Raw genomic sequence first — 57,671 nt, 5'->3', positions numbered from 1 at the left:
AAAAAAGTGTGAGTGCAAAAAATTTAAGCGTCATTTTTGGTTTTAATCAAAGTGCACAATTCATAGGAAATTTCGTAGGAGCCTTTGGTAGTGGTATCATAGGCTCTCATTTTGGTGTAAAAATTGTTTTTATCAGCGTTGCCTTGCTTTTTATCCTTAATGCTATTTTATTTTTCATTTTTGAAAGAAAATATATTTTTTCAAAAAAATTGTAATTTTTTACATCATTTTGCAATGCCTAAGCGATAAGCTAATTGATACAAGTTAAACTCTTTATATAATTTAGCAAAGTCCTTATGATAAATATCTAGCTCAAAAGCCTTATTTGTATCTTTTATCGTAGAATTATTTTCAAAGTAATAACCCTTATCATTGCTATAAACTCCATTTTCATCCATCCAAACCATTTCATTAAAACCAAATTCTAATCTTTTATTTTCTGGCTTTAAAAGCATACTTTTTCCACCCAAACTCAAATACTCTACTTCGCTTAAAGTTAAATTATAAAGCGTTGGAAAAATGTCCTTATGTGAACCTATACGATTTTTATCATAATAAATATTATCTTGTAATTTTTTTGGCACATAAAGATAAAATGGCACGCTATAAGCAAAAGCTTTTTCATGATTTAAGTCCATTTTTATATCCCTAAAACGATGATCGCCTGTTGCAGCAATAATAATATTTTCTTTAAAATCACTACCCTTTACAAGATCTAAAAATTTACCAAATTCATCATTAGCATACGCATAGGTTTTTAAAGCATTTTTAGGATTTTTAATGATAAATTGATCTAAAATTTCTTTTTCTACCAAATTTTCATCAAATAATTTTTCCTTGCTCTCATGTACATAAGGACGATGCGTTGAAATGCTTAAGGAAATCACTAAAGTTGGCTTTGTGGCGTTTTTAAAAATAGAATAAATCTTTTTGTACATAAACTCATCAGCAATTCCGTATTTGTGTTTTGTTGCTCTAACCTCACTAAATTCACTCATCAAGGTATTTTCATCTATAATTAAATCAGCCCCTTGATACCTAAAATAATTCCCAAGATTATACCAAGAGGCATTACCACTATAAACAAAAACTATATCATAGCCTGCATTTTTATATACCTGCAAAGGAGTATATTTTAAAATTTTCTTTTGCATTAAGCCGTTTGATATGATATTTGGACTTAAAAAAACTAAACGATTTAAACTTTCTATAGTATTATTTGCACTAGATAAAAATCTTTTAAAGACAAAATCTTCTTTAAAATGCCTATCAAGTCTTCCTAACAAATTATGTTTTTCATTGCTAAATTCCAACATATTTAAGCCAAAGCTTTCTAAAATATTTAAATATATATGATTTTTCGCATGATTTGCATTTTTATAAGTACTATCAAACATAGTAAAAAGCTCTTTTTCAAAATCTTTAAGCTCTGCTAAATCAACGCTTTTAAAATGCTGCTGCCCTCTATACTCCTTATAGGCCCATGATAATGCCATAAGAGGATTTGTAGAAATTTCATTAAAAGCTTTTATGATGCTAAACTCATAGCTTGAAGCTCTTAAAGCATTATAAGTAAAATGCCCTCTTAATGCAATTATATAAGCATAAATAAGAAACAAATTTAATACGACAAATAAATATTTATTGAGTTTTATTGCTTTAAATTTTAAATGCATTATTTTTATATTTAACCAAAAAGCAAAAACACCAAAGAATAACGCTAAAAAGATAATTTTAATAATAGGATAATCATCAAAAATTATAGACAAAATAGCATTTGTATCATCATCTTTTAAACCAAAGATAAAAATGTCTATTTTACTTCCATACATTTGAAAATAATAATAATGGATAAAAGCAAAAAGTATAAATAAAAAGCTAAGAAAGAAGATATAAAAGCTAGAAATATAATTGTAAATTTTAGCGATTACCCCCCCCCGTCATAGCAAATTTGCTTTTAGTGAGTGCAAAATTAAAATAACTCAAAAAGCCACATAAAAATAAAGGTAAAAAAGCCACACTAAGAGTTCTCATATCGTGCCCTAAGCCATAAATATAAGTCATAAGTGAATTTTTACCCACTAAATTACTCAACATAAAAAATCTAGTTATGGCAAAAATAGCCATAAATATAAAACTAAAACAAAGAATTTGCAATACAATTTTTCTCATTTTTCATCCTTTAAATAAAATACTAAATATAGCATAAATTTATAGAAATCTTTTAATCACTTGATATTCTTGCAACAATTGCTCAAAGGAAAAATTTAAATTTGCTGGAGAGCTTGAAGGCAAAGAAATGGCTTGCAAATTAGGATAAAATTTTTGAAAAAGTTTATAAGCTATTTTTCCTGTTGTGAAAATAGCTCCTATATTTGCTTGATTTAAAATTAAATTTAAATCATTGGCTTTTGCAAAACTTATTGTTTTATCGTCTGAATTTTTAATTTTACAACTTGCGATAATATCCCAAAGTGCTATTTTTTCTTGTTTTAAAAAAGCCTTTTGTGTCTGAATGGTTTTTAACTCGGTATCAAAAAGTTTTTCAAGTATACCCCAAAAACGATTTCTTGGGTGTTGATAGTAAAATCCAAATTCTTTAGATTTTACAGAAGGAAAAGAACCTAAAATTAAAATTTTAGAATTCTCATCAAAAAAAGGTTCAAAAGGATGAGTCGCAAACTCACTCACTTAATAAATCCACCGAAATTTTACCATTTTTAATTTCGCTAATTTTAACTCTAAGTTTATCACCTTCATGCAATTTTTCTTTAATCTTGGAACTATGCAACAAACCATCTACCCCATCTCTAAGCTCGACAAAGACACCAAAAGTCGCAACTTTTTTCACTATGCCATTAAATTCCTCCCCTACTTCAAAGCCCGAAATGTCTTTTTCTTTGCTGAATTTTTTGTTTTTATTAGCACTTGTAATGCTGATAATATAATCCTTAGCGGCTTTTACTTGATCATTTTTTCCACCTGCGATTTTTACTTCGCCTTTTTCCCTATCTAAATCAATAGAAACATCAAATTTTTCAATAATTTCTTTAATTGTTTTTCCTGCTTGACCAATGATATCTACAATTTTTGAAGGATCAACGCTAAAAAGTTCAAGCTTTGGCAAGATATCATCATTTACCACAATATCTTGTTGTGCTTCTTCCATGATATTTAAAATATGTATTCTAGCTTCTTTGGCTTGATATAAAGCTTCTTTTAAAATTTCTTTATCAATTCCACCAAGCTTAATATCCATTTGCAAAGCACTCACTCCATCTTTGCTACCGGCAACTTTAAAATCCATATCTCCATCATGATCTTCCAAACCCATAATATCCGTTAAAATTGCATATTTTTCGCCTTCAAAAACAAGTCCCATTGCAACGCCTGCAACTAATTTTACAGTCTCAACACCTGCAGCACGAAGTGCCAAAGCACCACCACAAACTGTCGCCATTGAGCTAGAACCATTACTTTCTAAAATTTCCGAAACCAAACGAATAGTATAAGGATATTTTTCATCTATACTTGGTGACAAGGCTCTTTTAGCTAAATTTCCATGTCCTAATTCCCTTCTACCAGGAGCTTTGATAGGGCTTGCCTCACCAACTGAAAACCCTGGAAAATTATAATTAACCATAAATCGCTCGCTTATAGGATTTTTTTCACATAAAAGCTCATACATCTGTGCATCATTATCACTTCCCAAAGTTGCCACAACCAAAGCCTGAGTTTGTCCTCTAGTAAAAAGACAAGAACCGTGTGCATTTGGTAAAATATTTGTTTCAATGCTAATTGGACGCACTTCATTTAAAGCCCTACCATCCGCTCTTTTTCTTTCGTTAATGATTTGCTCTCTGACTATTTTTCTTTTTATTTGTGATAAATTTTTAAGTACATCCTCTTCTTGCCATTCTTTTTGTGCGACTATCTCAGTGCTTAAAATATCTTTTGCTATTTTGTTTAACTCACTAGCTCTTTCGCTTTTTGCCATTTGATTGATAGCATTTTTAAGCTCTTGAGTATAATTATTGGCTATAAATTCATAAAGCTCTGGATTTTCTTCTTCAATTTTAAAATCCAAATTTGCTTGTTTTTTATGCGAAGAAAAAGCTTCTTCATAAGCATTAGAACCATTTAAAATTGCTTTTTGTGCTAAATTTAAAGCTTGTAAAATCTCATCTTCGCTTAATTCATTCATACTTTGCTCGCAAAGATTAACTTCACTCATCACATCCACAAAAGGAGTAACCACAGGCAAAATCGCATCATCTTGTGTGCTTAAAGTTCTCATTTCTATCATTAAAAGTTCATCTTTAACCCCTGCAACATAAAGATCCAAAGTACTCTCTTTAAGTTTGGAATTACTAGGATTTAAAATAAATTCATTATCAATTTTTGCTATGCGAACACCACAAACTGGAGTTTTGATAGGAATGTCGCTAAGATAAAGTGCAACACTTGCGGCATTTAAACTCATAACTTGTAAATCCACTTCCTCATCTGCAGATAAAACCATAACAGTAATTTGGGTAGGGTAAGCATAACCTTTAGGAAAAAGAGGTCTTAAGCTTCTATCAATAATTCTAGCACTTAGTGTTTCGTGATCTGTTGGCTTGGTTTCTCTTTTGACATAACCGCCAGGAATTTTACCTGCTGCATAAGCTTTTTCTATATATTGCACAGTTAAGGGTAAAAAATCTTCTTCTACGACCTTTTCTTCCCTAGCTACAGTGGCCAATACAACACTTTTGCCTAAACGCATCAATACAGATCCACAAGCTTGTTTTGCAACCTTATTAACATCATAAATTTCAAGATGATTATTTACCTCTATAGAATATTGCATTATTTTCCTTTAAAACTTTAATTAAACCAGATGATAAACTATGGATTTGCTAATTTATTCTCTGCTTCATCTAACGATAAATCATACTTTACTCCACCCAATGGATAAAAGTTGAAAACAAAATAAAAACCACTTTGAGTTTTTGCCTTAATACCACCACTAGTAAGCTGCGGATCAATTCTTTCTCTATACATTAAAGAATAATTCCAGCATTTTCTTTGATAGGTATAGCCCACTTCCCACATATTAGGATGCGCTCTTTGAGTATCAAACCAAATTCCACTAAAAATTTTATAATTATAATTATAAATATAATCAGCCCTAGTGCCTATAAAACTGTATTTTCCATCAATATCGTTGCGGTAAGCATGAGAGAAAGTCCAATTTAAATTTTGTGTACTAAATTCTAGTTGACTTAAAACCTTATCAAATCTTCCTTGAATTTGAGAATATCTTGATTCGTTATTTAAAGAAATATTTTCATTAAAATAATAGGTTAAGATATTATCAACACTACCCAAACGATCTCTATCATTATAATAATTTAAACCTAGTCTGTGTTTTAGTTTTTTCTGCCCTTGGGCATTGTAAAAATATTGCACTATTCTAAAACTTGTTTGCTCTTCCTTATCTTCATAATCCAAGTAATTTTCTGTAATTTTTCCTGAAGTAGAACCAGGCAAATAATAATTAAGTTCTAAAAATACAGTATGATAAAAATTCTCATATGGCTTAGAAAGTTCTGTATATAAAGTAAGCTCATGAGAATTACGATATAAATGCTCATTGTCAATTTCTGGATTATTAGAATAATTCACAAAAGAAGCGTATAAATACTCAGTAAAAGTTAATTGCAAATAATCATCAAAAAAGCTCGTATGATAACTTAATGGTAATTCTAAATTAAGTTGAGTAGAATAAGTTCCAATTTTTCTATAATAATTATGAAAACTCGCATCAAAAGAATATTGCAAATGTTCACTAAACAAAGTATCTAAGAATCTATGATACTGGAAAGATGGAAATTCTTGTAAAGTATCACTATTGCTAGTTTTTGAGGTATCAATATAGTATTTTGCATACATACCATAATAATTACTATCGTCTGCCAAATAATAATTAATCTTTGAAGTTACCAAAGAAGTCATATCTCTAAAATCTCTACGACCCAAATTTAAATAATCCACATCATTTAAATAAATCGCATCAATCCACAGACCTTCTTGAAATTCATCGCTTAATAAAGATCGCACTAAATCATTTCTGGAATATTTCAATTCAATACCCATATGAGTTTGATTTTCTAAATTTTCATCTCTAAAATAGCTAGAATTTTCCCTAAAAGCTCCAAAATTAATCTCACCCATTGAATGAGGTGAATCTAAAAATCTTAAAGTTGTATAAGCACCAAAACCTCTATTAGTTCTAACTTGGGGTGTAAATTCTAAGTCCCAATTTGAATCAAAAACAAAATAAATTGGCTGCTCATAAAACAAACCTTCACTTGAATTTACAGACATTCTAGGCACTAAAAGACCACTTCTGCGATTTGTATCTATACTAAAACCAAGATAAGGCAAGTAAAAAACGGGAATATTTTTTATATATAATCTTGCATTGTAAAGATGAACGAAATTATTTTCCCTATTAAGTCTACCTTCGCTAAATTTAATTTTCCAATCAGGATCTTCAACATTACAACTTGAAACCACTGAATTTTTGCCATCAAAATAATGATTGTCTAAATAGCTATTTTTACTTTTAAACCAAACTTCTACATCACTATTAGCAAAAAAAAACTCTTCAAAACTTGCTTCATTGGAGTCTAATTTTATTTTGGCATATTCTGAATGAGATCTTTCATTTTTCCCTCTTAGAATATTCACATCGCCAAAAAGCTCGATGACCTTTGTTTCTTCATTATATATTGCTTTATTTGCAGTAATCATATACAAATCAGAAAAAACTAAAACTTCTGACTCGGCTTTTAAAATCGCTCCTTCTTTTTTTACATCCAAAGCATAAATATCTACCTCAGCTGCATATATACTTGCGCAAGCAATTACACTCAGGGCTAATTTACGCAACATCAATCACCACTGTTTTAGCAAAATAATCCTGCCAAGTCTTACGCTCTTGATTGCCAAATGCCCAAACATATCCCAACATAAAAAGCATCTCGCTTAATTGTTTCCCTGCGGCTCTAAAAATACTTTGCATTAAATTAGGCTTATCAAGCATCACCTCATCAATAACTTGTATTTTACATATCATTTTGCCCAAACTTGCTCCGTATAAATACACAAAAAGGGTGTGATAAAAAAATTGCAAAAGCATTATAAAAAAAGAATATTTTTGCAAATTGAAAGCAAAATCTTCTGGAGTTTGAAATTCAATCTTATCAAACATCATTACAATCACCACAAGACTTAAAATAATATTATCTAAAATGAACGCTACAATTCTCTTTGGAAAACTTGCAAGGCTTAAATTTTCTCTTTCAAGCCTATCTAAAATACTTTCTTTCATTTAATAACCTGAAAAGCAATATCTTTTCTAAATTGCTTGCCTTTAAAATCTACATTTTCACAAAGCTTATAAGCCTTATCTCTAGCTTCTTTAATATCTTCACCAATGCCTACACAAACCAAAACTCTTCCGCCATCTGCCATAAGTTTATCTTGCTCTAAACTCACACCAGCATAAGAAATATGAGTATCTTGCGGGATATCTTTAACTAAAATTTCACTTTTTGGAGAAGATTTATAAGGATAATTTTGGCTTGCACAAACCACACCAACAGCATATTCTTTCTTAATATTAATCTTTGTGTGTCTAATACGCTTTTGAACGCTTGCCAAAATAAGCTCTAAAGGATCTTCAATTAAAGGCATCAACACTTCGCATTCAGGATCGCCAAAACGCACATTATATTCTAAAACATAAGGCTTTTCATTTGCAACCATAAGTCCTAAAAATAATACTCCGCTGAATTCAGCACCCTCTTTTTTCATTCCCGCTAAAGTAGGAATGATAATATCTTTTTTAACCTTCCTTAATAATTTTTCACTTGCTAAAGAACTTGGTGCATAAGCCCCCATTCCACCAGTATTTGGTCCCTCATCATTATCGAGTAATTTTTTATGATCTTGAGCTACAGGCAAAAGCACAAAATCATTTCCATCACACACCGCAAAAACACTTAATTCAAAACCATTTAAAAACTCTTCAATGACTACAAGCTTGCCAGCATCACCAAAGCTTTTTCCACTTAGCATATCTTTAGTTGCCTCAATAGCCTCATTATGTGTTTTGGCAATAATCACACCCTTTCCCGCACAAAGCCCATCTGCTTTTACCACTATAGGAGGAGTTAATTTCTCTATAAACTGAACTGCTTTTGAAAGATTTGTAGTGCTTAAAAACTTTGCTGTTTTAATTTTATATTTTTTTAAAAAATTTTTCATAAAAGATTTAGAAGTTTCAAGCATTGCAGCTGCTTTTGTTGGACCAAAAATAGGTATATCATTTTGCTTAAAAAGATCAACCACGCCTTCAGCTAAAAAACTCTCACTTCCAACAATACAAAGATCAATATCTTTATTCTTAGCATACACAGATAAAACATAAATATCTTGGGTTTTAATATTAGTTCCTAATTTTTCAGTTGCACCATTTCCTGGAGCAAAAAATAGTTCCAAATCTGTTTTAGAGCGTTTTAAAGCTAAAGCTATCGAATATTCTCTCGCTCCACTACCTAAGATCAAAATTTTCATCTTTTCTCCTTACAATAACCCAAATGGCCGTTATGCAAAATATGACCCCAAAAAGTCAAGAAAAACCGTTAGGTCATTTTTAAAGGCTGCAACTTCTCGTTTTCTCAAAAAAACTCAAACAAAGCCACAGACACGGTAAACAACACATCACAGTTAAATAAAAATTTGTTGGATCTTTTTAAACAAGGACGAACCATTTAGGCGACAAGGATTATAACAAATTTAGCTTAAAATTATGCTATATATTATCCATAATTCATCAAAATTTAAATAAGTTTAAATTTCGTTTTACCTTGTTTATCAAAATGTTTGCCTTCCAAAATAATATCCGCAGCACTTTCCCAAACTGTCTTTTCGTCAATATACACAACATCAAAGCTATTATCTCTCATCAAAGATTGATAATTAACTTTTTTAGGAGCGTGCTTAACAATAAAATAAGGGTTTAAAGTAAAAATTTGAATCTTAATCTTGCATAATAAATCCAAATCATTACTCACTACCAAAAAATTTTTTCTATGTTCTTGGGTAATTTTTTGAATATAAGTATAAAGTTTTTGATCAATAGGATTTAAAGAAGATTTATTTAAACGACTCAAATAATGCTCCGCAAAAGACAAAGTACAAAAAGAATTTTCCATATTGCTACGATTAAAATACGAATTTTTAACACCTGAAGATTTTAGGGACAATTGCCAAATTTTAATATCCATCATCGTTGCACAAAGATTTAAACCACTAACAATCTTAGAAAAAAGTTTTTCTCTTGAAATTTTAAAAGCATTTTCAAAAACAGTGTAATTTTTTTTATAAAAATTTTCCCTTAAAGCCTCTAATTTTTCTATAGATTTTTTATAATATTCAACTTCCTCATTTAATTTCTCTATTTTTTCTTGTTTGGCCTGAATTTTTGCCTCATCAGCACTATTCGTTTTTTTTAAATTAAGCTCCAATCTTAAAGTTTTTACTTGATGTTCTACAGCATTTAAACGATTTTTTCTTGTATCTATAGTAGAAACCAAAGCTTGATAATGGCACTGCAAAGATAAAAAAATTTCATTAAAAATTTTTGAAATATTAATAACTTTTTGTTTATCTTTCATATCATTGTAAGAATTTTCAAGATGCATCATAATGCTTTTTAAAGCAGCAAATTGAGATTGATCAATAGAATTATCCATAAAAATAAGGGTATCGAATACCTTATTTAAAAAACGCTTAATAATCAAATAATCCAAAATACAAGGAATTTCCTTCTCATTATCAAGATTAGCTTTTAAAGCCTCAACAGAAAGTATCTCGCCTGAAAAATAATTCTGTATAGCTTGTGCTACAGAAAAATTCAAAGGCACTTCTTCGATATTGTCATAATCTGTGCTTCTATAAAGTTGTGTAATATAAGCACTGCGTCTTGAACTTTGCAAATCTTCTAATTCATCATCATTATCGCTACGCCAAAAATCTTGCTCTGTTATAAAACTTCCTTCTTTAAAATCCTGAAATTTAGAAGGACGAATCCCTGTAATTCTCTTACCATCAGAGTGAAATTCCACAAACATACCCACACTTGGCATACTTCTTTTATCATGCCAAATTTGACGATTAAAATCAAAAAAAGTTTTTGCAAGATTCATAACAGTTCCTCTGCCCGTAGAATCCATATAAACCATTATTTTACCGTGCATATCACTCCTTAAAATACCTAATTTTAGCAAATACTTTACTAAAATATCGGTTTTATTCTATTTAACTTGTTAAATTTTAAAACTTATTTTTGCACAATGTTACTTTTTATTCCCATTCTATCGTTGCTGGTGGTTTACTTGAAATATCATACACCACACGATTAATGCCTTCAACTTCATTTATAATACGACGAGAAATATTTTCCAAAATTTCATAAGGTAAATGCGAAAAAGTAGCTGTCATTCCATCACTTGCATCTACAATGCGTATACAAATGGCATTATCATAGGTGCGATTATCACCCATAACTCCAACACTTTTTACATTTAAAAGCACACAAAATGCTTGCCAAGTTTTATCATACCATCCGGTACTTCTTAGCTCTTCAAGCAAAATCACATCCGCTTTACGCAACAAATCAAGGCTTGGACGATTAACTTCTCCCATAATGCGTATAGCAAGTCCTGGACCTGGAAAAGGATGACGATACACAACCTCTTTGCTAAGCCCTAACTCAAGTCCTAAAGCTCTAACCTCATCTTTAAAAATTTCTTTTAACGGCTCTATAAGTTTTAAATTCATCTTTTCAGGTAATCCCCCTACATTATGATGACTTTTGATAGTTTTACCCGCCCCAATAACAGAACTTTCTATGATATCTGTATAAAGAGTACCTTGAGCTAAATACTTCACATCTTTGTGTTTTTTTGCCTCTTCTTCAAAAACTTCTATGAAAGTATTGCCTATAATTTTGCGTTTTTGTTCAGGATCAGTAATTCCCGCCAAACGACTTAAGAAAATTTCACTCGCATCAATACTTATAAGATCAATCCCTAAAGTATTTTTAAACATATATTCTACTTGTTCTCTTTCGCCACTTCTTAAAAGCCCATTATCCACAAAAACAACTATAACTTGTTCTTTAATTGCACTAGCCAAAAGTGCTGCAACCACACTACTATCCACTCCACCACTCACAGCACAAAGAACTTTATCGCTTCCTACTTCTTCGCGAATTTTTTCTGCTTGAGTTTTAGCAAAAGATCCCATATTCCAAATACTTTCACAATTACAAGCATACTTAGCAAAATTTTTTAATATACTCTTTCCAAACTCGCTATGTTGTACTTCTGGATGAAATTGCAAAGCAAAAAATTTGCGTTTTTCATCGCCAAAAACACAAAATGGACTATTTTCGCTAGTAGCTAAAACTTCAAATCCTTGTGGTAAATTTTCTACTTTATCGGAATGACTCATCCAGACAATTTGTTTTTTTGGTAAATTTTTAAACAAATCACTGTCTTTTTTTATATCAATACTCGCTTTACCATATTCTTTGTGTCCTGCTGGGGCAACATTTGCTCCAAACTGATGTGCCATAAGTTGCATACCATAACAAATTCCCAAAATCGGAATATTTAATTCAAAAACCCCTTTATCACAAAAATAAGCATCGGTAGCATAAACACTTGCTGGTCCACCACTTAAAATAAGCCCTTTTGGCTCTTTCGCCTTAATATCGGCCAAACTCACATTAAAAGGCAAAATTTCAGCATAAACGCCTTGCTCTCTTAATCTTCTTGCAATCAGCTGTGTATATTGCGAACCAAAATCCAAAACTAAAATATCTGCTTTTTTCATTTTTTCCTTTCTTTTACCAACGATTGATTTGTTTATATTCTTTAATTTCCTTCACGCTACCATTATCATCCTTAATCTCATAAAAAGGATCTCCTTTATAACCACAAGCACTCAGAAAAATTAATAAAAAAAATGCTAAAATTACCCTATGAAAACACAAAGCAAACTTTATCATTCTTCCGCCATTATAAAACAAATGATTTCTCATAATCACTACAAGCCTTTAAAAAATTTATTTTATTGCCAAGATTTTTTAAAATTGATGAGTCCAGCACATCAAAATTTGATTGAAAAAATTTTTATCAAAAACACACTTTTGACAATCATCACAAAAAATCCAAGTGGCTACCAAGAATTAAATCACGATAATACCAAAAAAAGTATTAAATTTCTTATAAAAATTTACGCAAAAGAAAATCCTTTAAGTCCTTTTGAACAAATTGAAGAAATTAAAGTCTTTTCTAGGCGTTATCTTTCAGAACCTAAAATAACCAGTCCAATAAAACAAAATACGTACTTAGAACTTTCAAATGGTCTTTTCGTTAATCACTGCGAGAACCCTATTTTGTTTCAAAAATTTGAAAATTTAAGAAAAGCCATACAAAAATGCTCGAACAAGAACTAAAAAATTTACCTCAAAATAGCGGAATTTATCAGTATTTTGACGCACAAGGAAAGCTCCTTTATGTAGGAAAGGCAAAAAATTTAAAAAATCGCATACGAAGTTATTTTATTTTTTCTCCAAGACTCGAAGCCAATCCTAGAAATTCACTCAGAATTCAAAAAATGATCAGCGAGGCAAAACACTTAGAATTTATCAATACAGATTCTGAAGCTGATGCTTTGATTTTAGAAAATTCCCTTATTAAACAACTGCATCCAAAATACAATATTTTGCTAAGAGATGATAAAACTTATCCTTATATTTACATTGATTTTAATGAAGATTTTCCGCGTTTTGAAATCACTAGAAAAATCATTAAAAAATCAAAAATTAAATATTTTGGCCCATTTTTTAAAGGTGCAAAAGAACTCTTAGATGCACTATATCTTAATTTTACCCTAAAGCAAAAAAAGAGTTGTAAGCAAGCTTGTATTTTTCATCAAATTAAGCGTTGCCATGCCCCTTGTGAAAATAAAATTTCAAAAGAAGAATATAAACAAATCATCAATCAAGCCACGCAAGCTTTGTTAAATCCTAGTATTTTAATCAAAAATTTAGAAAAAAAGATGTTGGATTACGCCGAACATGAAAATTACGAAGAAGCTGCAAAAATAAGGGATCAAATTCAAACAATAAAAGATTTAGATACGAAAATCCATATCGATATTGCTAAACTTGAAAATTTCGATGTTTTTGCAGTCGCTTTTGAGTCAAATACCCTTGCAAGCTTGCACTTTGTTATCCAAGAAGGTAAAGTAATAGGCACAAATCACAAAACAATAGCTTTAAAAGATGCCAATTCTTTCGATAAAAACCAAATTTATCAACAACTCATCTTAGAACATTTTAGCGCCGATTCCCCTTTAAGCTCTGAGCAAATTTATGTTTATGAGGAATTTGAAGATTTAAAACTTTTACAAGATTTATTGACACAAAGGTTTGGCAAAAAAATCAGCATCAAAAGCCCAAAGATAGGAGAAAAAAGAAAAATTTGCGATCTAGCGTATAAAAATGCTTGTATGAACATTAAGCTTTTTTGTAAAAATTCGAATTATGCTTTATTGCAGGAATTAAAAGATTATTTTGAGTTAGAAAATTTTCCAAATTCTATAGAGGTTTTTGATAATTCTCATATGCAAGGAAGAGCTTGCGTGGCTGGAATGATAAGTTACAAATTTGAAAATTTCGATAAAAAATCTTATAGACATTTCCATCTTCATACTAACAATGATTTTGAACAAATGCAAGAGACATTAACAAGACGCGCCAAAGATTTTGATAAAATATCACCTCCTGATTTATGGCTTATTGATGGCGGAAAGGTTTTGCTTGATTTGGCTAGAGAAATCATACAAAGCAGTGGGGCAAATGTTGATGTTTTAGCAATTTCAAAAGAAAAAATTGACGCAAAAGCTCACCGCGCTAAAGGCAACGCTAAAGATAAAATTCACTCTTTTAAAGGCGAATTTAAACTTTCGCCTATGGATAAAAAATTACAATTTTTACAAAAATTACGCGACGAAGCCCATCGTTTTGCAATCAGTTTTCATCAAAATGTAAAGAAAAAGCAAGATTTACAAAGCTCAAAACTAAAAAATCTTGGCATCAGTGAAGGAAATATTCAAAAATTATTAAATTTTTTTGGTAATTTTGATACAATTCATAAAGCGAGCTTAGAAGAACTTTCAAGCATAGTAAGACTTGATATTGCTAAAAAAATAAAGGGAATTCAATGAATTATCTATTGTTTTTGATTTTGTTTTGTAGTGCTTTTTTATTAATTATGGGTATTAATTATGAAATTTTATTACAAAATTTCAAGGAACAAATGTATTTTGTTTTTTTATCAAGCATTATTTTACTTACTTTTGGCATTTTTATTTTCAGAAATAAAGAAAAAAAACAAAACAAAAATACCCTACAAAAAATCTTTAATATCTTAGATCTTTTTTCTATTCACAAAGAAGAACAAAATCTAAATCAAAATCTCCATAAACTTGAAGAATCTTGCGATATTTTGTTAAAAAAGCATCAAAAACTTCTTAATGAAAAACAAATTTATACCTTAAGTCTTGAAGAAATCTTATATAATTTAGAAAATTTAGCAAATGCAATTTACTACATAGATCATCAACATTCACAGACTCTCATTGATACTATCATAAAAACCATAAAAGAACAAAAAGAACAAATCAAATTTACCTTAGGCAAAACCAGTAATTATCAAAAACCACTTTCTTCTTTGGATAAATTACCTTATTATAATGCCAATGCGGTTATCATCAATGATGACGAGCTGGAAAATTTTTTACTTCAAAATCTTTTATCTCAATTTGGCATTAAAAGTATGAGTTTTCATAACTTTACGCCAGAAGCAAGTACCTATCATTTAACTTTCATTAAAGATTATCTGTATAAAAAAGAATACTATGAACTTAAAAATGTGATTTTATTTGGGAAAGATTCTAGAGAAAAAACCAATAATTACTTAAGCTTGCCAATACACAAAGAAAATCTAAAGCCTATATTGGAACAATTATTAAAAGATGGTGATTTTACTCCACAAGTAAATGAATGCATAAGCAATGTTTTAATTTTTAAGCAAAATAAATTTGAAAATGAACTATTTTTTAATATTATTGATAAATGCTATGCAAAAAATCAAGTCATAAACTCACTTTCAGGTTTAAAACACGCTTTAGAAAAAACAATGTTTAGACTCATCATGCTTGACTTTGAGGTAATTAAATATGACTTAGAAAGCGTAAAATTTTTACTTAACCACTACAAAAAACAATATCCACAAGCACATACCATTATCTTTATCAAACATAAAGATAGGGAACTATTGAAGGATTGCGATTTTATCAGTGAAATTCTAGATGAAGATATTAATAAGAATGATTTAATTTCTTTACTTAAAAAATATATCAATCAATATAAGTCCTAAAATTTATAGCTCGATGCAAAGATATAAAATCGACATTTTCCAAATGTACACCGCTTGGAATCCCTTGTGCAATTTTACTGAATTTTAAATTCAAATCCCTTAATTTATCTTCTACAAAAAAAATTAAAGCATCAGAATTTATACTATGAGTTAATGCAAAAATCAATTCTTGACTTTGAAATTCAAGTATCATTTCACGCAATTTTTCAATTTTTTCTTCACTTAGATCTTCTAAAACAAAATAAAGCCCTTTATAGCTATCACTTTCTTCCAAAATAAGTATATCTTTAGGGCTTTCTACAATACAGATAAAATTTCTATCTCTTGATTCATTGCTACAAATTTCACAAAGCTCATTTTCACTAAGTCCGCCACATTTTATACAAGGCTTAATAAAACGCAAGGCATTTTCTATATTATGTGCAAGTTTCATTCCTAATAAATGATCATTCATGCAAATAAAATACGCTAAACGCACTGCAGTTTTTTTTCCTATGGTTGGAAGGGAAGCAAAACTTTTAACTAATTCATCAAATTTCTCTAAGCCTTTGATCATTTTAATCTAATTCCCCCCCCCCATAAGCGATTTTTTCTCTTTTGTATTTACATTATTAAATAAAACTTTAAAACAATGAAATTCATCTACATAGTCATAGGCAAAAACAAAATCGAAAATTTGACATATTCTTGCAACAATATAAAGCCCAAGTCCCATTCCTTCTATCCCTTTATCGTTTTCACCCCTAGTAAAAGCTTGAAGATAATGACCTATAGGATATTTTAATTCTTCGCCTTTATTTTTTACAACAAAATAATCTTTATAACTTTGCACTTCGCATGTATGATTATAAGAATACTTTAGTGCATTATCAATTAAATTTTTCAAAACTAAAGAAAAAACCTCTAAATTAACATACAATACAGCATCTTCGTAAATTTCAACTTTTACCATTTTATCAAAATCATCTAAAAGTAAAAAATCTTTAGCTTGAGTAAGAATTTCACTAAATGTGTATTGATTTTTCAAAAGCACAGTATTGCCAGATAATAAAGATTCCATTTTTCCAGCTTCGCTAATTAATAAATCAAGCTTCCCAAAAATTGCAATTAAACGCTGTTTATATTTATCTTCACTCATTTCAGCAATAATCATGCCCTTGCCAATAGGAGTTTTTAACTCATGCATAATGGTTCGCATAAATAATTTTCTTGAATGCACTAACTCTTGATTTTTTTGCATGACATTATTAAATTCAACAGCAATCTGACCTATTTCATTATCTTCATATCCATCTAAAGTAAATTCTTGATTTTGAGCAGTCTTAGCAATTTGATTTTTTAACTTCTTTAAAGGAGTTAAAGAATTTAAAACAGAAAAATATAAAAATGCGGTTAAACAAAAATAAAATAAAAAAGCAAATAATAAAAAATTATAGATTTTATTACCAACCTTTGGTTCTAATATCATATTATTTTTATCAAAACCTATATCGAGATAAAGCCTATTATCTAACCAGATAGATGAAAAAACAAGATCTTTATTATCGCTAACCTGAAAAAGCATTTCGCCATTTTCAACAATATGTGCAATATTATCTTGATTTTTCAATACGCGAAATCCGCGTGTAGATAAAAAATGCTGAAATTCCATATCATTAAAATCTTGATTTACATGAGCATTTAAATAATGGATAACATCTCTTTGTCTAGAAATTTCAGTTTGTTGATAAGTTTGAATCGCTAGATGAATTAAAATAAAAAATAAAAGACAAGCTATAAAAAAGGTAACAACAAATAAAAATGTTACCTTGGTATATATGGAACAACTTTTCATCCTATCAACTTATAGCCAATTCCTCTAACTGAAAAAATATGTTTTGGAGATTTGGAATTATCTCCAATTTTTACTCTCAAACGACCTATAATTACATCAAGGCTTTTAGAATCTTTATCTTTTAAGCTTCTACAATTTTGAACCAATTGCTCTCTTGATACCGAATATCCATGCTGCTTGATTAAATATTCTAAAATTTCATATTCAGCTGGAGTTAGAGTTAAAACACTATCATGATGTGTAATTTCATGCTTTCTATCATTGATTTTGAATGATGAATTTATTGCAGTACTACTGTTTTCTTGGATATTATTCTTTCTTGAACGACGGATAAGACTCATGATTCTAGCATACATTTCTTTTGGATCATAAGGTTTTGGAAGATAATCATCTGCACCTAGTTGCAAACCAACAATTTTATCACTCAAATCCCCTCTAGCTGAAGAAATAATAATAGGTATATCACTTTTTTGTCTTATAGTTCTACAAATTTCAAGTCCATCGATATTTGGTAAAGTAAGATCCAAAATTAAACACTCATAATCTTTCAAAAAAATATCATTTAACTTACTCGGATCATTGTAGTTTGTAACCTTTATATTAAAGCGTATCAAATATTCAGAAAGTAAATTTGCAAATTCTAAATCATCTTCAATCATTAATACATTTGTCATAGTTTCCCCTTAAAATTTATTTTTTCAGATAAGCTATTATAACAAAAAAAAAAAAAACGATAACTAATTTATGATTATATTTCTTAATTTCTTTGATAAAATAACATTTTTTATTTTATGATTTTAATTACAACAAAAGGAAAACAAATCGTGGAAATAAGTTATTATGAAATTTTAGAAATCACTCAAAATGCCGACAAGGATACCATTAAAAAAGCCTATAGAAAATTGGCTTTAAAATATCATCCCGATAGAAATCAAGGGGATAAAGAAGCTGAAGATAAATTCAAACTCATTAATGAAGCTTACGAAGTCTTAAGCAATGATGAAAAAAGAGAAATTTATGATAGATATGGTAAAGAAGGATTAAAATCTGGAGGATTTGGCGGAGGTGGTTTTTCGGATTTTGGAGATTTAGGAGATATATTTTCAAGTTTTTTTGGTGGAGGATTTGGTAGCAATTCTAAAAAAAGACATCGCAGTGAAGATAAATACAATGCTGATTTAAAAGTTCAAATTCAAATTTCTTTTAAAGAGGCAGTTTTTGGCTGCAAAAAAACTATAAATTTTAGTTATAAAAATTCTTGCAAAACTTGTAATGGAAGTGGTGCAAAAGACGGCAAAACAGAGGTTTGTCCAAAATGTCATGGTAGAGGACAAGTGGAAATTCAGCAAGGATTTATTACTTTTGCACAAACTTGTCCAAATTGCCACGGCGAAGGCAAAAGTATTAAAGAAAAATGTCCATCTTGCTATGGTTTAGGTTATGAAGAAATAAAAGATAATTTCGAACTTAATATCCCAGAAGGCATTGATAACGGTATGAATTTAAGAGTAGAAAATAAAGCTAATATACTTAAAAATGGAACAAGAGGTGATTTATTCGTTCAAGTTTTTGTTTTGGATGATGATACCTTTGTACGTGATGAAGATGATATTTATATAGAATTTCCTGTATTTTTCACACAAGCAGCTCTTGGACAAAGCATAAAAGTGCCGACCATTCGAGGCGAAGCAATTTTAAATTTGCCAATTGGTGCAAAAGATGGACAAAGATTTGCTCTTGAAAATGAAGGGGTAAAGAATATCAAAACTAAAAAACTAGGCAGACAAATTGTACAAATTTCCATTACTTTTCCAACCAGTCTTAATGATGAACAAAAAGAATTGCTTGAAAAACTTAGCGAAAGTTTTGGGATTAAAAATGGACTATATCAAGAGCAAGAAGGAATTTTTGATAAAATAAAATCTTGGTTTAAGTCTTAACTTAAAACCAAGGCTTCTTGCATTGCTTTTTTAAGTTTCTCTCTTTTATTATTAATATCAAAAAAAAGTTCAAAAGCAAAAACTCCCTGCCATAAAAGCATATCTAAGCCATCTTTAGCAACAACTTCATTTTGCTCACAAAGCTTTAAAAAAGAAGTTTTTTTTCCATAAATCACATCAAAAGCATAAGAAGAATGCTTAAAAAGCTTTAAAAGTAATTTTTCATCACAAGGCAAATATTCATCTTTTAAACCCGCTGAAGTTGAATTCACAATTAAATCAAAATTAAAGTCTTCAAGCTCATCATAAGTACAATTTTGATAAGCCCAAAAATCTTCCAATCTAGCCTTGCTGCGATTTGCTACAACAAGCTCCATACCTGATTTTCTTAATATATAAGCAAGCGCCTTCGCTGTACCCCCAGCTCCCAGAATCAAAACCTTTTTTATATTTTTAAAATTCTTTATCGCTTCCATAAAACCTAGTGCATCGGTATTATAAGCATAAATTTTATTCTCTTTTATAAGTAAGGTGTTGGCCGAACCTATATTTAAAGCTAAATCATCTTTAAAATCGGCTATTTGCAAAGCTTGCTCCTTAAAAGGCACAGTAATATTTGCACCATCCAATTTTAAATCAAACAATTTAGTTTTCAATTGATTTTTATCTTGAAGATGATAACGCGTGTAAACGCCATTAAGATTTAAAGTTTTAATGGCATTATTATGAATTCTTGGAGATTTTGAATGAATAATGGGATCGCCAAAAACGGCAAAAAATTTCATTTATTTAACCGAAAAAACAAAGGCATCTTTGTTAATATTGACTCTAATTTTACTCATTTCCTTATTAATAGTATCTTTAGAAAATGGCCCAACAAGCACTTTTGTAATTTCTTTACCTTTTACATTTGTTTTATAAAATTTATACTCATAACCATTTTTCTTAATCAAAGCCAATTCTTTGGATTTTGAATCAGGATTAGAAACTGAAAAAATTTGTATATAAGTTCCTGCTGGTAACTCGGAAGATACAGTGGAAATATTTTTAAACAAATCATTTGTGCTTTGTTGTTTTTTCACTTCTGTTTTCACTTCTTTTTTAGGTGCTTTTGGAGTTTCCTTTTTAGATGTTTCCACAGAAGGCTTAGGTTTTTCTTGAATTTGTGGCTCTTGAGTCTGTGGCGCAACAGGAATTATCTGCGTGTTATTAGACTCTGGCAAAGCCAAACTTTCATTTACATCTACAATGCTTTCATTGTTATCTTCTTGAATTTGTTTTTTTAAAGCTTCAAATTCATCTTCTTTTATATTGGATTCTATAATAGGCATATTTTCAAAGCCATTGTTTGTCTCGTTATTTTCATTAACAATAGGCTCAGTTGGCACAATAGAATTCTCTTTGGTATTATCATTATTAATCAACCTCATAACAATTAACACCACTAAAAACAAAATTACAAGAATAATAGTTCTTAATAAAATTTTTTTAATTTTTTCATTCTTGTTACCCTTATCTAGGATAATATCATCAAATTCATTTTTTTCTTCCATCATTTATCCTTTTTTTTACATATGTTTTGACCAAGAAGTACCTCTTTCTTTTTGATATACTTCATAAGGCAATGCTAAAATATTATACTCTTTTGGTAAATCCATGGTAGGAAAAACCCTCCACTCTGTAGACATCATCTTTTTGGCAAACATAATGGATAATTTTTGTGCCAATTGATAACCCTCATGTAAAGAAGTATGACCTTTATGAATATAAAGATGCAAATGTCCTGGGGTTTTTGTTTTATAGGCTGTAAAATTAATAAAGCCCTCTTCTCGCAAAATCAATTGAGCTCTATGCCAAAATCTCTCGGTATTAAAACCATTGTAATCAAAAACTATATTTTCAACCTTATCATCAGCCGTAATTAAATCATGGGCAATGATAATTTTCTTATCAAGATGATCACGAATAAGGTTTGGTAACAAAGGCGCATTAATTCTTTCAAATTTATCAAAAAAATAACGACCTCTATATTCAAATTTTCTAATAATCTTATCTCTTTTTATAAAATAATGATTATTAATCATCTTAATTAAAGATAAATCAACATTTGTAATCAAAACATAGCCTTTGAATAAATCATAAAATTACTTGCAAGAATTTTAAGTTTTTCTTTAATATCTTTTTGCAAATTTACATTAGCAATATCATCTAAAATATCTGCTATATAGTTTGCAACAATTTGAATTTCATTTTCTTTAAAACCTCTTGCTGTAAGTGCTGGAGTTCCGAGTCTTAAACCGCTTGTAACAAAAGGACTTCGAGTTTCTCCTGGTACGGTATTTTTATTTGCTGTAATTCCAGCATTTCCAAGGGCTAAATCAGCGTCTTTTCCGCTGAATTCACGATCTAAAAAGCTCATCAAAACCAAATGATTATCCGTTCCATCACTGACAAGTTTGTATTTTCTATCCATTAAAACTTTAGCTAAAGTTTGTGCATTGGCTCTTACTTGTTTAGCATAAACTTTCCATTCATCGCTTAAGTTAAACTTAAATCCTACTGCTTTTGCAGCAATAACATGCATCAAAGGTCCGCCTTGAATTCCAGGGAAAATCGCAGAATTAATCTTTTTAGCCAACTCTTCGTCGTTAGTCATAATAATACCACCCCTTGGACCGCGCAAGGTTTTATGTGTAGTTGAACTTACCACATGAGCATGTGGAAATGGACTTGGATGCTCGCCTGCTACAACAAGACCTGCAATATGTGCAACATCGGCAAACAAATAAGCACCCACTTCATCAGCAATTTCTCTAAATTTAGCAAAATCAATCACTCTAGCATAAGCACTAGCGCCGCAAACAATAAGCTTTGGCTTAACTATACGCGCAACCTCTCTTACTTTTTCATAATTAATACGCCCATCAAGTTCCACACCATAAAAAAAGCTTTCATACATTTTTCCCGATGAACTCACCTTTGCACCATGAGTTAAATGCCCACCATGGCTTAAATCCATACCTAAAATTCTATCTCCTGGATTTAAAAGAGCAGCATATACGCCTTGATTGGCTTGAGAACCTGAATTTGGCTGCACATTTGCAAAATTACAATTAAAAAGTTTTTTGCATCTTTCAATAGCCAAATTTTCTATTTCATCTACAATCTCACAACCACCATAATATCTTTTACCTGGATAGCCTTCAGCGTACTTATTTGTAAGCACGCTTCCCATTACTTCCATTACCTCTGGCAAAGTAAAATTTTCACTTGCTATCATTTCAAGACCTTCGCACTGACGCACTAATTCTTGGTTGGTTAAATCAAATATTTCTTTGTCAAATTGTTCTAAACTCATTCTTTAATCTCCTTTAATTCTGATTTCAATGGACGCATTGCCGGAAATAAAATCACATCGCGAATAGATTTTTTATTGGTTAAAAGCATTACAAGTCTATCAATGCCTATACCCTGCCCTGCTGTTGGAGGCATAGCATAACCCAAAGCATTAACAAAATCTTCATCCATTTCGCAAGCCTCTTCATCACCTGCATTTTTTGCTTCAATTTGTTTTAAGAATCTCTCATACTGATCAAGCGGATCATTTAGCTCATTAAAGCCATTTGCCAATTCTCTTCCGCATACAAAAAGTTCAAATCTTTCTGCAATTTCTGGATTTTCATCACTACGGCGGGAAAGTGGACTTATAGAAATTGGAAAATCTGTAATAAAAGTTGGATTAATCAATTTACTCTCTACATAATTATCAAAAAGTTCAGCTTGCAAATGCCCCAAATCAAGTTTTTCGTTTGCTTCAAAACCATCTGCTTTTAATTTTGCTAAAATTTTGTCTTTATTTTCTATGATTTCATCACTCAATCCGCCATATTTTTTCAGCGCATCTTTATAGCTAATTCTTTCAAATGCCTTTGAAAAGTCAATTTTTTGTCCATCAAATTCTATAATTTTTCCTAAATTTAACTTTTCTAAAAGCAAAGCAAAAAGCTCTTCAGTAAGATCCATTAAATCTTGATAATTATGATAGGCCCAATAAAATTCAATCGTCGTAAATTCCGGATTATGCGTAAGATCCATTCCCTCATTTCTAAAACAACGATTGATTTCAAAAACTGCCTCAAAGCCACCCACAACAAGTCGCTTTAAATAAAGCTCTGGTGCAATTCTTAAAAACCTTTCCACTCCTAAAGAATTATGAAAAGTTACAAAAGGCTTAGCATTTGCCCCTCCAGCAATAGGATGCATCATAGGAGTCTCAACCTCTAAAAAACCTTTATCCTCAAAAAAATGGCGGATTAAGCTTACTACTTTTGAACGAACAAAAAAATCTTTTCTCACTTCAGAATTCATAATCATATCCACATAACGCTTGCGGTATCTTTGTTCTATGTCCGTAAGTCCGTGATATTTTTCAGGCAAAGGAACAATTGCTTTTGTAGCAAGCTTTACTTCGCTGGCATGAAGACTAAATTCTCCAGTCTTTGTTACAAAAGGAAAGCCTCTAACTAAAACAATATCTCCAACTTCTAAATTCTTTTTTAAAAGGCTATAAAGCTCTTCGCCTATACTGTCTTTACTAAAATAAATCTGCAAATTCGCACTTTCATCTTCTATATTTGCAAAAATAGACTTTCCTGCAATCCTTAAAAGTTTCAAGCGTCCTGCTACCACCGCAAAAACACTCTCATCGCGCTTATTCTCATTATCCATTACATAGGCAAATTTGTTTTTAAAATCTAATAAAGACATCTCTTTTTTTAAAAAATGCGGATAAGGGTTAATACCTGCATTTTTTAATTCATTAGCCTTTTCTATTCGTTGCTGTTCTAAAATATTATCAAACATTAGATTTTTACCTTTGATTTTTGATTGCAAGCACCACAAATTCCATAAAGTTGCATTAAATGACCTGTAAGCTTAAAATTATGTTCTTTAGCTATCAAGCTTTGCTGTCTTTCTATAATTGGATTTTCAAATTCCACAATCAAACCACAGTTTTTACATATCATATGATCATGATGAGGCTTATTAGCAAGTTCAAATTTTTTACCCGCAGAACCAAAAGATATAGAAGTAACCATTTCGGCTTCTTCGAGTAAATTTAAAGTTCTATAAACCGTAGCAATTCCTAAATTCAATTCGGGCTCTACTTTTTTAATTTCCATATACAAACTTTCTGGCGTATAATGCGTATCGCTATGATATAAGGTTTTAAGTAAGACTTCTCTTTGTTTAGTGTATTTAAGACCACCTTGTCGTAAAATTTTCTTAAATCTTTCTAATAAAACATCATATTCTATGTTTTCAATTAACATTATATATCTCCTTGAATTTGTGTTGATTCTAAATCAGTAGATTCTTCAAGCATTGGTATATTTTCTTGAGTTATAGATGAATTCATAATAAATGCACCCATATTTTTAAGCAAAGGCAAAGAATAGCTGCCTTGAGCATATTTTTCTAAATATGTATTTAAAAATCCTACGCGTCCTATACAAAAAATTAAAATAGCAAAAATCAAAAAAACCTTAAAACTCCCAAAAATAAAACCACCTAATCTATCTACAAAGCCCAAACCACTCATTTTAATTAATTTTGAAAGCAAATTGCCACAAATTAAACAAAATACCCAAAATACAAATAAAACACATAAAAATCCAGCAAAAACACTAAGATCTTCATTGTTAATATTATAAATATAAGTTTGTATTAAATTTCCAACTTCTTGCGCAAATCGTGATGCAATCAAAACCCCACCGATAATACCTGCAAGCCCGAAAACTTCTTTAATTAAACCATTAACAATTCCTTTAAACCCCAAAAGCAAAGTTAAGCCAAATATAAAAATATCAAACCAATAAAAATTATTCATTATTTTTCACCTTAATCATTCTATAATTTTTGGAACAATAAAAAAGCCATCTTGTACTTTTGGTGCACATTGCATCAAAGGATCAATTACTTGACTCATTTTCACCTCATCCATCCTAAAAGGAGTACCGCCTGATAAAGCACTTACCACAACCTCACTGTGGCTCAAATCAAGTTCATTTAAATTTTCAACAAAATTCAGAATTTCACCCAATTGTTTTTTTAACTCTTCTCTTTTTTCATCAGTAATTTTTAAAGCACTTAATTTTTCTAATTTAACCAATAAAGCATCATCTATTTGCATATTTACCCTTGCTATAAAATTAAAACAATGATTATATCACAAATTTACTTCAAAATTTAACATATTTAATAACTTTATATGCTACAATTACGCTTTATAATTCATATTTAAGGATAAAATTTGGCTTTAAAAGATGATTTAAACACAATAAAATCAGAGTTAAGTGCTCAAGAGCAGATGATTGGAAATTTCATCAAAGGCGAAAGATTTATAAGAAAATATAAATATTATTTTTTGGCTCTTATTGTTACCTTATTGCTTTGGTTTCTTATAAGTTTTATAATAAATTTAGTTAAAGAAAACAATATTAAAACAAGTAATGAACTTTATATATCCTTGATAAAAGATCCTAACAATCAAGAAAAATTAAACTCTCTAAAAGATAAAAACGCTAATTTATATGCCATTTATTTATTAAGTCAAAATTCATCAAATCTTCAAGAATTAGAAAACTTAAAACTAGATCCCTTGTTGAAAAGTATCGTAGATTTAGAACTTAATAAAGATTCTATCTTACTAAAAGAATATAAAAAATTACTTCTCGCCTATTCTTTACTTGAACAAAATAAAATCAAAGAAGCACAAGTGATTTTTTCTCAAATTGATCCCAATTCCCAAATTGGACAATTGGCAAATAATTTAAAACATTATCAAGGTCAAAAATGAAAAAAATAATTTTAACAATTTTATGTTTATTCTTACTTAGTGCCTGTGGCACTAAAAGACAATATTATAATCCTGAAAAAATTCAAGGTGATATAAACTATAATGAAAGTTTAAACGCAAACATTATAGATTGGAATCTTCACTCTGCAAAATTAGCCGATGGTAGAGTCATTAGCAAAGAAGGCTTGATTAAAGATTTCAAAATCCAAAAAGGTTACATTCTTTTAAAAATTAAAGATAATGAATTTTTTATAGCAGATAATGATGGGAATTTAAAAATCATCAGCAATAATGAAGAAGTATATTCTTATAAATTTGATGCAGCTGTTTTAGGAGTTGATTCAGAAGGAGATGAACTTGCCTTAATACTTGCTGACAATAGCATAGTTTTAGCAAATCGTAGTTTAGGTATCAAATTTAGCACCACACTTTCTGTGGCATCAGCACAAGATAACCGCGTCGCTGCTCCTTATTTCTTAGGTGGTATTATCATCTATCCTACTTTAGATGGAAAATTAATTATATTTAATCGCAATGATTTGCGTATTGTGCGAGATGTTGTTGTTGGAACTGAAAATTTCTTTAATAATGTTATTTATCTTGATATTATTGATGATAAAATGATAGCCGCAACCTCCAAAAAAGTGATCGTTGTTTCACCAAATCGAACCTTATATTTAAATGAAGATATCAAGGATATTGCCGTATCTGGACAAAATGTCTTTATATTTACAAAAGATGGAACAATTATAAAAACAGACTTCAATCTTAGAAAAATTACAGAGAAAAAATTTCAATTTGCTATCTTTATCAAAAATACGATTTATAATGATATGCTTTATGTTTTTGAAAAAACAGGCTTTTTGATTAAAAGTGATTTAAATTTAGAAAACATAGAAGTTTATAAGATAGATAATTTAGTGGATCAAAAAAGCTTTATTGGAAATGACAAATTATTTTATTCTAATAAAATTCTAAATTTAAAATGAATAATTTTAACGACTATCTGCAAAAACATAAACTTTTTTTGCAGATCTTTGATTTAAGCAAGCTTACACGAAAAAAAAATTTAATTTGTCACACTACCCAAAATCATTTAATATTTCAATACACAGGCAAAACAAGATTTTTACTCAAAGATGCCTTAAATTTAAAAGAACTAAGTGAAAAAATTTTATCTTCTGAAGAAAAGATTTTAATCTTGCATACCAATGCACCCTTATGCTCCAAAGCAAAAAATTATCTCATTAATGAAGGATTTTTAATTTTATGATTTTATGTGATGTAGGAAATTCTAATGCAAATTTTTTAGATGGTTATAAATACTCTACCATAAGCGTACAACAATTTTTAAATCATAAAGATGATGAAAAAAACTTTTTTTATATTAATGTCAATGAAAGCTTAAAAGATTTTCTAAATGCAAAAAATAACTTTATCAATTTAGAGCCTTATTTCAAATTTGATACTATTTATCAAGGCTTAGGTATCGATAGAATCGCAGCTTGTTATACAATTAAAGATGGTGTTGTTGTTGATGCTGGTAGCGCGATCACGGTAGATATTATGTCAAATTCCGTTCATCTTGGTGGTTTTATTTTACCTGGTATTGCTAATTATAAAAAAATTTTTGCACATATATCACCTCGCTTAAAATGCGAATTTAACACTCAATTAAGCCTTGATGCTTTCCCTCAACGCACTATCGATGCTTTAAGTTATGGTGTGTTTAAAAGCATTCATTTAAGCATTAAAGACGCAGCAAAAAACGAAAAACTTTATTTCACAGGTGGAGATGGGCAATTTCTGGCAAATTTTTTCGAACATGCAATTTATGATAAATTACTCATTTTTAGAGGTATGCAAAAAGTAATAAAGGAAAACCCGCAATTACACTCTTATTTTTAATGTTACAAAAATTCTCATTATTGTTATTCTATACCTTGTTTTATTATTTTGTAAAATAAATTAAATTACAATTTTTTATGTTTCAAAAGTTAATATTTGAAAGCATTAGGAAAAGGAAAAATTATGAATCAACAACATTATGATGTGGTGGTAATAGGTGCTGGAATTTCAGGTGCAGCTTTATTTTTTGAACTTGCAAGATATACAGATATTAAAAATATAGCTATTTTAGAAAAATATAATGCTCCAGCTACTCTTAATAGTAAAGGAACAAGCAACTCCCAAACTATACATTGTGGAGATATAGAAACAAACTATACACTCGAAAAAGCAAAAAAAGTTAAAAAAACAGCGGATATGATTGTTAAATACGGCTTAATGCAAAATGCACAAAATAAATTTATGTTTTCTCATCAAAAAATGGCATTAGGCGTTGGAGATATAGAGTGTGAATATATGAAACAAAGATATGAAGAATTTAAAGAACTCTATCCTTATATAAAATTCTTTGACAAAACTAAAATTAAAGAAATAGAACCAAAAGTTGCCTTAGGTACAGATGGCATTAACGATAGGAAAGAAAATATTGTGGCAATGGGGGTGGAACAAGGAGAGGTTTTTACAACTGTTGATTATGGCAAAATGAGCCAAAGTTTGATTGAACAAGGTCAATTACAAGGCAAAAATACTTTAGTGGAATTCAATAAAGAGGTAACAAAAATAGAAAAAAAAGATGATGTTTTCCACATTTACACGACTGATTATAAAGAATACACTGCAAAAGCTGTGGTTGTAAATGCTGGCGCACATTCTTTATTCCTAGCTCATAGAATGGGTGTAGGGCTTGATAAGTCTTGTTGGCCTGTTGCTGGAAGTTTTTATCTTACAAAACAAAAAATTCTTAATGGTAAAGTTTATATGGTGCAAAATCCAAAACTGCCTTTTGCTGCCTTGCATGGAGATCCTGATTTATTGGCTGATATGAATACTCGTTTTGGTCCAACTGCACTTGTCATACCAAAGCTCGAGAGATACAAAGGACTCAAATCAGTTCCCGAATTTTTCGAAACCTTAAAATTTGATAAAGTTGTAGCAAAAATAACTCTTAATATGTTTAAAGATCCAACCATCAGAAATTATGTCTTATATAATTATTTATTTGAACTTCCATTTATCAATAAAGCATTATTTGTTAAAGATGCAAGAAAAATTGTTCCTAGTTTAAAAACAAGCGATATTTACTATGCAAGTGGATTTGGTGGAGTTCGCCCACAAGTAATTGATAAAAAAGTCGGAGAATTAATGCTTGGAGAAGCAAGTATTAATGAAGTGGATGGCATCATTTTCAATATGACTCCAAGTCCAGGCGCAACAAGCTGTCTTGGCAATGCTTTAAGGGATACTAAGGCTATTTGTGAATACTTGGGCGCAAGATTTGACGAAGATAGGCTAAATACTGAACTACTTTAAAAAATTTCAAAAAAGATACATTTTTGTATCTTTTTTGTATCTAAAATATACTACAATTTTGAAAAATTTTTCAAGGAGAAAAATAAATGAAAAAAACCAAAATTGTTGCCACCGTTGGACCTGCAAGCGAAGACATCAGCACTATTAAAGAAATGATTTTAAAAGGTGTTAATGTTTTTCGACTTAATTTTTCTCATGGAACGCACGATTATCACAAAAAAAATCTCAATATCATTAAAAAAGCTTCAAAAGAACTGGGTGTGCGAATTGGTATACTTCAAGATATCAGTGGTCCTAAAATAAGAACTCATGAACTCAAAAATCCTTTCGAATTAAAAACAGGAGATAGGCTTGATTTTTATAAACAAAAAATTCTTGGGGAGCAAATCAGCGAAAATCACTATAAAATCAGCATTAATCATCCAGAAATTCTAAGCATTCTAAAAAACGATGAATATGTCTATCTTTACGATGGTAGCATACGGGCAAAAGTTAAACAAAGCAATAACGAATTTATTCAAACTGTAATAGAAAATGACGGAGTATTAAATTCTAATAAAGGAGTAAATTTTCCAAATACAAAAATTAATATTGATGTCATTACTCAAAAAGATAAAGACGATTTGTTATGGGGAATTAAAAATGAAGTAGATTTTTTGGCCATTTCTTTCGTGCAAAACGCCCATGATATTAATGATGTAAAAGAAATTTTAGATGCCCATAAAGCCAAAATAGCTATTTTTGCCAAGATAGAAAAATTTGATGCGGTGGAAAATATAGATGAAATCATCAGAATCAGTGATGGAATCATGGTAGCCAGAGGAGACTTAGGCATAGAAGTGCCTTACTATAGAGTTCCAACCATACAAAAACAAATCATTCACAAGGCAAACGAAGCAGGAAAGCCTGTCATTACCGCAACTCAAATGCTTTTCTCTCTTGCAAAAACAAAAAATGCCACAAGAGCAGAAATTTCAGATGTTGCTAATGCTGTATTAGACGGCACTGACGCGGTTATGTTAAGCGAAGAAAGCGCCATCGGTATAGATCCAATTAATGCAGTGGATATCATGAGTAAAACTATACTCGAAAGCGAAAAATCATATCCTTATAATAAATTTAGCAATTTCTCCTATCACGATGATACTGATATCATTACTCGATCAAGTACATATTTAGCAAGAGATTTAGAAACTGATTCTATCATAGCATTAACCAGTAGTGGAAAATCAGCGATAAAAATGTCAAGATATAGACCAAAAGCTCCAATTATCGCCGCAGCACATTCAGAAAAAACTTTAAATTTTTTAAGCATAGTTTGGGGTGTCATGCCTTTAATTTTAGTAGAAAAAGAAAATGATTTAACTTCATTGCTAAAAAATACTATTAAAAAAGGGGTTGAAGCACAGTTAATCAAAAAAGATAAAACCTATATCCTTACTGCAGGATTCCCAACAGGAGTAGAAGGTTCAAGCAATCTTATCCGTATTCTTAAAAAAGATCAAATTGAATATTATTTAACCTAATCAAAAAATTTAGAATGATAAAACAATATCATTCTGAATCAAATTTAATTCAGCAATGATTAAATATACAAGTGTGTAAAAATTGAAATTCTAATTTACCTTTTAACTCAAAAATGTCCTATCTTAAATCTAAATTTTTCATTTTTACATTATTGTATTTATTTCATTTATCTTTTTTCTCTTTTCTGAGTTCCATTGCTTCTTTAAGGAAAGTGGTATCAATTTTATGAAAACCGGTTACAAATGAAATGATTTTTTCAAATTCTTCATCACCTAAGCTTAACAAATAAGGCATTACATGGGGCTTTATAATGGCATTAACTTTTGCATAAAAATCATTTTTTAGTTCTATTTCATGCTTGATAAGATTTTTAATGTAGTATCTTTTACCTTTGAGAGTTTGTATAACTATATCTCCCACCAAAGCACGCGATGGGTTATAAGAATACACAAAAAAAGTTCCTAAAGGAAAAATTAAATCATTCCTAAAATAGAATTCAACCACAAGTTTTTCTTTTGTGATATAAATTCTTTTAAAATTTACTGTTTTATAAACAAGACTTATATATATAATACATAAAGATATATAATAAAAACCACAAACCATTTAAAATTCTTAGTATTGTCAAATGCCCTAGGGAGCCAATAAAGAAAAAAACATAAAAATCCAGTGTATATTATCCCGCAAAATAAAAATGCAGGTATATATTTCTTTTCTTCAAAAATAATTTCATCTTGAGTATCTTGCTCTTTGATTTCTGTGTTATTGTTTGTTTGGCTCATTTTTATCCTTTAAATAAGTTTTAATCTCTTGTATATAAGGGGGAAAATCAATAATAAAAACATTGTGATCTATTTCTTGATTAAAAAATATTTCTATATTTGCTTGATAAAGCTTATAAAGATTTACTTTTTCTTCTAAATTCATAGTTTCTAAAGCTTTTTGTGTATATTTGGCGCATAATTCTTTAAATGTGTGATTGTTTTCAAAGCTACCAAAAGATTCAAAACCATTAAGTAATTTAAAATTTTTAATAGTAGTATTTGATAAAAAACTTATAGTTTCATCAAATTTAATAAATTGTATGGTTATAGATTTTATAGTAAAACTTCCATAAGGATAGAAAATTTCCGTATCAAACCACCGCATTTTTAATGTTAATCCTTGCTCTGTTAAAATTATAGATTTAAAAATTTAATGTTTCATACAATTCAGAAATATAAAAAAATGTAAGAAATATAGCTAATAAACTATACCACAAAGATTCTTTAAGTAAAACAAATCAACAAAACCAACACAGAAAAAAAGCTAATATAAAATAAAGAGAGCAAAAAAACAAACTAAAAGGAATAATTTTTCTCTTACTTTTCCAAAGCAAAGTAGAATTATTCATTGCTCATCCCTTCAAAAGCTTTAGTAATAAAACCTTCTGCAAGGTCTAAAGTATAAGGAGCAACATCTCCAAATACTCCTAAATCCCTTTTATCACTAGGAGTGCTTTGAGTTTCTTTAGAATAAAACTCTAAACTTCCATAAATACTTTCATTCATCTTTTTTCTCTTTTCTTAATTCTTTTACTCTTTTCCTTTAAAAAAAACAAGCACTTAAAAAGATGAAAGTAAATAAAGCAAAAGATAATGACTTTGGTGATTTTTATTAATCATTTTTATTTTAATAATGTAGCATTTTGCAATATAATTTATTAAAAACTCACTTCATATCTTCCAAACACTTTAAACATCATAAAAAATATTTAATCTTTCTAAAATTTTTTACACCCAATAAACCTAAAAACAAACAACACTAAAAACCAAGAAATATTGTTTTGTAATTGATTGATAAAAAAATAAACGAGTATAAGTAATAAGTGATTTTAAAGACTACATTAAACCCAAAAATAAAGCAATGTTACAAATAAATCTAAAATGCTACAATCAACAAACCTAAAAACAATAATCATTCTAATAAATAAAAATAATCTAAACAATAAATCTATAAAAATAAAAGATATAAAAGATATAAAATTAAATCAACAATTAAATAATTAAAAACCCAAACAAACAAATAAGAATTATTCATTAAGGATAATAAAATAAAAACACCCATGCTAAAATTTAACCCCATTTGTTTAATTTTAAAATCCAAACAATTGCATCATACTAAAATAACTCTTTCTAATCCAAAGGTATGCCAACACCTATTGCATCTCATAACCAATAATAAAAAACCATTAATTAAACAATAATCAGCATAAATAATAAACTATAAAATAAAAGCAGCTAAAAACAAATTTAAAAAAATAAGCTCAAGAATAATAAAATAAAAATAAGTTTTGAAAAATATTATTAGAAGTTTAAAATATTACAAGTCATAAAGAAATATACTGGTTAAAAACTAAATAAAACTATAATAAGTATAAAGATATAACATAAATCAGATAAAAAAGAAGCTTTGAAGTATAAAATAAATTATACAAGAATTAACAAGTCCGCAATGAGCTACTTTCCCCCTGCCAGTAAGGCGTAGTATCATCACCCACGATGTGCTTAGCTTCTTGGTTCGGGATGGAGCAAGGCGTTTCCACATCTGTATAATCACGGACATTGTTATTTAAATATTCTTTGAAGGATTTAACTTAAGAATAAAGCTTTTATTTTTTTATTTATCTTGTTTATTCTTTCTTCTTTTACTTTTTAAATCTTATCTTTCTTCTCGATAAGCCTTTAGTCTTAGAATACTTAAAAAACAATGTTAAGAGCAAGTTCTAATATAAACCCTACTTGCAAGATTTCCATATCACTTTGAATGATTATTGTTATTCAAAGCTTTACTAAAAACCTTAACAAGGAAGTGATGCTTTATTAAAGATAAGCCAAACGCTCTATTAGTACTGGTCAGCTAAAGGACTTTCATCCATTACACACCCAGCCTATCAAACTAGTAGTCTTCTAGAGAGCTTAGAGAAGATTCATCTTAGAGTTGGCTTCACGCTTAGATGCTTTCAGCGTTTATCCTTTCCAAACTTAGCTACGCTGCGATGCTCTTGGCAGAACAACAGCTACACCAGTGGTTTGTTCAACCCGGTCCTCTCGTACTAGGGTCAAATCTCTTCAATCTTCTTACGCCCACGGCAGATAGGGACCGAACTGTCTCACGACGTTCTGAACCCAGCTCGCGTACCGCTTTAAATGGCGAACAGCCATACCCTTGGGACCTGCTCCAGCCCCAGGATGCGATGAGCCGACATCGAGGTGCCAAACCTCCCCGTCGATGTGAGCTCTTGGGGGAGATCAGCCTGTTATCCCCGGGGTACCTTTTATCCTTTGAGCGATGGCCCTTCCACACAGAACCACCGGATCACTAAGACCGACTTTCGTCTCTGCTTGACTTGTATGTCTTGCAGTTAAGCTGGCTTATACCTTTATACTCTACGAACGATTTCCAACCGTTCTGAGCCAACCTTTGTAAGCCTCCGTTATTATTTGGGAGGCGACCGCCCCAGTCAAACTACCCACCAGACATTGTCCCACTTGAGGATAACTCAAGCTGGTTAGCTACCCAAATAAGAAAGAGTGGTATCTCAACAATGGCTCATATACAACTGGCGTCATATACTCAAAGCCTCCCACCTATCCTGCACATTCTTATCCAGATAGCAGTGTCAAGCTGTAGTAAAGGTCCACGGGGTCTTTCCGTCTTGCCGCGGGTAGGAGGAATTTTCACCTCCACTACAATTTCACTGGATCCCTCTTTGAGACAGCTCCCATCTCGTTACGCCATTCATGCAGGTCGGTATTTAACCGACAAGGAATTTCGCTACCTTAGGACCGTTATAGTTACGGCCGCCGTTTACTCGGGCTTCGATCAAGAGCTTCGCTAATGCTAACCCCATCAATTAACCTTCGAGCACCGGGCAGGCGTCACACCCTATACATCCTCTTACGAGTTAGCAGAGTGCTGTGTTTTTGGTAAACAGTCGGGAGGGACTCTTTGTTGTAAGTTTCTTCGCTTTCGGAGTAAATCCTAATACGAAGCGAACCACACCTTATACCGAAGATACGGTGCTATTTTGCAGAGTTCCTTAAAGAGAGTTCTTCCACGCGCCTTAGAATACTCATCCCACCCACCTGTGTCGGTTTACGGTACGGGCAACATTAGCTAAACTTAGAAACTTTTCTTGGCTCGACGGCATCAGCATTACTCTTATCCATCCGAAGACTTCAAAAAGCCTATAGGTTCTCGGTGTATTCTTACACGGATTTTCCTGTATAAGCACCTACAACTTTCGACTAGCACTTCCATCCGCTAGCAATGCTTAGCCCTAAGCGTCCTTCCATCGCACACTAATGTTGGTATTGGAATATTAACCAATTTGCCATCGTCTACCCCTTTCGGACTCGACTTAGGACCCGACTAACCCTACGATGACGAGCATCGCGTAGGAAACCTTGGGTTTACGGCGTTAATGATTCTCACATTAATTATCGCTACTCATGCCTGCATGCTCACTTCTATTCGCTCCAGCACTCCTTACCGGTATACCTTCGACGCAAATAGAACGCTCTCCTACCGCTTGACAAAGTCAAGCCTACAGCTTCGGTACTTACTTTAGCCCCGTTATATTTTCCGCGCAAAATCACTAGACCAGTGAGCTATTACGCTTTCTTTAAAGGATGGCTGCTTCTAAGCCAACCTCCTGGTTGTTTAAGTAACTTCACATCGTTTTCCACTTAAGTAAGATTTAGGGACCTTAGCTGGTAGTCTGGGTTGTTTCCCTCTTGACGACGGATTTTATCACTCGCCGCCTGACTGCTGTGATTACATATAAGGTATTCGGAGTTTGATAGGGTTTGGTACATTGGTGTATGCCCTAGCCCATTCAGTGCTCTACCCCCTTATATTACGACACAACGCTATACCTAAATATATTTCGGAGAGAACCAGCTATCACGAAGTTTGATTGGCCTTTCACCCCTATCCACAAGTCATCCCGGGGCTTTTCAACGCCTATGGGTTCAGTCCTCCACTAGTTCTTACACTAGCTTCAACTTGCTCATGGATAGATCACTTCGTTTCGGGTCTGCAGCATCTGACTAAGCGCCCTATTCAGACTCGCTTTCGCTACGGCTTCGCGTGTGCTTAACCTCGCCAGACACCACAACTCGCAGGCTCATTATGCAAAAGGCAGTCCATCACCCTGTATTGCTACATAGGGCTCTGAATGATTGTAAGCAAATGGTTTCAGGTTCTATTTCACTCTGATCACCTCAGTTCTTTTCACCTTTCCCTCACGGTACTTGTGCACTATCGATCTGGTATTAGTATTTAGGGTTGGATCGTGGTCGACCCAGCTTCAGACAGGATTTCTCGTGTCCCGCCCTACTCAGGATACTGCTAGCTAAGGTTTGTTTTTCGCATACGGGACTATCACCCTCTATGGCTATACTTTCCAGAATGTTCTGCTAAACTCACCTCTTGCACATTGCAGTCCTACAACCCCCAGTGCAAGCACTGGGTTTGCCCTCTTGCGCTTTCGCTCGCCGCTACTGACGCAATCTCTATTGATTTCTTTTCCTGAGGGTACTAAGATGTTTCAATTCCCCTCGTTCGCTCCTTATTAGGTAATGTATATCTCTATACATTGGGTTGCCCCATTCGGAAATCTACGGATCAAAGCTTCTTGACAGCTCCCCGTAGCTTATCGCAGTCTAGTACGTCCTTCATCGCCTTTACCAGTCAAGGCATCCACCATTCGCTCTTAGTAGCTTACCTTTTTTACCTTTTTATTGATTCTAAAACGCATCACTTCCTTGTTAAAGTTTTTATGATAAGACTTTGCTATCTTAAGACGGAAAGCATTCAAACACTTATAAATACTAATATAATTAATATCTAAATAAGCTGTGAGTTTGAAACTTGTCTCTAGTTTTATTACTAAAGAAAAGATAGTTGAGTTTCATCCTTTAACAAGTCCTGTAAAATTGTTTTTATTAAAACTTGCTTGTGACTCTTAACAATAATAATTATAAAGAACTTTTAGGCTTAAAACCTAAAGGAAGTATATAAAATAAATCATATACTTACTTTAGATTTTAAAGCTTTACTTCAAATCTTATTCATTCTTCTAAGATTGATTACTATGGTGGGCCTAACAAGACTTGAACTTGTGACCTCACCCTTATCAGGGGTGCACTCTAACCAGCTGAGCTATAGGCCCTTTTATGGTGGAGAATAGCGGGATCGAACCGCTGACCTCCTGCGTGCAAAGCAGGCGCTCTCCCAGCTGAGCTAATTCCCCATAAACAATTAGCTTTTTCATCAATCTTTGAAATCTAAACAAGGATGATTGAGTCTATATTGAAGTAATAGTTGTGAGACTTATTACTTTGTACTCTAGAAAGGAGGTGATCCAACCGCAGGTTCTCCTACGGTTACCTTGTTACGACTTCACCCCAGTCGCTGATTCCACTGTGGACGGTAACTAGTTTAGTATTCCGGCTTCGAGTGAAATCAACTCCCATGGTGTGACGGGCGGTGAGTACAAGACCCGGGAACGTATTCACCGTAGCATGGCTGATCTACGATTACTAGCGATTCCGGCTTCATGCTCTCGAGTTGCAGAGAACAATCCGAACTGGGACATATTTTATAGATTTGCTCCACCTCGCGGTATTGCGTCTCATTGTATATGCCATTGTAGCACGTGTGTCGCCCTGGGCATAAGGGCCATGATGACTTGACGTCGTCCACACCTTCCTCCTCCTTACGAAGGCAGTCTATTTAGAGTGCTCGGCCGAACCGTTAGCAACTAAATACGTGGGTTGCGCTCGTTGCGGGACTTAACCCAACATCTCACGACACGAGCTGACGACAGCCGTGCAGCACCTGTCTCTAAGTTCTAGCAAGCTAGCACCCTCATATCTCTATAAGGTTCTTAGGATATCAAGCCCAGGTAAGGTTCTTCGCGTATCTTCGAATTAAACCACATGCTCCACCGCTTGTGCGGGTCCCCGTCTATTCCTTTGAGTTTTAATCTTGCGACCGTACTCCCCAGGCGGTACACTTAATGCGTTAGCTGCATTACTGAGATGACTAGCACCCCAACAACTAGTGTACATCGTTTAGGGCGTGGACTACCAGGGTATCTAATCCTGTTTGCTCCCCACGCTTTCGCGCCTTAGCGTCAGTTGAGTTCCAGCAGATCGCCTTCGCAATGGGTATTCTTGGTGATATCTACGGATTTTACCCCTACACCACCAATTCCATCTGCCTCTCCCTCACTCTAGACTATCAGTTTCCCAAGCAGTTTAATGGTTAAGCCATTAGATTTCACAAGAGACTTGATAATCCGCCTACGCGCCCTTTACGCCCAGTGATTCCGAGTAACGCTTGCACCCTCCGTATTACCGCGGCTGCTGGCACGGAGTTAGCCGGTGCTTATTCCTTAGGTACCGTCAGAATTCTTCCCTAAGAAAAGGAGTTTACGCTCCGAAAAGTGTCATCCTCCACGCGGCGTTGCTGCGTCAGGCTTTCGCCCATTGCGCAATATTCCCTACTGCTGCCTCCCGTAGGAGTCTGGACCGTGTCTCAGTTCCAGTGTGACTGATCATCCTCTCAGACCAGTTAAGCGTCATAGCCTTGGTGAGCCATTACCTCACCAACTAGCTGATACTATATAGTCTCATCCTACACCGAAAAAACTTTCCCTACTCAACTTGTGTTAAGCAGGAGTATAGAGTATTAGCAGTCGTTTCCAACTGTTGTCCTCTTGTGTAGGGCAGATTAACTATACCTTACTCACCCGTGCGCCACTAATCCACTTCTAGCAAGCTAAAAGCTTCATCGTTCGACTTGCATGTATTAGGCACGCCGCCAGCGTTCACTCTGAGCCAGGATCAAACTCTCCATAATAAACATTCTTTAGCGTTAAGGCAAAGCCTTAACTAAGAAGCAAGCTAAAGGCTTACCCTGCCAAACCTAATAAATAGATATTAGATTATTATTAAAGAGATAAACCTTATCGCTCTTATAGATAGTTTAATCTTTTTCTTCAAAGAAAAAGTTTTATAATTGATTAAGATTTAAAATAAATCTTTCTGGCTCAATCGATCACTTATTTAGATTTCAAAGATTGACTATAAGATTTGAAACAACAATATTAATTTTAAAGAACAATACAAAAACTCAACATAAATAAAAGTAAAAAGGCTTTTAATTACTTTGTTTAGGTCCTTTTTTAGAAAAGGAAATGAAAGTATAGCTAGTTTTGCTTAAATTATTATTAAAATATATAAAAATAAAATAAGAATTTGGAAGGGTTTTAAATAAAGAAATGATTTGAATTTTTGAAAGATGGAAATTGAAATGAAGAAAATTTAAAAAAATGCAAACAATGATTTGAAGAAGGTTGATTATTTAAAAAAAAGAAAATAATGATGAAAAACAGTAGATTGAAGCGAAAAATTCAAAAGCAAAAGCAAGAAAGATTATAAAAAGATATTTGAAAATAAAATCCAATTTTAGTGGAGTAAAAACAATATTTTCCCATAAAACCATTTAAGCATTAAACACAAATGAATTACAAACACTCCTTAAAATAAGGAGTGTTTTATCATTTTTCTATTTAAAACCACCATCTCATATTAAACATAGCAGAATGAGAGGTGAGTCTATTTGAATAAATGCCATTATAGCCTAAAGCTATATCGGTATTATTGCTAAGTCTAAGACCCAAATCAATCTTGTTAAAATAATAAAAATCATCTAAAACATAGCTATCGCTATATCTTATGTTTTCAATCATAAAATCAGAATTATAAGTATCATCTAAATTAATATTGACTCCTAAATTTGCAGCAATATACATTTTATCATTAAAGTCATATCTGGCTTCAAGAGCAGGAGATAGTGTATAAAGATTGATATTGTTTTTAGAATACCTTTCATTACCTAGGGTGAAAGAATCAATATTTAATCTATCATAAGCTAAACTCATTTTTGGAGTAAGGATAAAATTATTAATTTTTTTCTCATAACCTAAACTAAAAGCCACACCATAGCTTAAAGTGTCATAATTGCTATTATCTTGCGAGCTGATTAAAGTTCTTTGCATTTTTGAATCTGTATAAGAAAGTCTTGCTTGTGTTTTAGCAAACAAATCTCCATCTTCTCCTTGCATTAAAGATAAATAATAATTCACTCCACCATAAAAGGCTTTATCTTTTATATTTAAGCGATTCATTGTATTATCCAAAGACAAATCTTCATAACCCATATAAAAACCTAGGATTTTATCTTCTGTTATTCTTTTATTTAAACCAAGGATTAAACCATAGCCATCACCCTTTAAAGAGCCATTGTTATTTGCTAAATCATAATTATCATCTACATAATAAGTTTTTATGAAACTTTTATAATCTTGATTGAAATTCTTTATCTCTTCATCTATGACATTAGCTATCATATAATTTCTTCTGATATGACTTAAGGTGCTAGCTTGAGCTGCAACATAGCTTTTAGAATTTAAAGTATCGGCTGTGATTTTAAATTTAGCATTATAATCACTTTCTAAGTCTGCGCTTGCTGTATTATCTCCTTTGATATATTCTGCTTTATAGATATTATTATCAAGATAGATAAAATCCACACTGCCTATTCCTTTGCCATTATTCACTTCTCCGCCTACGGCTTCTAGTTTTCCAAAGTTATTTGTGGTGTTATCTTTTTGATTGGCTAAGACTAAAGAATTACTATCATATACAGTATTAAGTCTAAAAGAACTTTCTTGTTTAATCATGGAGTCCATATCTAAAAACACACTGCCTTCTTTAAAATTAATGCTACTCCAGCCTGCATCAGGGTGTCCGCCTGCAGCATCAGGACCTAGGACTATGATGTGAGATTGTTTATCTGTATTATCTAAATCATTTAATTTATTATTATCTATGTTATAGTTATTGTTATTTGCATTATTAAAATCTTCAGCACTTTGAGTGATACTTAGTTTATATTTATTGACATTTAGGGTACCATAACTTGCTATACCTAAATGAGCTCCTTCTCCTGTATTTTTATCTGCACTGAATTTTAATTCTCCTGTGTTGCTAAATTCTGTTGTAAAAGGTGTAGTGCTTGAAGATCCATCACCGTGTAAGTGTAAAGCCACAATACTGCCTTGCAATACTCCTTGATTATCAATGTTTGCTCCAGCTGCAACAGTGATTGCATAGCCATTGTCTGATTTAATGGTGCCTGTGTTAACTAATTCGCCAATATTTTTTACTGATACTGCAGAGCCTTCTTTTGTATGAAGCACACCCTCATTTGTTATACTATCTACATTATTTGCATATAACGCAGCACCATAATCAAGCTCAATTACACCATTAACGCCATTTACAAAAGATTCAACTTCACTTAAAGAGAATATAGAAAAACCATCTACTGGTTTATAATCTTTATTATTTACACTTATAGTTCCAGTATTTGCTATAAGATTAGTTTTATCTTCTGTTGTTGAGTAAATTGAAAATAATGCATCATTTGTAATACTCTCTTCAAATTTAGAGTTGAGTATAAAATTAATCGTTCCGTTGTTAATAAACTGCTTAAGCGGGGCATTTGTTGATATAAAAGCTAAATTTTTAAGCTCCATAAATCCATCATTTTGAATTAAACTAATGTTTGCTCCTGTTTGATTTCTGATAAATTCATAGCCGGCACAATTATCTTCTCTTCCTGCATAAACTTTACCTGTTGATGTATTAATAACCTCCCCTAAACCAGAACCGCCATATCCATTTGCAGAATATAAAGTAATCTCTGTCTCAATTATACCTGAATTTACAATTGTTTCTATCCTTCCTGAGTTTTCAATAATAGCAGACATAGATGTAGAGGTTCTATCATCTCCATATATATTCTTAATATATCCTTTATTTTCTATATACCCAATAGTTCCTTGTTCATTCCTAATAGCAGCTCCAGCCCAATCAATTCCTGCAGTTGGACTAGAGTTTATTGTTCCATAATTAATAAAAGAATCTATTTTACTGCCTTTACCGTTATGTATGATAGGTACAGCTGTTATTGCATTAATTGTTCCATAGTTATTAATGCTATGAATTGTTCCAATACTATTAGGATCGTTATTATAACTACCATTTACAATGAGCGCTGTTGTATGCATACTTCCTATATTAGTTGGATTTGCTTTATGATTGATTTCAATTCCCTCAGAAATATTGATGCTAGTTAGCGTTCCTTGGTTATTTAGCACAGAGTGGTAATTTTTTAATGTTGTATAATCAAAATGGGTATCTATTTGAAAATCAAGACTTGTATTAATTGTCAGTGAACCATTAGAACCTTTGTAAGTCAAGTTTTTATTAGTCATATCTATTGGAGAATCATTTTGTATAACACAATCATTGCCCGTTTTACAAAATGCACTTTCGGTAGCATTCCCATTTTTAATATCAATTTCTACAAATGGTCCATTTGCATCAGCAAGTCTTTTTTTATATAAAGTTAACTCCCCCCCCCCTGATTGAGCAGATGAATTTACTCTTGTTACATCAATTTCAAAAGCATAAATAGGACTTAAAATACTTGCTGTGATAGCAGATATCAAACAAGTCTTTTTTATCGATTTCTTTTTCATTAATAAACCTTTAATTTTAAATATTTTAATTACAAAAAATTAATTTGAAGTTTATTAATTTTAAACTTAAAAAGCACTTTAAACACAATGATTCTAAAAAGCTTAATCGATATAACGCTTAGCTAGTTCACCAAAATATTCTATACGCCTATCGCGTAAAAATGGCCACCAACGACGCACTTTTTCGCTTCTTTTTTGATCGATTTCTATGATTTTTACGCATTCATTTTCACTATCCAAAACACAAATTTCTTCTCCTTGTGGTCCAAAAACAAAAGAATTTCCCCAAAATCTAATACCTTCTTCTACGCCGCTTTTGTCCTTTTCAAAACCCACCCTATTTACGGCCACTACATACAGGCCATTCGCTATAGCATGGCCTTTTTGAACTCCTAGCCAAGCATTGAGTTGTCTTTGCTTTTCATCATTCTCATCTTTATCAAACCAACCAATAGCTGTAGGATAGATAAGAATTTCAGCTCCTTTTAAAGCCATAAGTCTTGCTGCTTCAGGATACCATTGATCCCAGCAAATGAGTATACCAAGCTTACCTAAACTTGTATTGATTGGCTCAAAGCCCAAATCACCCTGCGTAAAATAAAATTTCTCATAAAAGCAAGGGTCATCAGGTATGTGCATTTTGCGGTATTTTCCCGCAATAGTACCATCTTTTTCAAATACCACAGCAGTGTTATGATAAAGTCCTGCACTTCTTTTTTCAAAAAGTGAAGTAAGCAAAACCACACCATTTTTTTTAGCTACATTCGCCCAAAATTCCACATCTTTTTCATAATCATTTGCCAAATCAAAAAAATCCACATTTTCACTTTGGCAAAAATACTCACTCTGATGAAGCTCACCTAAGCAAACAAGCTCTGCTCCTTGCTTAGCTGCTTGTTCTATAAATTCACAAGTTTTTTTTATGGTTTTTTCTTTGGTAGAATGAAATTTTTGTTGTATTAAAGCGATTTTCATTGTCTTTGCCTTTCTTCTTCTTCATCATCATAAGGATCTAAATGGATTTGTATGTCCCATTTTTCATCTTTAAATATTGCACGGATATTCTCTTCTATTTCATCTGAAATTTTATGTGCATTCAAAAGCGAGATTATAGGACAAAACACCAAATGAACACTTAAATAATTACAACTTGGAGTTTTGCGTGTTTTTAATTCATGATAAGAAATAACTTCTGAATTTTTAGAAATTAAAGCGCAAATTTCATCAACTTGCTCTTTTGGTAATGCTTCATCCATTAAAAAAGCTAAAGCTTTTTTAATAATTTTAAAAGCAGAAAATGCAGTGTAAAGGCTTACAATAATTCCAAAAATTGCATCAATAATATGTAAATTTGTAAAATAAATTAAAACCAAAGCCACCAAGGTGCAAGCATTAGTTAAAAAATCTGTCTTATAGTGCAAAGCATCACTTTCTACAATTAAACTTTTGGTTTTTTTGGCTACATAATTTAAAAACAATACAAGAAAAAAAGTTACCCCCAAAGCAAAAACCATCACATAAATACTCGAATTTAAATCAGAAATTTGCTCTTTGTAATAAATTTTTAAAATACTTTCATAAAAGATAAAAATGCCCACACCAACAATAAAAACACCCTCTAATAAGCCCATTAAGGCCTCTATTTTAGAAAAACCAAAATTATAATTTTCATTTGCCTTTTGAGAACTTTTTTTAAGAGCCAAGAAATTAAAAGCAGAAATAGCAAAGTCCATTAAAGAATCAATTGCACTAGAAAGCACCGCTACAGAACCACTTGTTAAACCCACAATAAATTTCACACAAGCTAAAATAATCGCACAAACACTTGCGATAATAGTTGCATTTTTTTGCAAGCTCATCTTGGTCCTTTAAAACGATTTTGACAAGAGCAGTGCAAAGAGCCGTTTTGGCGTAAAAATACTCTCGCATCAACTCCTATGATTTTACGATTTGGCAAGGCTTTGCTAAGTCTTTGTATAATAATTTTATCCTTTTCATCATTATAAGTTGGCACAATTAAGGCATTATTGATAAAAACAAAATTTGCATAGGTAGCTCCAAGTCTGCGATTTTCATAATACAAAGGTTTTGGTAAAGGAAGTTCAACTAAATTAAAACCTGTTTCTTCAAGCTCTTTTTTCATCTCTTGCAAAGGCAAATAATGCTCATCTTTTTCGTCTTCGCAAATACAGTGTGCTATGGTATTTGGCGTGATAAATCTTGCTAAAGTATCAATATGATGATCAGTATCATCACCTTTTATAAAACCATTTTCAAGCCAAATGATTTGCTTTAAACCAAAGATTTCTTTCAATTTTTCATCAATTTGTGTTTTATTTAAATGAGAATTTCTGTTTTCATTCAATAAACAATGAGAGCTTGTAAGCATCACCCCTTCGCCATTAAAATCTATACTTCCACCTTCTAAAATCAAATCAATTTTCTTAAGCTCTTCTTTAAATTTTTCTTTAAAAAGTTTAGAATTTACCGCATTATCAAGCTGACTTTGAAATTTATTTCCCCAAGCATTAAAAGTAAAATCAAGTGCTTTCAAGCACCCATTTTCTAAAATATCGATTGCGCCAAAATCGCGTATCCAAGTATCATTTGTATCACACACAAAAAATTCCACATTGGGTATATTTTCAAAAGGAGCAAAATCGCTTTTTTTAGGTGCTATAAGCAGCACCTTTTGAAACTCGCTAACCGCTTTTATAAATTCTTTATAGCCTTGTAAAATTTCATCTAAATATGGCTTCCAGTCACTTTTTTCGTGAGGCAAAGAAAGCATTAAATATTCTTGCTCACTCCATTCAGGGATTGATTTTATCATTTAACTACCTTTTTTGATAATAAAATTATAATTGTATCATTTTATTTGCATGATTTTTTTAAAAATCATATTTTTTTAAGATAAAAACCACAAATTTAAAACTTGTTAAAAATTATTCATTCATTTAAGTTACAAAATTTTTGCATTTTATTCACAGCCTTTTCACAATGTGATTTTATATCTAAAATACGATAAAATAGAACTTTAAGTTAAAAATTTATTCTAAAAATTTTTATAATTTTTTAAGCTTAAATATGCCTACAGTGATTTCTTTTTAATTTTGCATATAAAAAAGCCGTCGTTTAGATTATTTGGCAATATCCTTTTGGCTTTTTTTAACGCATCAAATTCTGAACTTTTAGCAGCTACGGCTTCTATCTTATCCAAATTTAAATCCAAAATTTCAATTTTAATCTCTCCATTTAGAGCATTTTCAAGCACTTCTTCATTCTCATATCTTGTAAAAGTGCAAGTACTATAAATTAACTCCCCATCTTGCTTCAAAGCTTTTAGTGCTGAGTTTAATAATCTTTTTTGTAAATTTGAAATTTGCTTGATTTCTTTAAGATTTTTTTGTATTAAAAATCCTGATTTCGCAAAGGTAGAACAAGGCGCATCGAGTAAAATTTTATCAAATTTTGACGGACAAATTTTGCCTATACTCTTAGCATCTTTTAAAAAACACTTTGCAATTTTTACTCCATAATTTTGCAAATTTTTCTTTAAAACAAAAAATCGATCCTTGCTTGCTTCAACGCAAGCTAAATAGCCTTGATTTTCCATAAAATTTGCCAAATTAATACTCTTTCCACCCGGCGCAGCACACATATCTAAAACACTTTCATTGGGTTTGACATTTAAATTTTTCGCGCACAAATAAGAAGAGTAATTTTGCACATAAAAATACCCAAGTTCAAAAGCTTTTAATCTCGTAAGAGTATTTTTATCTTTATGATCGATTTTATAGCAATATTTATCAAGCTTAACAAAAGCAATATCTACTTGTTTTAAAAGCTCTTCAAAATCCAATTCGTTGCTTTTTAAAGTATTGATAAAAACGCAAATATCTTTAGGTTTGTCGAAACTTTCCAAAATATCCAAAACTTGCTTTTCATCATAAAGTCCATCTAGATGAGTTTTTAAATCAAACAATGCCATGAAATTCCTTTAACATAATAAAAGCCGCCAAGGAATCAAGCTTGCCATCTTTTTTTCGTGTATTTATTACTCCAAATTCCAAAGCTTCCCTACTTGTCATACTTTCATCTACAAAATGAATTTCACCATTAAATTCAAGCAAGGTCACAAAATGTTTAATGCGTCTGCTCATCTCCTCTTCACTCGATCCGCCTTTTGGTATGCCTATAATAAGCGAAGAAATTTCGTGTAATTGGATTAAATTTTGCACTTCTTTTGCAGCTTGATTGCGATTTTTTCTCATAATAGCATCAAGTGGAATAGCGATTTTTCCATCCACGCAAAGCGCTACTCCTATGCGTTTTAAACCTACATCTAAAGCTAAAGTTTTCAAATCAAAACCTTTATATAAACCCCATCAATTTCGATTTTCCTTTCGAGTTCATATTCATAAATTTTTTGCCCAAAAACCGCCACAGCCTCATCCACACTCACGCCCTTTTTACAAAATTCTAAAATTTCATCACTTGGCTTTTCTGTTATATCCCCAAAACACGAGGCGAAATCTTTAAAATCAGTTATTAATTCTGCTTTTCTTTCTTTTATGAGCGAATTTGTGCCTCGACTCTCATTAATCCTATGCGGTAAAACATATAAAGGTTTTTTCATCTCTAAAGCAAGTCTAGCGCTTTGCATAGAACCACTTTTTAAATCCGCTTGAGCAATAATTACTGCTTCGCTTAAAGCAATAATCAAACGGTTTCTAAGTAAAAAATCATAATTTTTTGGGATATAACTATCTTCATTTTCACTTAAGGCTAAAGCATTGGTGTAAATTTCATTAATTATATTTTCATTGCTTTTGGGATAAATTCTATCAAGCCCATTTGCAAAAATTCCGATCGTTAATGGCATAGCAGCCTTACTTGCCACAATATCCACACCCAAAGCCCCGCCACTTACCACGCAAACATCAGCCATTTTTAGATAATTTGCCAATTCAAAAACACAATTTTTAGTATAAACACTCATTTTTCTTGAGCCGATGATAGCAACCTTTCTTTTATCCAAAAGCTCTAAATTCCCCTTATAATAGATATTCTTTGGCTTTTTATCCAAAGCAGAAAAAAGACTGTTTGATAATTCTTGTGCTAAAATTTTACTTGCCATAAATTTCACTTAAATACACTAATTCCACTTTTCTAAGCAATTTTTCACTCTCCTTTAATGCCTTAAAAGTATTTTTTCTAGGATGGGCTATAGCTATAGCAAAACCTTTCTTTTGTGCGAGTTTTACAGCACTTTCAAGTTGCTTTTTTACATAAACCACACTATCTTCATTATCTAAAAACACATCTCTTTGGATAAGCGGTTGGGAAAAATCCTTAATAATCTTAGTCGTAACGCTTTTTCCTATGGTTTTAGAATCTACAAAAATCAAATCATATTTTTTAAAAATCTTTAAAAGCTTTCTCATCGCCTTTTCATCACTGGTAAATAAACTACCGGTGTGATTGTTAATATACTTTATATTTTTAAAATCTTTTTTAATCTGCTGTATTTTATTTTCGATTTTTTCCTCGCTATCTTGTGGATATAAAGTGTCTTTTTCCTCATTTGCGTAATTTATCGCCGCTAAAGGCAAATGCACCATATAAAAGTCCAAATTTTTTGCGAATTTAGCTGCACTACTTGGTCTTGATTTATCTTTTGGCATTAAAGATGGCGTGAGTTTTAAGTTTGTTTCTTGTAAATCTTTTAACTGCTCAAAACTCACAATATCATCAATGATAATGACAAGCTTTGCTTTTTGAGATACTTTTGAATCCTTTTGTGTTTTTAGCAAACTTGAATTTTGATCTTTAATAACAAGGGTATTATTTAAATCACTAGCATTTAAATCTTTGCTGATATCTTTTTGTAAATTTTCACTTAAATTAAAATCCTCAAAAATTGCATTTTCAAATTCGCTAAAATTTGCTTCGCTGATTTGTTTATTTTGCTGCCAAGTTGGTTCTTTTGCAGGAAGTTTATTTTCATAAGTGATATTAAATTCACTTTTAATAGTAAAGGTATTTTTGTTATTTTTATAGCCAAAATAAACTAAAGATACAAATAAAACAATAAATACAAGGGCGATAATAATTATCTGCCCTTTTTTAAGATAAATTCTTGACAAATTAGTTTTTATCTTTGTCGATTAATTTTTTAGCCGCTATCCAAGGCATCATAGCACGCAAATTGCGTCCTGTTTTTTCAATCAAAGAATCATTCATATTTTTGCGTTCTGCATGCATTCTTGCATATCCTGCACGACGCTCTAGTATAAAATCTTTAGCAAAAACACCATTTTGTATATCTTTTAAAACGCCTTTCATAGCCTTTTTAGTTTCTTCGGTGATAATTTTAGGCCCTGTGATATAATCACCGTATTCTGCAGTATTTGAGATAGAATAACGCATATCAGCAATTCCACCTTGATAAATCAAATCAACAATTAATTTCATCTCATGCAAACACTCAAAATAAGCCATTTCAGGCTCATATCCTGCTTCGACTAAGGTTTCAAATCCCGCTTGTATTAACGCACTAAGCCCACCACAAAGCACCGCTTGTTCACCAAAAAGATCGGTTTCTGTTTCAGCTTTAAAAGTCGTTTCTATAATACCTGTTCTACCCCCACCAATCGCACTTGCATAACTTAGGGCTAAATTTTTAGCATTTTTGCTTTCATCTTGATGCACAGCGATCAAACAAGGTGTTCCACCACCGATAGCAAATTCATTTCTTACTGTGTGCCCTGGTGCTTTTGGTGCTATCATAATCACATCAATACCTTTTGGAGCAACAATTTGTCCGTAATGGATATTAAAACCATGTGCAAAAGCTATAGCCTTACCTTCGCTTAAATTTGGCTTTATTTCATGATTAAAAATATCAGCTTGTAATTCATCAGGAGTTAATATCATGATAAGATCACACTCTTTTGAAGCCTCACTCACGCTTTTTACTTCAAAGCCCGCATTTTTAGCTTTTGCCCAGCTTGCTCCACCTTCTTTTAAGCCTACAATCACTTCAACGCCATTATCTCTTAAATTCATAGCATGCGCGTGTCCTTGGGAACCAAATCCTATCATTGCGACTTTTTTTGATTTAATTAAACTTAAATCACAATCTTTATCATAATACACAGTTATAGCCATCATCACTCCTAATTTTGAAAATTTTTTGAAAAATTATAACAAATAAAAAGCATAAATTTCATATCTTTTTTATAAACTTTATGCAATTATTATATTTTTTAAAATAAAAATTTAAATTTTTACACATTAATTAAAGACTATTGCAATGAAAGAATTTTTAAATAGCCTAAATTACGGCATTAATACAAATCAAATCAATAATGAATTTAAGCAGATCTTAAGAGAACTTATAGCAAATCATATCGTAAAAGAATATAAAAATAAATTTTATATCAATAATGGCTATACTTTTGGAGTGCTTGATATTTCAAGTAAAGGCATAGGTTTTTTGGAATGCTTTGACGAAAATTTTAAAAAAGATCTACTCATAGAAAATAAAAATCTAAAAGGTGCAAATTACAAAGATATAGTTGCGGTAAAACTTTTACCTTTAAAGAAAAAACGCCCCAGTGCAAAAGTGGTTTTAGTCTTAAAAAGGGCCAATGAAACCTCTTTGGTTGTCACTAAAAAATACGGTGAAGCTGTGCTTGGAATGAATATCAAAACCGGACTAAGCACAGCTTTAAAAGCTTCTCAAAAATCTTTAAAAGCCCTACCTTTAGGCACTATTTTAAAAATAGAAAATGAAAATAACAACATCATAGAAGTATTAGGACACATTGATGATGAAAGTGTGGATGAGAAAATTTCACTTGCACTTTTTAATAAAAATAGTGAATTTAGTGACGCTTGCATCAAAGAAGCCTTGGCAAATGGCGATAGTGTAGATGCAAGCATGTATGAAAATCGTATAGATTTAAGAAATTTGGCTTTTTGCACCATTGATCCAGTCCATGCAAAAGATTTTGATGATGCGATTTATTTTGATACACAAAAACGCGAAATTTATGTAGCTATTGCTGATGTAAGCGAGTATGTTTATGCTTATAGTGCTATTGATAAAGAAGCTAGAAATCGTGGATTTTCCATATACTTTCCACATATTGCTATCCCAATGTTGCCACGTCCTTTAAGTGAAAACATTTGCTCTTTAAAGCCAAATTTGGATCGCTTGGCGTATTGTTTTAAAATCACACTTGATCATGAATGCAAAGTCATAAAAGAAGAGCTTTTTGAAGCTATTATTAACTCAAAACGCCGTTTTAATTATGATGAAGTGGATGAAATTTTAGTCAAAAAACCTGACTTAGCAGAGCTTTCGTATCTTTATGAGCTTTTTAAAATCACAAGTATTTTACGCAAAAATCGCCTTAAAAATGCTTTTGAATTTCGCACTGAAGAGCTTAGAATGACTTTGGATGAAAATTTAAGCCTAAAAAGCACGGTTTTTGAAAAAGATACGCCTTCACATAATTTAATAGAAGATTGTATGCTTTTAGCCAATAAAGCCGCTGCAAAACTTATCGATATAGGAGTTTTTAGAAATCACTTGAGTGCAGATTCTAAAAAAATAGACAAGCTAATAAATGAGCTTTTAGAACTTGGAATTGATGTGAAATTTAAACCCAATTTACCCGAACTCATACGTGATATCCAGGCTTTGGCTGATGAGTTAAATTTAAGAGCAGAGGTTGATAAACTCATCATTAAAGCGCAAAAAAAAGCGGAGTATTCTAGCGAAAATGCAGGGCATTTTGGCTTGGGATTTGATAAATATACGCATTTTACAAGCCCTATTAGAAGGTATTCTGATCTTATTTTACATAGACTTTTAAAAGCCAAACAAAAAAAAGATGATAAGCTTTTTAACTACTTGCTTTTAAACATACAAAGCACTTGCGAAAGTCTTAGCACGCTTGAAAGAGAAGCAGATAAAGTTGCTTATGACTTTATGGATAGAAAATTTGCTAGATGGGCGGCAAAAAATATAGGCAAAAAATTCAAGGCTTTAGTGGTGCAAAATGATGGAATTTGCATAGCAAAACTTGATGATGAAATTAAAGGCGCTGATATTATCCTTTATGATACGCGAGTAAATTTATTACAAAGCGTTGAAGTGCAGATTATAGAAGCTGATATTATCATGGCAAAAATTTATGCTAAAATCACAAAAAATTTAAATCCTTTAAAGGCAAAAAATGTATAGAAAAGATCTACAAAACTTGCTTTTAAAAGATAAATTTCCAAATTTTTTCTTTCTTTATGGAGCAGATAATTTTCAAAGCGAACTTTATGCTAATTTCATTAAACAAAAATGGAATACTGATGAGACTTTAAAAATCTTTTTTGAAGAGTATAATTTTTCTCGCGTGAGTGATTTTTTAAGTGGCGGATCGCTTTTTAGTGAAAAAAAACTTTTAGAAATCAAAACCAATAAAAAAATTCCTAGCAAAGAGCTAAAAATTCTCATAGAACTTTGCAAACAAAATCAAGATAATTTTCTACTTTTAGAACTTTATGATGAAAGCTCCAAGCAAAGCGATATAGAAAAGATTTTTGAAAATAACTTTGTAAGATTTTTTAAAGCAAATAACGCTAAAGAAGGTGTAGAGCTTTTAGCTATGAAAGCCAAAGAATTAAACATAGAAATCACCCAAAATGCTTTATTTGCTCTTTTTTCAAACTTTGATGAAAATTTATATTTAGCCGCTAGTGAGCTTAATAAATTTCAAGATTTAAGCATCGATGAAAAAACCATAGAGAAATATTGTTTCAGCTTAAGCGTAGTAGGCTTTGAAATGTTTTTTGAAAAACTTTTACAAGGCAAAAATATTAACACAGATCTTGAAAAAATTTTAGACAGTTTTAATGAAATTGCCTTAATTAATTCTTTAAATACTAACTTTTATCGTCTTTTTAAAATCGCTTTATATGCAAAAATTCATGGGAAAATGGATTTTAAAGAATTACTTGGTTATACACCTCCAGCACAAGTAGCTAAAAAACTAGAACTGCAAGCCTTTGGAATTAAAATTTCTCAATATCAACAAATTTTTACTCTATTGCTCGAAAGTGAATATGAGTTAAAAAATAATTCAAAACTTTCCAAAAAAGAATTTTTAATCGCGACTTTATTAAAGCTTTCACAAATTCTAAAAACAAAATAAAATTTTCTAATTTTTCTTGACTCAAACACTAACACTTAAGATAAATTTGCAAGCAAAATTAGTATTTAAAATTTTATAAAAATTAATGTATTTAAAAAACAATTAATAACAAAAAATATTTTGGAATAGAAGTTATCAAAAGCAAGGAAAAACCTTGCTTTTTATTTATTTGCTCTTTCTATATACTCTCCACGCACGGTATCAACGCGTATAACTTCGCCTTCTAATACATGAAAGGGAATTTGTACTACTGCACCCGTTTCAAGTGTTGCTGGTTTTTTATTTGATCCTTGTGTATCGCCTTTAAAATTTGGAGCTGTTTCGATAATCTTAAGCTCTACAACCTGCGGAACTTCCACACCAATAGCTTTGCCATTGTGAAAAAGCACATCAACCATCATACCATCAAGCATCCATTTTTTTGCCTCACCTACATCTTCATCACTAATTGCCACTTGCTCATAAGTCTGCGTATCCATAAACTGGCAATTTTCTCCATCATCATAAAGATATTGCATTGTTTTATCTTCCAAATTTGGAGCTTCGCATTTATCGCCTGCATGAAAAGTTTTTTCAAGCACTTTACCATCAATAAAAGATTTGATTTTTATACGCACAAAAGCAGGTCCCTTGCCCGGCTTAACATGTTGATATTCTACGATTTTAAAAGGAACGCCGTCAATTTCTATTTTAAGACCTTTTTTTAAATCGCCCATTGAATAAGATGCCATATTTTTCCTTTATAAAAAAAATGAAGTTTTGATTTTAGCAAATTTTACTTGATATCTCAATAAAATTAATTTTTTATACCCGAAAAATTAATAAAAAATAAGCTTTTTTAGATAAAATAAGCCCACGCATAGCAAATGCTCGCTTCGTTATGAAGAGGAAAGTCCGAGCTGCAAAAGACAAGGATTCCATCTAACAGATGGCTAGGGAAACCTAAGGGACAGTGCAACAGAAAGAAAACTTCCATTTTATGGTAAAGGTGAAACGGTAAGGTAAGAGCTTACCAGCGATTTTGGTAACAATTTCGGCTATGTAAACCCAATCCGCAGCAAGAAGGGATGGTTTTTGTCTTTATTGGAACCCTTCGCTTGATTTTGTTTGCAAAAACAAAACTAGATAAATGAGCATTCACGACAGAACTCGGCTTATCGCTATGCTATTTTATATATTTGCTTGCTCTTTGTAGCTTTTTAATATCTTGAGCTATACTTTCTTTTTTACTTGAAACAATTTTAATTGCCTCTTGCAAAAGAGCTCTAATTTCTTCAAGTTTTCCTTGATGAGGATCTAAGGTTTTTATAAGACTTGCGATACTTTCAATATCTTCTTTTATGATAGCTAATTTTAAACTCTTTATCCATTCTTCTTGCTTCATTGCTGATGTACTTCTCTCCACGCTTCTAATAAACCTTTTACAACATTAATTACCTCATCAATTCTAGCTTCATTATTCTCTAAATTTGCCAAAGATAAGAGTTGAATTTCTCTCGTATAAAGCCCGCTTAAATAATGTGCTACCTCTCCGCCTTTTTCATAATCAAGACCATTAATAAGCTCAATAAAAATCGCTGTGGCTCTTTTTATATAATACACTCTTTGCTCTATGTCCTCATTTTTAATAGCCACTTTAATCCTTGAGCAAAAACGCAAAAGTCCTTCATAAAGCATTTCTATAAGTTTTTGTGGGGATTCAACCCCAATTTGATTTTGAGAATAAGCATTATAGGCAAAATTGTTTTGCATAAAAACTCCTTTTATTGATTGCTATTATTTGCCGCATTAATCATTTGCGTAATGGTATTTAATTGCGTATTTAAATTATTTAAAATAACCTCATATTGCAAAAATTGATTTGCCATCGTTTCATATCTTGTATCAATTAATGCTTGAGTTGCTTCTTTGGATTTTGTAAGTGCTTTGGTATCTTGTGTCAAACTCTCATCATATTTAGTTAATGAGCCATTTGAGCCAACTATACCTTCTAAGGTTTCCTTAAGTTTAGAAAATACACCTAAACCTTCAACAGGTTTAGCAATAATACTTGTTTTACTAAGCCCAAATCTCTTAAGAAACTCTTCATTGCCCTCTATTGCAAAATCGCTTCCACCGCTACCTTTAAATTTAATTTTATAGCCTTTTTCGCCATTTTGATTATATTCTTCAAGTTTGGCTTCTAAGCCTTCAATACGAAAACTATTAATATGATTGACTAAATTTTGAAGCATTTCTTCTTCGGTTTCACCTTTTAAAACAAAAGGTTCCCCACTTGGAGTTTTTGAAAAATCATAAGTTTCATAATTATAAACAATTTTAAAATCACCACTTTTAAAAGCTATACCGTCTTTACCTTCTCCAACAAAGTCTTTCAAACTACCTTCTTTAATCAAATCCCCAGTATGATTGATATCTTCATATTGAGTAATACCTGAAAAAAAGCTTTCTGCCATTTCAGGATTTTCTTTAAATTTAGACTCAAAAGCAGAAGCATCAAAAGATAAAGTACCAGACTCACTCATAGTCAAGCCAAAGTCTTGCATAGAAAGCATTACGGTAGCAGAAATTTTATTTCCATCTTCATCTAAAACACTACCTGTAACACTTTGACTTTGAAAAAGATCTGCGATAATTTTTGAACGAATACTATTAACTTCGCTTACCCCTTGCAAAGTTCCTTTTGTCCCAGTTTCGGCATTAAAATCTGTTGCTGCATTTAAATTTAAAACCAAATCATTATAAGCATCAACCATCTCTTGCATAGCTGTAGTAATGGCTTCTGTATCTTGTTGCACATCAAAATTAATTTCGCCTGTTGTATTTAAGGTAAGAGTTAAACCCACACCCAAATCAGTAATAGTATTACTAGGTCTTGTCATTTTAATACCATCAAGCGTAAATTCGGCATTTTGCGCTTTTTGGATATGCAAAGGATTTTCTTCATCATCTACAATGCCAAAACCTTTAAAATCTTTTGGATCAATAGGCTCATTACCAGCATCTTTTTTATCTAATTTCCAACCAAGATTTTCAAAAATTTTTGTAGCATTTTCATTGCTAACATATTTTCCATCTTCATTCTTTGTTCCATCAAAAAAACTTATCGCACTATCTTCGCCTGTTTCTTTGCTGGTTAAAGTGAGCCTATAAGGAGTATCTTTTTCTCCGGTGTTTACGATTTTAGCAGTGATTTCTCCACCTGTTGCAGTGTTGATTTTATCGGCTAAGTCTTTATAAGTAGTATTTTTATCTACAGTAATTGTATAGGCTTTATCTTTTTGAAAAAGCGTAAAAGATACAGGAGACTCTAAGTTAGAATTAACATAACCCATATCATTTTCTAGACCTTTACTTTGATAAACATCTTTTTGTGCTAGTTGAGTAACATTGATTTTCATACTCTGTAAAGCCACGCCACTATCAACCACTAAACTTGCCGGTGGATTATCTGTAATGCTTCCTACAACTTTTCTTTTTGCAAAAGCCGTAGCATCAGCCAATGAAGAAACTGCTGATTTAAAAGTTGAAAGTTTTGTAATAATTTCAGTTAAATCTTTTTGTTTGGCAGTATTTTCTTCAATTTTAGAAGTATAAGGCGTAAGACGAGCTGCCTCATCTGCTTTTTTTAATTGATCAATAATATCTTGTGTTAATACCCCAGAACCAAATCCCAAACTTGATAAACTACCAAATGCCATTTTAACTCTCCTTATCGAATATCATTCCTATTACATCTTGAAGATGCTCTGCTAATTTTAAAGCTTCTTCGCTAGGAATTTGTCTTATTAATCTTCCTGTATGTTTTTCCGTAACGCTAACATACATAGAATGAATTTTATCATTAAAGCCAAATTTTATATTTGTCCCTAAAGACTCCGCTTGTTGATTAAGCTTTTCTGTTAACTTGCTTAATTGCTCATTTATACTCTCATTTTGAGTATTGCCTTGTTCTGTATTTTGTGCCACATTACTAAATTCTACTTTTTGATTCAAAGAAGTTGAATTATTAGCAAAAAAGCTATTATCAATTTGACTATTTACCTTCATTTTAAAATCCTTTTTAAAATTGATTTACTATTGCCTAGTCTTCAAATCGGATATTTTTAAAAAAAATAAACAATCTTTTTAACAAAAAACAAAAAATGTTCCAAAAAATTAAAAAATCTCAAATTTTTCAAAAAGTTCTGAATTTTTTTCTAAAATATTTCTCAAAATCAAATCTTCAATCACACTCTTAGTGCAATCAGTTTGTTTAGGCCAAACTCTTTCATAATTCTCAAGCCTACTTTTTGCTGTCGCATCAATACAAAGCTTATCTTGCTTGATAAAAATATCTCTTTTTGCATCGATATTATTAACCACGCGCCATACAAGCATATAAGGATTTTCAAGCTTGTTGTTTGCATCTAAAAAGACTAGAATTCTAAAATGTTTTTTAAAATCAAGCAATTTTTCAAAAAGTCCTAAAATTCTTTCTTTTTTATCAAGTAAAATACAAACAATAGGACTTTTACTTTCTTTATAAAATTGTTTTAAATTGATAAGCTCGATTTTGCTTTTAAAAAGTTCTAATAATTTTTCATCCTCTAAAATTTCAAGCTCTTCTGTCTCATTTTCTTCACAAGCATCAAGCCCTGCCTTACCTCCAAAACAAGCATTAGGAGATGCGTGATCTAATT

Annotated in this window: 51 protein-coding genes, 2 tRNA genes, 3 rRNA genes and 1 other RNA gene (2 of these 57 only partly in view); 14 read left to right on the top strand and 43 right to left on the bottom strand. The window is 31.3% G+C overall.

What is annotated here, in order from left to right:
• On the top strand, positions 1-215 hold the 3' end of the coding sequence (locus tag AAH949_RS03525; RefSeq protein ID WP_348518997.1) for an MFS transporter. It extends 967 nt beyond the left edge of the window; the window shows 215 of its 1,182 coding nt (coding positions 968-1,182); the start codon falls outside the window, past its left edge; it ends in the stop codon at positions 213-215.
• Positions 216-224: 9 nt separating this feature from the next.
• On the opposite strand, the gene AAH949_RS03520 is transcribed toward AAH949_RS03525, so the two are convergent.
• From AAH949_RS03520 to guaA, 9 genes are all read right to left on the bottom strand, one after another.
• A complete protein-coding gene (locus AAH949_RS03520; RefSeq protein ID WP_348518996.1) occupies positions 225-1,832 on the bottom strand; it encodes an LTA synthase family protein in 1,608 nt (535 codons plus the stop codon).
• A gap of 88 nt (positions 1,833-1,920) precedes the next feature.
• A complete protein-coding gene (locus AAH949_RS03515; RefSeq protein WP_134239205.1) occupies positions 1,921-2,172 on the bottom strand; it encodes a hypothetical protein in 252 nt (83 codons plus the stop codon).
• 39 nt (positions 2,173-2,211) lie between these two features.
• A complete protein-coding gene (locus tag AAH949_RS03510) occupies positions 2,212-2,691 on the bottom strand; it encodes a DNA-deoxyinosine glycosylase (protein ID WP_134239207.1) in 480 nt (159 codons plus the stop codon).
• A complete protein-coding gene (locus AAH949_RS03505; RefSeq protein ID WP_348518995.1) occupies positions 2,684-4,852 on the bottom strand; it encodes a polyribonucleotide nucleotidyltransferase in 2,169 nt (722 codons plus the stop codon). The genes AAH949_RS03510 and AAH949_RS03505 overlap by 8 nt, the downstream gene beginning before the upstream one ends.
• A gap of 38 nt (positions 4,853-4,890) precedes the next feature.
• Entirely contained in the window at positions 4,891-6,942 is a 2,052-nt protein-coding gene (locus AAH949_RS03500; RefSeq protein WP_348518994.1) for an LPS-assembly protein LptD, read from the bottom strand.
• A complete protein-coding gene (locus AAH949_RS03495; RefSeq protein ID WP_134239212.1) occupies positions 6,932-7,381 on the bottom strand; it encodes an RDD family protein in 450 nt (149 codons plus the stop codon). Before AAH949_RS03495 ends, AAH949_RS03500 begins: the two co-directional genes overlap by 11 nt.
• A complete protein-coding gene (gene purD / locus AAH949_RS03490) occupies positions 7,378-8,628 on the bottom strand; it encodes a phosphoribosylamine--glycine ligase (protein WP_348518993.1) in 1,251 nt (416 codons plus the stop codon). Before purD ends, AAH949_RS03495 begins: the two co-directional genes overlap by 4 nt.
• Before the next feature lie 266 nt (positions 8,629-8,894).
• The gene (locus tag AAH949_RS03485; RefSeq protein ID WP_348518992.1) at positions 8,895-10,313 is read right to left on the bottom strand and encodes a hypothetical protein; all 1,419 of its coding nucleotides are present in this window, start codon (positions 10,311-10,313) and stop codon (positions 8,895-8,897) included.
• A gap of 106 nt (positions 10,314-10,419) precedes the next feature.
• Positions 10,420-11,955 (bottom strand): glutamine-hydrolyzing GMP synthase, encoded by a 1,536-nt coding sequence (guaA, locus tag AAH949_RS03480; RefSeq protein WP_134239217.1) that lies wholly within the window; start codon positions 11,953-11,955, stop codon positions 10,420-10,422.
• A gap of 148 nt (positions 11,956-12,103) precedes the next feature.
• Between guaA and AAH949_RS03475 the strand changes: the two genes are divergently transcribed.
• From AAH949_RS03475 to AAH949_RS03465, 3 genes are read left to right on the top strand one after another with little or no spacing between them, the layout of a single operon-like run.
• Positions 12,104-12,580 carry a hypothetical protein gene (locus AAH949_RS03475; protein WP_134239219.1) on the top strand — a complete coding sequence of 159 codons (477 nt, stop codon included), beginning with the start codon at positions 12,104-12,106 and terminating at the stop codon, positions 12,578-12,580.
• Positions 12,562-14,355 carry an excinuclease ABC subunit UvrC gene (gene uvrC / locus AAH949_RS03470; protein WP_348518991.1) on the top strand — a complete coding sequence of 598 codons (1,794 nt, stop codon included), beginning with the start codon at positions 12,562-12,564 and terminating at the stop codon, positions 14,353-14,355. The genes AAH949_RS03475 and uvrC overlap by 19 nt, the downstream gene beginning before the upstream one ends.
• The gene (locus AAH949_RS03465) at positions 14,352-15,569 is read left to right on the top strand and encodes a hypothetical protein (protein WP_134239222.1); all 1,218 of its coding nucleotides are present in this window, start codon (positions 14,352-14,354) and stop codon (positions 15,567-15,569) included. The genes uvrC and AAH949_RS03465 overlap by 4 nt, the downstream gene beginning before the upstream one ends.
• On the opposite strand, the gene recR is transcribed toward AAH949_RS03465, so the two are convergent.
• Genes recR through AAH949_RS03450 form a run of 3 tightly spaced genes read right to left on the bottom strand, consistent with a single transcriptional unit; the run spans position 15,550 to position 18,077 of the window.
• Complete coding sequence (recR, locus tag AAH949_RS03460) at positions 15,550-16,125, bottom strand: recombination mediator RecR (protein ID WP_134239224.1); 576 nt, start codon at positions 16,123-16,125, stop codon at positions 15,550-15,552. The genes AAH949_RS03465 and recR overlap by 20 nt on opposite strands.
• Positions 16,126-16,131: 6 nt before the next feature.
• Complete coding sequence (locus AAH949_RS03455) at positions 16,132-17,403, bottom strand: ArsS family sensor histidine kinase (RefSeq protein ID WP_348518990.1); 1,272 nt, start codon at positions 17,401-17,403, stop codon at positions 16,132-16,134.
• On the bottom strand, positions 17,400-18,077 hold the full coding sequence (locus AAH949_RS03450; protein WP_134239227.1) for a response regulator transcription factor: 678 nt from the start codon (positions 18,075-18,077) through the stop codon (positions 17,400-17,402). The genes AAH949_RS03455 and AAH949_RS03450 overlap by 4 nt, the downstream gene beginning before the upstream one ends.
• Before the next feature lie 150 nt (positions 18,078-18,227).
• Here AAH949_RS03450 and dnaJ point away from each other — a divergent pair, with 150 nt between their 5' ends.
• Positions 18,228-19,343, top strand: a complete 1,116-nt coding sequence (dnaJ, locus tag AAH949_RS03445; RefSeq protein ID WP_348518989.1) for a molecular chaperone DnaJ — start codon at positions 18,228-18,230, stop codon at positions 19,341-19,343.
• Here the strand turns inward: dnaJ and AAH949_RS03440 are convergent.
• The 8 genes from AAH949_RS03440 to gatC are packed head-to-tail and all read right to left on the bottom strand — an operon-like array spanning position 19,340 to position 25,536.
• Positions 19,340-20,128 carry a shikimate dehydrogenase gene (locus AAH949_RS03440; protein ID WP_348518988.1) on the bottom strand — a complete coding sequence of 263 codons (789 nt, stop codon included), beginning with the start codon at positions 20,126-20,128 and terminating at the stop codon, positions 19,340-19,342. The genes dnaJ and AAH949_RS03440 overlap by 4 nt on opposite strands.
• Complete coding sequence (locus AAH949_RS03435) at positions 20,129-20,899, bottom strand: SPOR domain-containing protein (RefSeq protein WP_348518987.1); 771 nt, start codon at positions 20,897-20,899, stop codon at positions 20,129-20,131.
• A 12-nt stretch (positions 20,900-20,911) separates the two neighbouring features.
• Positions 20,912-21,460 carry a DUF1882 domain-containing protein gene (locus AAH949_RS03430; RefSeq protein ID WP_134239233.1) on the bottom strand — a complete coding sequence of 183 codons (549 nt, stop codon included), beginning with the start codon at positions 21,458-21,460 and terminating at the stop codon, positions 20,912-20,914.
• Positions 21,457-22,701, bottom strand: a complete 1,245-nt coding sequence (locus tag AAH949_RS03425) for a serine hydroxymethyltransferase (protein ID WP_134239235.1) — start codon at positions 22,699-22,701, stop codon at positions 21,457-21,459. The genes AAH949_RS03430 and AAH949_RS03425 overlap by 4 nt, the downstream gene beginning before the upstream one ends.
• Positions 22,698-24,206, bottom strand: coding sequence for a lysine--tRNA ligase (lysS, locus tag AAH949_RS03420; protein ID WP_348518986.1), 1,509 nt, complete (start codon positions 24,204-24,206; stop codon positions 22,698-22,700). Before lysS ends, AAH949_RS03425 begins: the two co-directional genes overlap by 4 nt.
• Positions 24,206-24,676 (bottom strand): Fur family transcriptional regulator, encoded by a 471-nt coding sequence (locus tag AAH949_RS03415; RefSeq protein ID WP_348518985.1) that lies wholly within the window; start codon positions 24,674-24,676, stop codon positions 24,206-24,208. The genes lysS and AAH949_RS03415 overlap by 1 nt, the downstream gene beginning before the upstream one ends.
• Positions 24,676-25,233 carry a CvpA family protein gene (locus AAH949_RS03410; protein WP_348518984.1) on the bottom strand — a complete coding sequence of 186 codons (558 nt, stop codon included), beginning with the start codon at positions 25,231-25,233 and terminating at the stop codon, positions 24,676-24,678. Before AAH949_RS03410 ends, AAH949_RS03415 begins: the two co-directional genes overlap by 1 nt.
• 15 nt (positions 25,234-25,248) lie before the next feature.
• Positions 25,249-25,536 carry an Asp-tRNA(Asn)/Glu-tRNA(Gln) amidotransferase subunit GatC gene (gene gatC, locus AAH949_RS03405; protein ID WP_134239242.1) on the bottom strand — a complete coding sequence of 96 codons (288 nt, stop codon included), beginning with the start codon at positions 25,534-25,536 and terminating at the stop codon, positions 25,249-25,251.
• A 120-nt stretch (positions 25,537-25,656) separates the two neighbouring features.
• On the opposite strand from gatC, the gene AAH949_RS03400 reads away from it, so the two are divergent.
• The 6 genes from AAH949_RS03400 to pyk all read left to right on the top strand — a co-directional run bounded on the left by AAH949_RS03400 (position 25,657) and on the right by pyk (position 31,106).
• Positions 25,657-26,202 (top strand): hypothetical protein, encoded by a 546-nt coding sequence (locus AAH949_RS03400; RefSeq protein ID WP_348518983.1) that lies wholly within the window; start codon positions 25,657-25,659, stop codon positions 26,200-26,202.
• The gene (locus tag AAH949_RS03395) at positions 26,199-27,191 is read left to right on the top strand and encodes a hypothetical protein (protein WP_134239246.1); all 993 of its coding nucleotides are present in this window, start codon (positions 26,199-26,201) and stop codon (positions 27,189-27,191) included. Before AAH949_RS03400 ends, AAH949_RS03395 begins: the two co-directional genes overlap by 4 nt.
• The gene (locus AAH949_RS03390) at positions 27,188-27,475 is read left to right on the top strand and encodes a tram-like protein (RefSeq protein ID WP_348518982.1); all 288 of its coding nucleotides are present in this window, start codon (positions 27,188-27,190) and stop codon (positions 27,473-27,475) included. The genes AAH949_RS03395 and AAH949_RS03390 overlap by 4 nt, the downstream gene beginning before the upstream one ends.
• Entirely contained in the window at positions 27,472-28,110 is a 639-nt protein-coding gene (locus AAH949_RS03385; protein ID WP_134239247.1) for a type III pantothenate kinase, read from the top strand. Before AAH949_RS03390 ends, AAH949_RS03385 begins: the two co-directional genes overlap by 4 nt.
• Before the next feature lie 123 nt (positions 28,111-28,233).
• Positions 28,234-29,580 carry an FAD-dependent oxidoreductase gene (locus tag AAH949_RS03380; RefSeq protein WP_348518981.1) on the top strand — a complete coding sequence of 449 codons (1,347 nt, stop codon included), beginning with the start codon at positions 28,234-28,236 and terminating at the stop codon, positions 29,578-29,580.
• Between the two features lie 86 nt (positions 29,581-29,666).
• On the top strand, positions 29,667-31,106 hold the full coding sequence (pyk, locus tag AAH949_RS03375; RefSeq protein ID WP_348518980.1) for a pyruvate kinase: 1,440 nt from the start codon (positions 29,667-29,669) through the stop codon (positions 31,104-31,106).
• 163 nt (positions 31,107-31,269) lie between these two features.
• Here pyk and AAH949_RS03370 read toward each other — a convergent pair whose 3' ends face one another.
• The 17 genes from AAH949_RS03370 to ilvC form a co-directional block, all read right to left on the bottom strand.
• On the bottom strand, positions 31,270-31,713 hold the full coding sequence (locus AAH949_RS03370) for a hypothetical protein (RefSeq protein WP_348518979.1): 444 nt from the start codon (positions 31,711-31,713) through the stop codon (positions 31,270-31,272).
• A 156-nt stretch (positions 31,714-31,869) separates the two neighbouring features.
• On the bottom strand, positions 31,870-32,256 hold the full coding sequence (locus tag AAH949_RS03365; RefSeq protein WP_348518978.1) for a hypothetical protein: 387 nt from the start codon (positions 32,254-32,256) through the stop codon (positions 31,870-31,872).
• 236 nt (positions 32,257-32,492) lie between these two features.
• Positions 32,493-32,657 (bottom strand): hypothetical protein, encoded by a 165-nt coding sequence (locus AAH949_RS03360; protein ID WP_348518977.1) that lies wholly within the window; start codon positions 32,655-32,657, stop codon positions 32,493-32,495.
• A 935-nt stretch (positions 32,658-33,592) separates the two neighbouring features.
• A 5S ribosomal RNA gene (gene rrf / locus AAH949_RS03355) occupies positions 33,593-33,709 on the bottom strand.
• A 261-nt stretch (positions 33,710-33,970) separates the two neighbouring features.
• Positions 33,971-36,879: ribosomal RNA gene (locus AAH949_RS03350) — 23S ribosomal RNA — on the bottom strand.
• Between the two features lie 368 nt (positions 36,880-37,247).
• A tRNA-Ile gene (locus AAH949_RS03345) sits at positions 37,248-37,324 on the bottom strand.
• A 5-nt stretch (positions 37,325-37,329) separates the two neighbouring features.
• Positions 37,330-37,405 (bottom strand) — tRNA-Ala (locus AAH949_RS03340).
• A 99-nt stretch (positions 37,406-37,504) separates the two neighbouring features.
• Positions 37,505-39,018 (bottom strand): 16S ribosomal RNA (locus AAH949_RS03335).
• Together the 16S, 23S and 5S rRNA genes with 2 tRNA genes alongside form the textbook arrangement of a ribosomal RNA operon.
• Positions 39,019-39,730: 712 nt before the next feature.
• Positions 39,731-42,769, bottom strand: coding sequence for an autotransporter outer membrane beta-barrel domain-containing protein (locus AAH949_RS03330; RefSeq protein ID WP_348518976.1), 3,039 nt, complete (start codon positions 42,767-42,769; stop codon positions 39,731-39,733).
• Positions 42,770-42,871: 102 nt separating this feature from the next.
• On the bottom strand, positions 42,872-43,744 hold the full coding sequence (locus tag AAH949_RS03325; protein ID WP_348518975.1) for an N-carbamoylputrescine amidohydrolase: 873 nt from the start codon (positions 43,742-43,744) through the stop codon (positions 42,872-42,874).
• Entirely contained in the window at positions 43,741-44,628 is an 888-nt protein-coding gene (locus AAH949_RS03320) for a cation diffusion facilitator family transporter (RefSeq protein WP_134238949.1), read from the bottom strand. The genes AAH949_RS03325 and AAH949_RS03320 overlap by 4 nt, the downstream gene beginning before the upstream one ends.
• On the bottom strand, positions 44,625-45,602 hold the full coding sequence (locus AAH949_RS03315; protein WP_348518974.1) for an agmatine deiminase family protein: 978 nt from the start codon (positions 45,600-45,602) through the stop codon (positions 44,625-44,627). Before AAH949_RS03315 ends, AAH949_RS03320 begins: the two co-directional genes overlap by 4 nt.
• A 258-nt stretch (positions 45,603-45,860) precedes the next feature.
• Positions 45,861-46,760 carry an RsmB/NOP family class I SAM-dependent RNA methyltransferase gene (locus tag AAH949_RS03310; protein ID WP_348518973.1) on the bottom strand — a complete coding sequence of 300 codons (900 nt, stop codon included), beginning with the start codon at positions 46,758-46,760 and terminating at the stop codon, positions 45,861-45,863.
• Positions 46,747-47,133, bottom strand: a complete 387-nt coding sequence (ruvX, locus tag AAH949_RS03305) for a Holliday junction resolvase RuvX (RefSeq protein WP_348518972.1) — start codon at positions 47,131-47,133, stop codon at positions 46,747-46,749. The genes AAH949_RS03310 and ruvX overlap by 14 nt, the downstream gene beginning before the upstream one ends.
• Positions 47,130-47,909: a DNA-processing protein DprA gene (locus tag AAH949_RS03300; protein ID WP_134238953.1), complete on the bottom strand. Its 780-nt coding sequence runs from the start codon at positions 47,907-47,909 to the stop codon at positions 47,130-47,132. The genes ruvX and AAH949_RS03300 overlap by 4 nt, the downstream gene beginning before the upstream one ends.
• Positions 47,899-48,918, bottom strand: a complete 1,020-nt coding sequence (locus AAH949_RS03295) for a divergent polysaccharide deacetylase family protein (RefSeq protein WP_348518971.1) — start codon at positions 48,916-48,918, stop codon at positions 47,899-47,901. The genes AAH949_RS03300 and AAH949_RS03295 overlap by 11 nt, the downstream gene beginning before the upstream one ends.
• A gap of 1 nt (position 48,919) precedes the next feature.
• Positions 48,920-49,942, bottom strand: a complete 1,023-nt coding sequence (gene ilvC, locus AAH949_RS03290) for a ketol-acid reductoisomerase (RefSeq protein ID WP_348518970.1) — start codon at positions 49,940-49,942, stop codon at positions 48,920-48,922.
• Positions 49,943-50,087: 145 nt separating this feature from the next.
• Between ilvC and AAH949_RS03285 the strand changes: the two genes are divergently transcribed.
• Positions 50,088-52,028, top strand: a complete 1,941-nt coding sequence (locus tag AAH949_RS03285) for a ribonuclease R family protein (protein WP_348518969.1) — start codon at positions 50,088-50,090, stop codon at positions 52,026-52,028.
• Positions 52,021-52,989 carry a DNA polymerase III subunit delta gene (gene holA / locus AAH949_RS03280; RefSeq protein WP_134238957.1) on the top strand — a complete coding sequence of 323 codons (969 nt, stop codon included), beginning with the start codon at positions 52,021-52,023 and terminating at the stop codon, positions 52,987-52,989. Before AAH949_RS03285 ends, holA begins: the two co-directional genes overlap by 8 nt.
• A 161-nt stretch (positions 52,990-53,150) precedes the next feature.
• On the opposite strand, the gene efp is transcribed toward holA, so the two are convergent.
• Positions 53,151-53,720, bottom strand: a complete 570-nt coding sequence (gene efp / locus AAH949_RS03275) for an elongation factor P (RefSeq protein ID WP_134238958.1) — start codon at positions 53,718-53,720, stop codon at positions 53,151-53,153.
• Positions 53,721-53,843: 123 nt separating this feature from the next.
• Between efp and rnpB the strand changes: the two genes are divergently transcribed.
• An RNA gene (gene rnpB, locus AAH949_RS03270) (RNase P RNA component class A) lies at positions 53,844-54,161 on the top strand.
• Here the strand turns inward: rnpB and AAH949_RS03265 are convergent.
• The 5 genes from AAH949_RS03265 to AAH949_RS03245 all read right to left on the bottom strand — a co-directional run.
• Entirely contained in the window at positions 54,155-54,394 is a 240-nt protein-coding gene (locus tag AAH949_RS03265) for a hypothetical protein (RefSeq protein ID WP_348518968.1), read from the bottom strand. The genes rnpB and AAH949_RS03265 overlap by 7 nt on opposite strands.
• Positions 54,370-54,741: a flagellar export chaperone FliS gene (gene fliS / locus AAH949_RS03260; RefSeq protein WP_134238960.1), complete on the bottom strand. Its 372-nt coding sequence runs from the start codon at positions 54,739-54,741 to the stop codon at positions 54,370-54,372. Before fliS ends, AAH949_RS03265 begins: the two co-directional genes overlap by 25 nt.
• Positions 54,742-54,752: 11 nt before the next feature.
• A complete protein-coding gene (gene fliD / locus AAH949_RS03255; protein WP_348518967.1) occupies positions 54,753-56,690 on the bottom strand; it encodes a flagellar filament capping protein FliD in 1,938 nt (645 codons plus the stop codon).
• 1 nt (position 56,691) lies between these two features.
• Positions 56,692-57,039, bottom strand: coding sequence for a FlaG family protein (locus tag AAH949_RS03250; RefSeq protein ID WP_134238962.1), 348 nt, complete (start codon positions 57,037-57,039; stop codon positions 56,692-56,694).
• 108 nt (positions 57,040-57,147) lie between these two features.
• A protein-coding gene (locus AAH949_RS03245) for a menaquinone biosynthesis decarboxylase (RefSeq protein ID WP_348518966.1) crosses the window boundary here: on the bottom strand, positions 57,148-57,671 show its final stretch. The gene runs 1,276 nt beyond the window's last position; 524 of the gene's 1,800 nt are visible here — the last part of the coding sequence; its start codon lies beyond the right edge, outside the window; its stop codon occupies positions 57,148-57,150.

The sequence above is a fragment of the Campylobacter sp. CCS1377 genome, from assembly GCF_040008265.1.
Taxonomy (GTDB): domain Bacteria; phylum Campylobacterota; class Campylobacteria; order Campylobacterales; family Campylobacteraceae; genus Campylobacter_D.
Note: the sequence above shows the minus strand (reverse complement) of the source record. Positions and strands in the feature narration are given on the sequence as shown.

Excerpts from the sequence above, each read along its gene's own strand:
- AAH949_RS03520 (WP_348518996.1), bottom strand. The coding sequence starts at position 1,832 with ATGTATGGAAGTAAAATAGACATTTTTATCTTTGGTTTAAAAGATGAT.
- AAH949_RS03515 (WP_134239205.1), bottom strand. The coding sequence starts at position 2,172 with ATGAGAAAAATTGTATTGCAAATTCTTTGTTTTAGTTTTATATTTATG.
- AAH949_RS03505 (WP_348518995.1), bottom strand. The coding sequence starts at position 4,852 with ATGCAATATTCTATAGAGGTAAATAATCATCTTGAAATTTATGATGTT.
- AAH949_RS03500 (WP_348518994.1), bottom strand. The coding sequence starts at position 6,942 with ATGTTGCGTAAATTAGCCCTGAGTGTAATTGCTTGCGCAAGTATATAT.
- AAH949_RS03495 (WP_134239212.1), bottom strand. The coding sequence starts at position 7,381 with ATGAAAGAAAGTATTTTAGATAGGCTTGAAAGAGAAAATTTAAGCCTT.
- purD (WP_348518993.1), bottom strand. The coding sequence starts at position 8,628 with ATGAAAATTTTGATCTTAGGTAGTGGAGCGAGAGAATATTCGATAGCT.
- AAH949_RS03485 (WP_348518992.1), bottom strand. The coding sequence starts at position 10,313 with ATGCACGGTAAAATAATGGTTTATATGGATTCTACGGGCAGAGGAACT.
- guaA (WP_134239217.1), bottom strand. The coding sequence starts at position 11,955 with ATGAAAAAAGCAGATATTTTAGTTTTGGATTTTGGTTCGCAATATACA.
- AAH949_RS03475 (WP_134239219.1), top strand. The coding sequence starts at position 12,104 with ATGAAAACACAAAGCAAACTTTATCATTCTTCCGCCATTATAAAACAA.
- uvrC (WP_348518991.1), top strand. The coding sequence starts at position 12,562 with ATGCTCGAACAAGAACTAAAAAATTTACCTCAAAATAGCGGAATTTAT.
- AAH949_RS03465 (WP_134239222.1), top strand. The coding sequence starts at position 14,352 with ATGAATTATCTATTGTTTTTGATTTTGTTTTGTAGTGCTTTTTTATTA.
- recR (WP_134239224.1), bottom strand. The coding sequence starts at position 16,125 with ATGATCAAAGGCTTAGAGAAATTTGATGAATTAGTTAAAAGTTTTGCT.
- AAH949_RS03455 (WP_348518990.1), bottom strand. The coding sequence starts at position 17,403 with ATGAAAAGTTGTTCCATATATACCAAGGTAACATTTTTATTTGTTGTT.
- AAH949_RS03450 (WP_134239227.1), bottom strand. The coding sequence starts at position 18,077 with ATGACAAATGTATTAATGATTGAAGATGATTTAGAATTTGCAAATTTA.
- AAH949_RS03440 (WP_348518988.1), bottom strand. The coding sequence starts at position 20,128 with ATGAAATTTTTTGCCGTTTTTGGCGATCCCATTATTCATTCAAAATCT.
- AAH949_RS03435 (WP_348518987.1), bottom strand. The coding sequence starts at position 20,899 with ATGATGGAAGAAAAAAATGAATTTGATGATATTATCCTAGATAAGGGT.
- AAH949_RS03425 (WP_134239235.1), bottom strand. The coding sequence starts at position 22,701 with ATGAGTTTAGAACAATTTGACAAAGAAATATTTGATTTAACCAACCAA.
- lysS (WP_348518986.1), bottom strand. The coding sequence starts at position 24,206 with ATGTTTGATAATATTTTAGAACAGCAACGAATAGAAAAGGCTAATGAA.
- AAH949_RS03415 (WP_348518985.1), bottom strand. The coding sequence starts at position 24,676 with ATGTTAATTGAAAACATAGAATATGATGTTTTATTAGAAAGATTTAAG.
- AAH949_RS03410 (WP_348518984.1), bottom strand. The coding sequence starts at position 25,233 with ATGAATAATTTTTATTGGTTTGATATTTTTATATTTGGCTTAACTTTG.
- gatC (WP_134239242.1), bottom strand. The coding sequence starts at position 25,536 with ATGCAAATAGATGATGCTTTATTGGTTAAATTAGAAAAATTAAGTGCT.
- AAH949_RS03395 (WP_134239246.1), top strand. The coding sequence starts at position 26,199 with ATGAAAAAAATAATTTTAACAATTTTATGTTTATTCTTACTTAGTGCC.
- AAH949_RS03390 (WP_348518982.1), top strand. The coding sequence starts at position 27,188 with ATGAATAATTTTAACGACTATCTGCAAAAACATAAACTTTTTTTGCAG.
- AAH949_RS03385 (WP_134239247.1), top strand. The coding sequence starts at position 27,472 with ATGATTTTATGTGATGTAGGAAATTCTAATGCAAATTTTTTAGATGGT.
- AAH949_RS03380 (WP_348518981.1), top strand. The coding sequence starts at position 28,234 with ATGAATCAACAACATTATGATGTGGTGGTAATAGGTGCTGGAATTTCA.
- pyk (WP_348518980.1), top strand. The coding sequence starts at position 29,667 with ATGAAAAAAACCAAAATTGTTGCCACCGTTGGACCTGCAAGCGAAGAC.
- AAH949_RS03370 (WP_348518979.1), bottom strand. The coding sequence starts at position 31,713 with ATGGTTTGTGGTTTTTATTATATATCTTTATGTATTATATATATAAGT.
- AAH949_RS03365 (WP_348518978.1), bottom strand. The coding sequence starts at position 32,256 with ATGCGGTGGTTTGATACGGAAATTTTCTATCCTTATGGAAGTTTTACT.
- AAH949_RS03360 (WP_348518977.1), bottom strand. The coding sequence starts at position 32,657 with ATGAATGAAAGTATTTATGGAAGTTTAGAGTTTTATTCTAAAGAAACT.
- AAH949_RS03330 (WP_348518976.1), bottom strand. The coding sequence starts at position 42,769 with ATGAAAAAGAAATCGATAAAAAAGACTTGTTTGATATCTGCTATCACA.
- AAH949_RS03325 (WP_348518975.1), bottom strand. The coding sequence starts at position 43,744 with ATGAAAATCGCTTTAATACAACAAAAATTTCATTCTACCAAAGAAAAA.
- AAH949_RS03320 (WP_134238949.1), bottom strand. The coding sequence starts at position 44,628 with ATGAGCTTGCAAAAAAATGCAACTATTATCGCAAGTGTTTGTGCGATT.
- AAH949_RS03315 (WP_348518974.1), bottom strand. The coding sequence starts at position 45,602 with ATGATAAAATCAATCCCTGAATGGAGTGAGCAAGAATATTTAATGCTT.
- AAH949_RS03310 (WP_348518973.1), bottom strand. The coding sequence starts at position 46,760 with ATGGCATTGTTTGATTTAAAAACTCATCTAGATGGACTTTATGATGAA.
- AAH949_RS03300 (WP_134238953.1), bottom strand. The coding sequence starts at position 47,909 with ATGGCAAGTAAAATTTTAGCACAAGAATTATCAAACAGTCTTTTTTCT.
- ilvC (WP_348518970.1), bottom strand. The coding sequence starts at position 49,942 with ATGGCTATAACTGTGTATTATGATAAAGATTGTGATTTAAGTTTAATT.
- AAH949_RS03285 (WP_348518969.1), top strand. The coding sequence starts at position 50,088 with ATGAAAGAATTTTTAAATAGCCTAAATTACGGCATTAATACAAATCAA.
- holA (WP_134238957.1), top strand. The coding sequence starts at position 52,021 with ATGTATAGAAAAGATCTACAAAACTTGCTTTTAAAAGATAAATTTCCA.
- efp (WP_134238958.1), bottom strand. The coding sequence starts at position 53,720 with ATGGCATCTTATTCAATGGGCGATTTAAAAAAAGGTCTTAAAATAGAA.
- fliS (WP_134238960.1), bottom strand. The coding sequence starts at position 54,741 with ATGCAAAACAATTTTGCCTATAATGCTTATTCTCAAAATCAAATTGGG.
- fliD (WP_348518967.1), bottom strand. The coding sequence starts at position 56,690 with ATGGCATTTGGTAGTTTATCAAGTTTGGGATTTGGTTCTGGGGTATTA.
- AAH949_RS03250 (WP_134238962.1), bottom strand. The coding sequence starts at position 57,039 with ATGAAGGTAAATAGTCAAATTGATAATAGCTTTTTTGCTAATAATTCA.